This window comes from Candidatus Auribacterota bacterium (assembly GCA_026392035.1).
In the GTDB taxonomy this organism is placed as follows: Bacteria; Auribacterota; Tritonobacteria; order UBA1439; family UBA1439; genus JAPLCX01.
This window is the reverse complement of the sequence record JAPLCX010000085.1, coordinates 1-54566: the sequence shown is the minus strand read 5'-3', so window position 1 is coordinate 54566 and position 54566 is coordinate 1. Positions and strand designations below refer to the sequence as shown.

Here is a 54566-nt window from a genome sequence, read left to right as displayed (position 1 = left end):
GCGAGGGAGGCCCGGGGGTTCCGCCTCGCGGCAGAACCTGTGCGCGGGGGAGCGATCAGGAGGGGTGAGGGCGAGTTCGGGGCTGTCCGGAGGAGCGGCATCAGCTATCACAAGGGGATTGATTTCATTGCGCCCCCCGGGACCGCCGTGAGGGCGGCGGCGGCGGGGGTCATCTGCTATAACGAGATGAACGGCGGCGCTGACTGGGGCTATGGCTACACGGTCATCATCGATCACTTGAATAACTTCTATACACTCCATGCCCACTTGAAGAAAGAGTCGCCGCGCGCCATCGGCGAGTGGGTTGACGCCGGACAGCGGATCGGCACGGTGGGCAGGAGCGGCAACGCGATGCGCGTGCCAAAGGAGTTTCAATACCAGCTCCATTTTGAGATAATACATGCGCCCTCCGGATTGGTGAATCTGGGAGGCCTCAGGATTGCGGCGCTGCTCAGCCCCCAGAGCATTACCGTCCTCAGGGAGATCGGGGAGGCGGTATACGGCGCCTACTGGGGTGGCGTTTTGAATCCGGAGGAGTTCGGGACATTTACATGCGCAGAGTGACGTGTGCGATAGTTATCCTGCTGAGCGGCCTGTCCCTCTCGTCATGTTCGACCGCGTACCGGTATGAATACTATGACTACAAGGGGAAGACCATAGACGAGAAGAATAATGACCGCATGGACAAAATCAATAAGAAATTCCAGGGCAAGATGTCCAGCATGGGTTCCCGGGCGGGGAGCTTGAGCATGTGAAAATCAAATCCCAAATGCCAATTTAAGACAGGATGCAGGATAACACCGGGAGCATAGCGCATAGACAGGTTTCGGATTTTGCAGTTTGTGGTTGGGATTTGTTTTGAAGTTTGGATTTTGCAGTTTGGATTTTTAGCCTAATTTCGGACATCTTGGGTATTATGAAAGATAAAGGATTCCTCAAAAGGCTTCTGCTGGGTCTCGGGTTTGACTGCAAGGATGGCATCTGGCGTGTCACCCGCGGGGACAACTTCCACCTCTTCGGCGGCTCGGAGGACACACACGGGGAGATGCAGGAGAAGGCGATCAAAATAAATGAGGAACTCGAGAAGAGGAAAAAGACCCTCGATACGGTCTCGATGGATGAGTTTGGTGAGATTGCTGAGCGGATCGGCTTGTTTAAAAAGAAGAGGCACTAGCGCCCCATGAAGGAGTTACTCAGGGAGTGGCTCACCTCGATCGGGGAGGACCCCGACCGCGAAGGCCTCCGCAGGACGCCCGAGCGTCTCCGTGAGGCCTGGTCGTTTCTCACGAGCGGCTACAGGGAGGACGTAGGAGCCATCCTGAGCGCTGATATCAGTGCGGACATCTGCGATGAAATGGTGGTGCTCAGGGATATCGAGCTGCTCAGCGTTTGCGAGCACCACTTCCTGCCCTTTTATGGCCGCTGCCATATCGCCTATCTCCCCGACCGGGCGATGGTCGGCCTGGGCAGGATCGCCAGGGTCGTCGATGCGTACTCGCGGCGCTTGCAGATACAGGAGCGCCTCACCACGCAGATCGCGGAGTCTATCCAGCACCACCTGAAACCAAAGGGAGTGGGGGTAGTGATCGAGGCGCACCACCTCTGCATGGTGCTCAAGGGCGTCGAGAAGCAGCACTGCCGCGCCGTAACCTCCGCCATGCTCGGCTGTTTTCGCAGCCGACAGGAGACCCGGATGGAGTTCCTGAACCTCATCGGCTTGAAAGAATACAAATGAACCACTGAAGGCACTGAATTCACTGAAAAAATAGCAATAATTCGGTATATTCACTGTTCTCAATGGCTCGAGGTTTGGAACCACAGATTTCGCGGATGAACGCGGATTATTTCAGCAATTAAAAGTGCGAAGCGGAATGTTCAAGGAGTGACTGTATTCAGTGTTTTCAGTGGTTATCCATCTGTCGACTGTGGTGCGAATAATATGAAACCGAAGTCGGATCAGCAGGTGATAGTATTCATGACGTGCGACAAAAAAGGGGAGGCGGCGGCGATCGCGAAGAGGCTCCTCCGCGCGAGGAGAGCGGCCTGCGTGAGCATTTACCCTCGCGGTGAGTCCTTGTACTGGTGGAAGGGCGTCGTGGAGAGGTCCCGTGAATACCTCCTGATCGCAAAGACTCGCGCCTCGTCGCTCCCCCGTTTGATCAGCGAGGTGAAGGCGATCCATAGCTATGAAGTGCCCGAAATTATCGCCCTGCCCATTGTCGGGGGAAACCGGGATTATCTCAAGTGGCTAGACAAGGAAGTGAGAGTGCGTTAGGTTCTTACATCATAACTTCTTCTCATTTTGCATAGAAGTTTGGGATTTGGGATTTGGGATTTGGTTGCGGCCGTAGGCCGCCCTAGGGAGGGACGATGCGCGATAAAATCGAGAAGGTGCTCAACGAGGAGGTGACGCCGATGCTCGCAATGCACGGTGGGAGCGCGGAGCTCGTCGAGGTTACGGAGGACGGCGTCGTGAGGGTGAGGCTGTCAGGGGCGTGCGCCGGCTGCCCCGGCGCCCGGATGACATTGGCCCATGTGGTGGAGAACGCCATAAAGGCCAAGGTGCCGGAGGTGAAGCGGGTGGAGGCGGTATAGCGGACCGCATGTCCACCGACGAGGTGGAATAGGTGCCTGTATTCGGGGTCGAGCAGGTGGGATGGGTGAGGAGCGTCATGGAAACGAAGGGATCTCTCATTGAGAGAATCAACCGCCTGGCAGAGGGCGGGATCGCGCCTTCGGGGAAGGAGTTCCGTGGTCTCTCCCTCAGCGCGGTGGAGACGATATCCTCGGCGATGGGGGTGAGCAGGAGGGACGTTGAGATCGCGGCGCTTGAGGAGGGGGTTATCCCTTTGAGGTACCAGCGCAATATCGGGAGCCTGGGGATCGAGGGGCAATTGAAGCTGCGCCGTGCCCGGGTGGCGGTTGTAGGCGCAGGCGGGCTTGGGGGGCTCATCATCGAACTCCTGGCGAGGCTGGGCATAGGCACGCTGGTGCTGATCGATGGAGAGACGTTCACCGAGGATAATCTCAACCGGCAAATCCTCTGCGCCGAAGCATGGGTAGGCAGGAGCAAGGTCGAAGCAGCACGGCAGCGCGTGTGCCAGATAAACTCGGCAGTGGAGGTGGAGATACATAATGTGTTTATTCGCAGGGATAACATTGATGCCCTCATCATGGGATGCTGCCTGGTGATTGACGCGCTGGACAGCATACCCGTGCGCCTCATCCTCCAGGAGGCGGCGGGGCGGCTCGGGGTGCCATTTGTCCACGGCGCGGTCGCTGGATTCGTAGGGGAGATAATGACGGTATGCCCGGGAGATGGGGGGCTGGCGGTTTTTTACGAGGGGGGTCAGCATATCCCCCGCGCCGGCATCGAGGTTGAGCTGGGCACGCCCTCAGTAACTCCCGCGGTTACCGCCGCGCTGCAGGCCATGGAGGCGGTCAAGCTGATTACGGGAAGAGGGGAGCTCATCCGGAATAAGCTCCTCTATCTCGATCTCGATGAGAGCAGGATGTCCGAGATAGACCTCGCCCCTTCATGAGTGGCGCAGGGTTATTTACGGGGCCAGTTGAACGCGCTCGGGGATCCACCTGCGTTCAATGGGGGAAAGGCGATTGAGAGTCACACTCCAGACGGTCAGTGAATTAGCGCACCACTTTGGCAGCGGAGAAGTTAAACTGGAATTGACGTGCTCCACCGTGAGCGAGCTGCTGGAATATATCAAGGCGCGATACCAGTTCGATTTTACCGCGCAGAAATACACCATGCTTTTCGTGAACGGCAGAGGATGTATCGATTTAAGTCACACCTTGAAAGACGGGGACCACATTGCCATCGTGCCGATCATGGCCGCCGGATAGATGCTACGGTGCGGCGGTTACAGGGGTGCAGCTACTCTATTCTGAGATCATCACCGCCGCCAGCCTGTAGTAACGTTCGATATACAATTGCGTGGGTTCGGGCAAATCCTCAAATGACGCACCATTTCTATGCCACCTCACCACGTTCCCGATCCCCCAGTTGTACAGGGCGATGATTGTAGTAATTGAAATCGGGATATTATAAGAATCGGGGAGTTGCTGTAGTCGTGCGAAGTACCACACTGCGATCATTTCATTGATACGCGGATTGAATAAATCGTTTGGCATGTAGCGTGTCCCATGTGCCCGGTTGAACTCCACTAAACAGTATTCCGAGATCTGATAAAGGCCATAGCACTTTGTCTGTGGGTTAAAGGCAAAGGGGTCGCCGTTCGATTCGATAGATTGTATAACTTTCATGTTGATTGCGAGGCCTGCGTGAGCCTGCGGAGGAACGTACAGGGCGAGCATGATCATGCTGATCATCTCCAGCCTTAACCGAGCGGCGCTGCTAATATGTTGATATCGTTTCTGCATTTGGAATAGTCTCCTGGTTGCCGACCCGGCAGAAATGCCGGAAAATTGTTCCTCATGATGTGAATGTGTGAATGACTGTTCACTGATTAGCTGCTTGAAACATCGCACATATCTTATGAGAATGCAAATCCGGCAGCGAAATTTTTAACAATTCCACTTCGAACAGGCTTCGAACAAGCTTTATATTTGATTCGTTTTGAATCTGTTGATAAAATGTAAATAAGTTACAACACACGCACGCGAACAATGCGAGAGTCGGAAAAATTGACGCAGGGCCGGGGATCGGTCTGTTGGAAGAGGAGTCCGTACGGCATGAAGAAAAAGATATTGATAGTGGACGATAAGGTAGATTCGTGTGATGTTCTCCGGGATATCCTGACCGATGACGGCTATGACACGTCCGCATCGCTCAGCAGCCGGTCGGCATTGGCCAGGATCAAGAAGAAAAAGCCGGACCTCGTCCTCCTGGACATCAAGATGCCGGGGATGGACGGGATAGAGCTGCTCAAGCGGGTAAAGCAAAGGGATAAAAAGATAGCTGTTGTTATGATAACCGCCCATGCCGACGTTGATACGGCCCGGGAAGCCATGAAATTGGGCGCATTCGATTACATCACCAAACCATACGACATGGATCTGATAAAGGCAGTCGTCAGAGAGGCGTTGTTGAAATCAGCTCCCGGGAAAGCGACAAGAAGGCAGAGATAGATGAGAGAGCTGATCTACGCCCCCGTTGTGCATACGGAAGTTGACATGGGAAGCCTGTCGGAATCTGCGGGAAGAGAGTATATAGCTAAATACGGGAAGAAGAAATGGGAGCTTCATAAGAGGGTAATCAGGGAGATGTGGGATGGCCTGCGCGAGAAGATATTCAGCATGGACTTACCGTATGAGAGGTTGAGGATATATCAGGATGGCCTCCCGATCTGCGGCAAGGAGCTGGAGATAGTGCGGGATATAGCAGGGAAGGGGAGTCCGAACCATAAGATTGTTCTGGATCTGATTGAGAGGGGGGCGAAACTGGAGGGGACGGAAGACCCGGGCCTCCTGATGCAGGAATATAACGGCCTGAAGAAGCTGTACCAGGCCTCAACCGTAAAAGAGAAGCTGAAGGCCATCCAGGATTTTAAGCAAGTTGCCGGGGAGCTGCTGGTCAAGCGTGACAGGTATATGGCCCGGAGGATAGACCGAACCCTGGCTCAGAATGAGGTCGGGCTTCTGTTTATTGGCATGCAGCATGCTGTGAACAAGTACCTGGGCGGAACGAAGATCACGTACCTCATATATAGACTCCCTTTCAAGGAAAGTCTCTCAGGAAGAACTTCAGGGTCACACCCTGAATACTAACTTTTGCCTTTCGACATGGGTTTTGGTAGAATTTATTTATGGCCAGGTCATTGAGAATAGAATATAGCAATGCTTGGTATCACGTTACCTCCCGAGGTAATGAGGGAGTTGTCATTTTTCGTGACGACAACGATCGCAAGCACTTTCTCCAGGTCTTGACGGAAAGCTTGAAGCTATTTAAGGTGCAACTGCATTGCTATGTTTTGATGACCAATCACTTCCATTTTTTATTAAAGACATTGGAAGCGAATCTGAGCCGATTTATGCAGCGATTCAGCACGGCATATACTACCTATTTCAACTTGCGCCATCAGCGGCATGGGCACCTTTACCAGGGACGTTTCAAGGCCATACTGGTGGATGCAGATGAATATTTATTGCAACTGAGCCGGTATATACATCTAAATCCTGTGAGACTCGCGAAATATAAATATTTTCCGCCAGAAGAAAAGGCGAAAGTGTTGAAAAATTATCAATGGAGCAGCTTGTGCGGTTATATTCGCTTAAAATACAGAGATGATTTTATGCAATATGGTGAAGTATTGGGCTATATGGGTGGAGATGATAAGAAAGGGAGGGAGAGATACTGGCAGTTTGTCTGGGAAGGGCTCGAAAAAGAATTGTTGAGTCCCTTAAAGGAAACAAAGGCCAATGCGATATTAGGTTCTGATAATTTTATATCCTGGGCAAATGAGAACTTCGTGGCACATAGAGCACCAAATCCTAGGGATTATACTCATTTGAAGTCGATTAATAGGGCAGTTCCTATCGAGGAAATCGCCGCGGAGGTGGCAAAGGAGTATGGAGTTAGAGCCGATGACATAATTAAGAGTAGGTCTAAGTCCCGAGAGGCGAGGCAGGTACTATTAGAAATTAGCCACAGGTTGAACCTAAGAAAGAAAAACCTTCGCGAGATGGGCATTGAATTGGGTGGGATTAGTGGGGAAGCAATTACAAAAATACATAACCGGATTAAAAATAGGATCAAAATAGACGAAGTGCTGAGCAATCGTATTACGAGAATAATATGGAGTCTCCAAAAGTATCAAAGTTAGTATTCAGGGTGTGACCCCAGGTGGGATTCACGAACTATAGGCTCGTCATGGATCTTCTCGAAATGGGAGCAATGATTGAAGGTACGGAGGATCCATCATTATTGCTTGAGGAATACAACAATCTGAAGCGCCTTTACCAGGCTTCCGGCGTTAAAGAGAGATCGGCGGCTGTGCAGCGCTATAAGGATACAGAGAGGGAGTTACTTATAAAGCGGGATGTGTTCATCAGCGAGCGGATAAAGCATACCCTGTCAGATGGTGAAATTGGCCTCCTTTTTATCGGGATGGAGCATGCGGTACATAATTATTTAGAAGGGCTGAAGATCACCTATCTCATATACGGATTGCTTTTCAAAGAAGGTCTGGAAGATGCGACCCTAAAATGGAGCTTACCCGACCCCAAATGAAGAAGGTGCGGATTTATAAGAGATCAATGTTTAATTGTGGTTTTTGTGGGGGTATCGGTGTCATCAGGGGGAGAAAAAATGTCCGGTGCTATATTTGCAGGGGGAGAGGAGTTGTCATGACAGAAGCGCCGGCGATCAAGTGCGTATATTGCAAAGGGAGCGGGCAATCACCGCCTGGCTCGAATATCACTTGTCTCGTATGCCTCGGCAAAGGGGTGGTGAGTATACAGACTTCAAAAGTGAAGCACTGCAGTGATTGTGGAGGAAGAGGGAGAGCGAGGGGTCGCGTGCTTCCATGCCTGCGATGCAAAGGGAAGGGAGTGGTAAGAGCATGACAGCGCATATTAGAAAATCAGGGATAAATGTTCTCGGTGATATCCCATGGGGTTCGCATTTCTGCCTGTTCCATCAGACTAAAGATGATTTGCTTGAGATGCTCTTACCCTATTTCCAAGCGGGGCTCGAAAGCAACGAGTTTTGCATATGGATTGTATCTGCTCCTCTGAGGATCGAGGAGGCGAAAGCGGGGTTGGCAAAGAGGATTGCCGATTTCGATGGTTATCTTAAAAAAGGGCAGATAGAGATTATCCCAGATAGTGAGTGGTATCTCAGTGAAGGAAGATTCGATCCGAGAAAGGTGCTTGCTGCCTGGACTAGAAAGCATGACAAAGCCCTGGCAAGTGGTTATGATGGGATGAGAGCCACCGGTGATATGGCTTGGGTGGGGGAAAAAGGTTGGAAGGATTTTATCAATTGTGAGCGAGCGATGAGTAACGCCATCGGCGAGCACAAAATGCTTGCTCTGTGCAGCTACGCGCTTGAGAGAAACGACGTAGCGGAAATTATAGATATGGTAAGCAGCCATCGGTTCATTCTTATAAGAAGAGAGGGCAGGTGGGCGCTTGTGGATAACAGCGAGCGCGAGTCGATGGAACAACATCTGCTGCAGGCCGGGAAGCAACAGCAAGCGATACTTAATAACATCCCTGACATTGCGTGGTTAAAAGATAGGGATAGCAGGTTTATCGTGGTAAATGAAGCGTTCGGGAAGGCATGCGGTGTGCGGCCTGAGGACCTGACAGGCAAAACTGACCTGGATATCTGGCCGCGGGAGCTTGCGGATAGATATAGGCGTGATGACAAAGCGGTTATGAGATCTGGTGTCCGTCAGCGTGTCGAGGAGCCGTTGGCGAATGCAGATGGAACTACCACGTGGATTGAGACGATCAAGACGCCCGTCGTTAACGGAGAAGGGAGGATAGTGGGCACCGCCGGTATCGCCCGCGATTTCACCGAAGCAAAACATATGCGTGAAAAGATTGAGCATGCCGCCGCGGAATGGAGAAACACCTTTGACTCTATCTCCGACATGATCTCCATACACGACTTGAGCTATAGAATAACAAGGGTGAACATGGCCTTTGCATCCGCTTTCGGCATGAAACCAGCTGAACTTATCGGGCGAACCTGGTATGAGTTATTTCATGAGACGAAAGGACCTCATTTGAAGTGCCCGGGGGAAGAAGCGGTTGAGCGAGGGGAAGCGGTGAGGACGGAATACTTTGAGCCGAGGCTGGGGCGCTACCTGGAAGTCGTCGCCTCTCCTTTCCGCGACGAAAAAAATGAGATCACAGGTTTTGTCCATATCTCAAAGGATATTACTGAAAAGAAAAAGGTGGAGAAGAAAGCGCTGCAGTCTGAAAAGCTGGCGGCGGTTGGGAAGCTGGCTTCGGGCGTCGCCCATGAGATACGAAATCCGCTCGCAAATATATCCGCGACGGCCCAGTATTGCCTCGGCAAGTATGAGCTGGATAAACCAGTGCGGAAACACATGGATGTCATTGTGAGAAATTCCGAGAGCGCAAATAGCATCATCAAGGATCTGCTGGAGTTCGCAAAGCCGCACTCGACATCGTTTAGAATGTGCTTTGTGAGAGAGGTAATCAAAAATACCTGTGAGCTCATTAAACCGCGGTGCTCGGTGAATCGCGTGCGTGTCCGGAGAAGGTTGGCAAGACGTCTGCCATCGGCGCTCATGGACCCTGAGCGGATAGGACAGGCGCTCATGAATTTCATGATCAACGCGATTGACGCGATGCCGCAGGGGGGAACGCTTATCGTAACGGCTGAGTCGGACCCGGACAGAAAAGAGATTGTCATCACCATCGCCGATACCGGCAAGGGTATTCCGGAGGCTGAACTGCCGAAGATATTCAATCCGTTCTTCTCCACCAAGAGGGAGGGCGTCGGGCTGGGCTTAAGCCTTGCCCACCAGATTATCAGCCAACACAATGGCTCTATAGATGTGCACAGCGAGGTGGGGAAGGGTACCACGGTCACGGTAAGGCTGCCGGTTACCCCCCCCCCCCCCCCCCCCCGCAACAGGTTGCGGCTGAGGCGGATATAGCTCATGGGGAGTTGCCGGAATAATACTCTAGAGGGAGCAGGTTATGATGAATGATCCTGGGAAGCAATGCATCTCTATTGAAGAGTTGATTGACAGCGTGATTATTTTGGACAGGGAGGGGAGGATCAGAGAAATCAACCGCGCGGCCCTGGATCTTCTGGCATATGACAGGAAGGCCTTGTTGAACAGGCCGATGAGAAAGGTGTGCAAGGATTTTTCTCTCGCCGGGATTATGGAAAAAGTCCCGATCAGGGATTGTGAGATGATATATCGGGACAGGCGGAATAATGAAATCCCCGTGAGTGTTAATGTGTCCGCCGCTAAAAAAGGGGAAGAGCTGATATCAGATGTTATTTTGGTTGCCAGGAACATCAGGAAAATAAAGGAACTGATCAGAGAACTCACAGGGTCCAGGGAAGAGCTCGAAAAATCTTACGCGGAGCTGCGTGACAAGAAGGATGAACTTGTAAAATCCGAGAAACTCGCGTTCACAGGCCGCATCTCCGCTAACATTGCCCATGAGATAAGAAACCCTCTCACGAATGTTGCCATGTCTGTGAGAGCGCTTGAGAAGGCCCTTAAACCGGGAGGTGCTGCATCCAGATATATTGAAGTAATTGTGAGAAATACGGAAAGGATTAACTTCCTGATCACGGAGCTGCTCAATTGCGCAAGGCCGTCCAAACTGGACCTTCGCTTGCATGATCCGCATAAGATATTGCATAGCGCGCTGGAATCTGTCAGGCCAAAGATAAAATCGCAGAATATAAAGGTGGTTAAAAAGTTCACCCCGGGTCTGTTAAAGATCAGTGTTGATAGGGAATATATCGAGCGTGTCTTTCTGAATATAATAAAAAATGCTGTTGAGGCCATGCCAAGAAGGGGAATATTGACTATCGCAACCGAATGCAGCGACGAGACTTTCATGATGATGATACAGGATACAGGGAGGGGAATTCCGGAGAACGATATTATCAGGTTGTTTGATCCTTTCTTCAGCACTAAAAAGGAGGGCGTGGGCTTGGGACTGACTGTATGCTATGGGATCATCGTGAGTCACGGCGGGACTATAGAGGTGGAGAGCAAGCCCCGGCAGGGCTCAACGTTTACAATATCCCTGCCGAGGTTCCGGGAAGTTGTACCTGAGTAAATAAAACCTGGTCGTGCCAGCAAAATAAGGAGGGAAATCATGGCGGAAATAAAATGGGACATCAGGAGGGGAGCGGAGATATATAGAACGGTGTATGATGGAAGATTGAAGAATTGGATTTCCACAGGAAAAATAAAAAAGGGGGAGGTGCTTGTCTGGAAGAGCGGCTTCTCCGGCTGGCGGAGGCCCGAAGAACTCGATGAGTTAAGGCCGTTTTTCGAACGGTGGGAGAAAGGCCAGTTGGAGGAGCGGAAAAGGGAAAGAGTAAGACGCATGCCGCCCTCGAAAAAGCAGATAAAAAATATATTGCTCATAGAGGACGAAAAGGATATATGCGCTCTCTTATCTGAATCCCTGGTCAGTAAGGGCTATAATGTAAAAACCGCCCGCACAAGGAGAGAAGGCATTAATTATTTGAAGAAAAACTCCCCGGACCTGGTATTCCTGGATTTGAATCTGCCGGATGGTGATGGAATGTCAGTTCTCTCTCAAATGCGGAAGAGCAATCCTAAGACAATCCCGGCTATTATCTCAGCATATGGAAGCGCAGACAGAAGAGAGGAAGCAAGGCGCAAAGGCGCTTATGTGTTTATTGACAAGCCATTCACCGATAGAGAGATATTTAAAGTCATACGACAGCTTCAAAGGTAGATAAATCCCCCCTGCCCCCCTTTGCGAAAGGGGGGGAGGATGTGGGATGGGATTTCTTCCCCCTTTGGAAAAGGGGGACAGAGGGGGATTTGCCTGCCGACAGGCAGGCGGGCAAATGGTTTGAATTTTGGAATTTGGAATTTATTTGGCATTTGACACCCGCCTCTGGCGGGCAGGTTTGGGACTTGCCTGCCGTAGGCAGGTTTGGGATTTGCCTGCCGACAGGCAGGCAGGGAGGGGGATTTGCCCTTCCCCCATGCAAAAGGGGGGCAGTATATCCGCTCAAGGATTCTGAGGTTGGGGTGATTGCTGATGTCGATCCTGTCAAAATGTGATATAAATCATCGTCTCGGAATTTCAATAAATCGAAATTCCAACAGCCCCTTAGCCTTCGACTTAAGAGGCTGGACCAGATAGGCACACCACCGAGACGACCCAGCCCTTTTGTAAAAAGGGCTGCCCGAAGGGTGATAGCGCGAGCGGAGCGAAGTGCTTATCTGGCTTTGTGGCTATGCCCTATGATTGAACTCATTCGCCAAAAGATTAACGAAGGCAAATATCAAATTACTAAACACTGCCAAAGGCGTTGTGATGGTCGAGGCATTTTACTTAAAGAGATAAAGAAAGTCATCACCGAAGGTGAGATTATCGAAACATATCCAAAGGATTCTCCTTATCCAAGCTGTCTTATTCTAGGCTATGTTCGCAATGGCAGGCCCCTTTATATTCTCTGCGCGGTGGGAGAACTTGTTCATATTATTACTGTCCATTGGCTTGATCCTGGCAAGTGGCTAGATCCTAAAACCAGAAGGGAAAAAATGCCATGAAAGATTCTTTGTGCGCTGTGTGCGGTGGAAAACTGCGGAGGCAAAAAACGTCCATTGATCGCTTGGTAAAGGGGCATCTTTACCTTTTTGAAAATGTATCCGTCCAGGTTTGCGGCCGATGTGGCGAAATCTGGATTCCTGGCAGCATTGCCGAGCGAATGGATCGGGCTATTCAGGGAAAACTTAAGCCCAAGAAGCTTATCCCTGTGCCTGTTTATTAAAATCCCCCCTTCCCCATTTGGAGGCTGTCTCAAAAATGCTCACTGCGTCATTGCGAGCGACCGCAGGGAGCGTGGCAATCTCGCTTTTACGCGGGAAATGCTAGATTGCTTCGTCGTCCCGCTCAGCGGGACTTCTCGCAATGACGGTTTTGAGAGAGCCCCTTTGCGAAAGGGGGGGAATAGAGGGGATTTCTTCCCCCTTTGAAAAAGGGGGATGGAGGGGGATTTGCCTGCCGACAGGCAGGCGGGGAGGGTGATTAAACCATGGAATCCATTTTAATTGTAGACGATAACGCCGATTTGCGCATGACCCTCTCTGATATCCTGAGGGAAGAAGGGTTTGACACGTTCGCTGTTGAAGATGGGAAAGCCGCGATTAAAAAGGTCAAGAAGGTCAGGCCGGACCTGGCCTTGCTGGACATCAAGCTACCCGGGATGGATGGGGTTGAGCTTTTAGAGGAGATGAAGAGGATTGATAAGAATCTTATCATCATAATGCTTACCGCGTTCGGCGAGGTGAAAGACGCGGTGCGAGCAATGAAATTGGGCGCGTTCGATTACATTACGAAGCCGTTCGATAACGAGGAGCTGGTCCTTGTGATCAGGAAAGCGCTCCAGTCGCACTATCTGAGCAGAGAGGTGGAGATACTGAGGAAGAGATTGGGGGAGAAGACCGCCCTGGAGCAGTCAATGGGGAAAAGCAGTGTGATTATGCGCGTGATAAGCCAGGCCAAAATTGTCGCGCCGACCACTATGACCGTTCTGATCCAGGGTGAGAGCGGAACCGGCAAGGAACTGCTCGCGCAGATGATTCATGAGAGCAGCCCGCGGAAGGACAAGCCGTTCGTCGCAGTTGACTGTGGAGCGATCCCTGAGACGCTGGTAGAGAGCGAGCTCTTCGGCCATGAGCGGGGAGCCTTCACGGGCGCGGATGCCCTGAAGGAGGGTAAATTCGAGCAGGCGCAGGGAGGCAGCATCTTTCTGGATGAGGTAGGCAATCTCACCGAAAATGTGCAGGTGAAACTGCTCCGGGCGCTTCAGGAACGCAGGATACAACATCTGGGGGGGAGAAGGGGTGTGGATGTTGATGTGAGGGTGATTGTGGCGACAAACGTCAATTTGACGGAATGGGTAAAACGGGGGAAGTTCCGGCAGGACCTCTTCCACCGCCTCAATGAGTTTTGCATCGCGCTTCCTCCCCTCCGTCAGAGGAAAGACGATATTGTCATGCTCGCCGACCATTTTCTAAAAGAGGCGAATGAGGAGTTCGGAAAAAAGGCGGAAGGTTTTTCTAAAGCGGCGGTTGGATATTTGCTTGAGTATGGTTACCCGGGTAATGTGCGGGAGCTCAGGAACATGGTGAGAAGAGCCGTCCTGATGGCCGGCGGGGGGGTTATTGAACCGGAGTACATGTCCCCTGATGCGCCGGGGGCGCCGCTGGAGGCGGTTAACGATGTGGAAGAAAGCCTGGAATTGAAGGTGGATCTGAACGAGGGCGCCTCCTTTGAGGAAATCAGGGGGAGGGTTGAAAGGAGTCTTATCACAAAGGCAATCGCGCTGGCGGGAGGCAACAAGGTCAAAGCGGCGAAGATGTTGCAGATGAACAGGAAGGCGCTGTACCGGAAAATGAAGAAGCTGGGTATATCTATCAATGGTGAAGGAATAGAATGAGGGTAATGAGGAGAAGCCTGCCGGAAATTCCGAAGGGTATTGCGAAGGGGCATAATGAATAAAAAGAGTCTTGAAAAGGAATTAAGCAGGATCGTGGAGATAAGCAAGACGTACGGAGCGGGGAAAATAGTGCTATTCGGTTCGTGCATTGATAATGTTGTAACGGCGCGCGACATTGATTTGGCGGTGAGTGGAATAAACCCCAGGCATTTTTTTAAGTATTATGGAGAGATTTCGATGGCAGTGGATGATGAAGTCGGCGTATTCATGCCAATGAAAGAAGACTGATGGCGTACGCGAAGGCGGCGGAGGAATGGTTGGCGATATGGCCCGATGTCCAGAGGGAAACGGCCGGCCATTCGCTTATCGAGGCGCATAATATTATCGTTGACAAGGCTGATGGGATATTGCCGTTTCAGGTTGAAGGTTTACCCGATTATGGACAGAATCAGAGATGAATTTCCAAGCGAAGAAGACCTTGATCTTCGCAATTTATCTGAAGAGGAACTCATTGCCTATTGGAATATGTGGCTTGAGCAAGCACAGATAACGAATGACATTGATAAAAACGTAAGGGGTCAGAAGGTGTGAAAAAATCAGCATTAAGGTTGTCATTGCGAGGAGGCCGAGTCCCGCAAAGCGGGAGAAGCAATCTCCTGCTGCGCATAGAGTTGAGATTGCTTCGTCGCTGCGCTCCTCGCAATGACATGTAAAGTATTTTATGCTCCCCGTAATAACTCGGAAACATCGCCGTATCCCAAGTCCTCAAATGTCGCCGCTGGCGTCCTCATTCCAATTCCTGGCTCCTGACTCCTGAATTCTTGCTCCTGAGCAGTTACATCTAAAGTGCCTATAATTTTGCCTACTTGTCCATCCTTGGCCAAACCAAATCGTAATGAACGCTACGGCCCTTGCCGGGTAATTGGCGCAGGACATTTTTATCGAGCATATCTGCGATTTCACGAAAAGCGGTGGAGCGGCTGACCCTGGCAATACTTACGTATTTGCGCGTTGTCAGACCGCCGGCAAAATTGCCGGGCCCGGCATCCAGGATGCGGTTTAGAACTTTTTTCTGACGCTCGTTAAGTTGTGTCTGGGTGTGCTGATTCCAAAAGTCAAATCGTATGAATACGTTGGCGATGATATCTCTGGAATGCTCAATGGATGCCGTGACGCATTTGATAAACCATATAAACCATTTCGTGGCATCGAGACGGCATCTTTGCACATCCTCAAGGATTTTATAATATTCGTCTCTTGAGCGCATAATCTCAGACGAGACACTGTAAAACCTGACTTTTAATTTTTCGTCTTGCGCCAAAGCCATGTCCGTTAAAGCCCTTGCCAAACGGCCATTACCATCTTCGTAAGGGTGAATTGTCACAAAACGCAGATGGGCAGCGGCCGCGCGCAATATGCCATCCATGCGGCCTGGCGACAAATCCCACCATTTTACAAAGAGACGCATTTCTTCATCGAGGTGCTCCCCCGGCAACGCTTCAAAATGCACCCTTTCTTTACCGATGGGGCCGGAAACTATCTGCATAGGCGCATTACCCCGTGGTTCCCCTGCAATTATTTTTTTTAAACCGGAGTAACCCGAAGGAAACAATGCCGCATGCCAGCCATTAAGTCGCTCCAGCGTCAAAGGCTTATCGTGAAAACAAACGGCATCAAGCAAAACATCCACAAGGCCGTCAACATTCCTATCGTGAGTACCAATACCGCGCGGCAAGCCAAGCCTTACAGCCACCGATGAGCGAACTGCGTCCCGATTAAGCTTTTGTCCTTCTATTTCTGCGGTGCGGACGGCTTCTTCAACCAGAATAGCCCCCTGAGCTTCGGTCTCGAGCTTAATATCAAGAGAGGCAATGCGGCCCAATAATTTCCCCTGCAAGACTCGCAGATGGCTCAAGGGCTTGAGCAAGACGGCATCGTCATATTTAAAATCAAACCAATTTCTGCGCTCCCAGATGTATTTCATCTATATCCCTCCAGAAGCGATTAAACAGTCTAATCGCTTCAAATTCTGATACAATTATACAATAACCTGGCTCCATATGAAAAATATATTTTATCGCTTGAAGGAAACAGGTAATGAATCATTTATGGTAGGGGGCCCGGGAGGCGCTGTTGCGGACATACAAATTGCTTCCCTTCCCCATCCCGCACTATCCCATCGAATCTGCAATATCGCAAAAAATAAAGGCTCTCGGCACAAGGGCCGTTATTCAGGCGAGAGACGTATTCGACCTGTATATTTTATGTTCACAGTATGAGCGCGCCGAAGACAGGGATATTAAAATAAACAGAGCCGAACTGGTCAGGGCCTCTGAGAATGTATTTGAAATCGGATTCAGACAATTCAAGGATACCGTCCTCGCCTATCTTTCACCCGAGGACCAAAGCACATATATTACGGGGAGCACAAAATAGGTTACATTGTCATTGCGAGGACGCCGAGTCCCGCTAAGCGGGACGAGGCGGACGTGGCAATCTCAACTCATTGCGGAACAAGAGATTGCTTCGCTCCGCTCGCAATGACAATATTCTGATATCACATACATAAGCCGAAAACTGGATTTTTTCACACCTTCTCAGTCTCGGGGTGTTCATTGTATTGAACCCCTCACCCATACCCTTCACTCCTTAAAAACTTGATATCGTTCAAAAGTCTCGGCAAAGGCCATAACCAATATTCCCCCTCCCCGCCGTGGGAGGGGATGAAGGGGAGGGGGCTCTGCCGTACTTACTCGTTCTTGCTCAACCAGTAAGAGATACGGGTAATTACTTTTCACCCCCACCTGTCCTCCCCCTTCGGAGGGGGAGGAAATTGTTAGTAACGCTGAAATGCCTAACCTTTTGAACGATACCATATATTTACTGTCCCGATTCTGTCCTGTTCCGTCCCAAAAATGTCCCACTCTTTCAGGCCCCCCTCTGTGTCTACAACATTTCTTAATGTCTAATCTGAACGATCTGCATATTCGTAATATACTTGACCCAAGAGCGATATGTTAATTCGGTAATATTCATTCATCAATCTATAGCGTTTGGCATGATTATTGCTATTTCTAATTGGCGGTGAATGAAATGACAGCTCAAGAACATATATTCAGGGAAATGGGGAAGATATTAAGGCGTTGCAGACGCGAGGATATAAGCCCCGAGGAGTGGATCGCAATGGTATGCAGAGGCTTATTACCAGAAGCACACAAAAGAGTGTCAGTGTCTCAAGGAATGCATAGGTGAAACTACCCCACCGGTTCGGTGGGGGTTTTGTTCGCGCTATTGAATCAAGAGTATAAAATCGGGGTTGACCGCTCCTCAGTCCAAAGCGGAATACTAAGTGAAGGGAGGTGAGTCAAATGGCAGTGGAAAAGACGATCGGATCGTCCAGCCTGGTTGAGGTTATCGACCGGATACTGGACAAGGGCATCGTGGTTGATGCCTGGGTGAGAGTGTCGTTGGTGGGTATTGAGCTGCTCGCTGTTGAAGCCAGAATCGTGGCGGCATCAGTCGAGACGTACCTGAAGTATGCCGAAGCAATCGGCCTGACCGCGTCGGCAGCGTAAATCCCCCTCTTTCCCCCTTTAGAAAAGGGGGGCAGGGGGGATTTGAGTGAGTGGCATCGAGGAGTTTGCAGCAAAAATCCAATAAGGGAAGGAGGTGAATTAACATGGCAGTAGAGAAAACGATCGGTTCATCCAGCCTGGTTGAGGTTATCGACCGGATACTGGATAAGGGCATCGTGGTTGATGCCTGGGTGAGAGTGTCGTTGGTGGGTATTGAGCTGCTCGCTGTTGAAGCCAGGGTCGTGGTTGCATCAGTCGAGACGTACCTGAAGTATGCCGAGGCGATCGGCCTTACCGCGTCAGCGGCGTAAGCGGGGAAAAGGGTGCTTGCCGAGGTATCCCCCGCAAGGCGGGGCATATCTCGCCAAGCAATACCCTTCAAGGATGTTCAACCCAATCGAAGTGCAATATGAAAAAAGCAGCCCTATCCAGTGACGTACGAGCGATAATTGATAGTGCGCTCGGCTCTTATGACACCCGCATACGGGAGTTTGAATCCCTTTGCGACACCACGCAGCAGCTTCTCAAGGGTTTTGAGGAATCTTTTCTTGATGTACACAGGGAGCGCGAATATGCCAATGGGGAATTGCGCGAACTTCTCGCCCAGAACGGTTCTCTAAGAAAGAGGGATTTTGACGGGATGATGAATGGCGTGGTGTCAGCGCAGGAGGAACGGGAGAGGGAAGTGCGCGATCTGCTGGATGGTTATTTCGACGAACAGAGAGAGATGGCGAGGATGTTGAGAGAACAGCTTGATGAATTGAGGAGCTCTCTGGGCAGGGGGGAGTCGCGGCGGGTTAAAGAATTCCAGGAGACGATACGGCGGATTCTTGAAAAAACAGAGCGGAGAAAGAACGAGGTTGTGGGCGCGCTGTATGAATTTGAGAAGGAACAGCAGGAACTTCTCGCATCCCTGAGGGGTCTCCTGGCCAAGGGTGATAAACTTCAGGTGAAAGATTTAAAGATGGCGGTTCAGGAAATTCAGCTCCGGTATCAGAAAGAGACTGATCAGATCAGTGATCGGAGTGAGTACGCTTCGGTAGCACAGGGGACTTGTTCCGGAGATGCTTTTGCTGCCTCGGGATTACAATAACTTTGGAATTTTTTCATCGTCCATGCGTCTTTGTTTGGGTTTTTGGGTTTTGGATTTGTTTAGAGTTTCGGGTTTAGGATTTAGGGTTTTAATTAGCGAGCCAAAGCGAGCTAACGTGCATAATGTAATTTACTCTCGGGGGGAGGAGCGGGAGAGAGAAAAATCACCCTCCCGGGGTTTATATAGATAGGTGATTTCTAGACTCGTATCACTCGCGGATGGTTGTTTGCAGGGGGAGAGAGGAAAAGACAAAGTAAGGAGGGAGTTATGGGTATTGCAGATAGCATGAAAAGGTTGGGCGAGGATATCATCGGCTCGTATGATCTGCGGGTAAAGGCGCTCGGTGAGCTGGTGGCTGATACCCAAAAGACCTTAAAAGGCTTCACGCAAGACAGGAAGAGAATGAGCGCGGAACAGGCTAAGTCATTAGCCGATTTCGTCGAGGATCTGTCGAAAAACGTGGAAAGCACGCTTAAAAGATTCCAGAAAGAGCATAAAGAAATGAGTGAGGAGTTATCAGAAAGTTTGACTGACTTCGTAAAAGACCTCACTAAAAATGTTGGCACCATGATGAAAGCAATAGCGAAGGCCCATAAAGAGATGGCTGACAATCTTGAGGAAGGGCTTGAGAAAGGAGAAGCAGATAGAATTAAGGGCTTTAAGGCTATGATGGGGGACATTAGAAAAGGTATCAAGGACATCGAGACCCACGTTAAAAACAAGCTCAAGGAATTCTCTGATGCGCATGCGGATATGAGCGAAGAGCTCAAGAAAGAGTTGGCCAAGTATGTAGCTGGTATTGTCAGTGAAACAAAGAAACTGCTAGGTGGTTTTTCAGATGAAAGAGAGAAAATGGCTGCTAATTGGCAAGACATGGCAGCTACGATGGACAAAAGAAAAGGAGCTAAGCTGGTTAAGGTTGAAGCTGGAGAGAAGGTAACCACAGTTGAAGATGCAGTTAAAAAGCCTGGGAAGAAAGGAGGCAGGAGGAAGGGTAAGAAAGGATAAGAATACTCCCCGCTCTTTTACATAAGCGGTTTTAAACGGTGAACAAGGTAGTGTCAAAAGTTCTATGAAAGGTTAGGAAGTGACGAGATATAGGGGTAAGCGATAGCGGAGGTATGGGGAACAGAGGTTTTGCGAGGCGATAAGTACGGGACGAGAGCGGTAATAAGCAGGTAAGAGGCAGAGTTATCCTGAGGTTGAGTAAAGCTCTTTGACAAGAGGATCAGCTACGCAGCAAGCTTCATCGATATGTCGATGATCTTACACCACTGATCCTGGATGGTGGGTATAGACTGAAGATCATCGATGACGATAGGTGTTTTGTAGCCTAGGCTGCTGTGCGGTCTTAAGAAGTTATAGTGAGTAACGACGAGAGTGGTGAGGATTATGGCGCCGTAGAATGAGTCAAAGCCACACGCTGAGCGGGTATGGGACTTGTAAGTACGCATGAGGCGTTCGATTATTTGTTTGAAAGGGCGATAGGTTTCTGACTCCTGATCAAGGTTTTGCAGGCCGATTACCTTGCGGTGTTTGAGAGGGTGGCCGTTTTTGGAGGAGTTGACGAAATGGGTGGCATCGCCATAAGAAGGGTTGCCATCGCTGACGAGAGTAAGAGATTGCATGGGGTGAGCGGTTCTGATGGCTTCTTTAAGGGCGCAGACGGCGGGAAGAACAGAGCGATCATGCGCGACATGATAGGCAATAATTTTAAGTGAGCGGATGGCGACAGCCAGGAAGGTAAATGCCCATTTGCCCGCGACCTTGATGTATGTTTCATCAATGGCAGCTATCGTATCAATAGAGCCTTTGAAGTTGCGATTGAAGCGGTGGCACCAATAGGCTGCGGCTTCGGAGTAGTTGAGGACGGTCTGATAAGAGATGCGGATATTGAACACCTGTCTGAGCATGAGCGCGGTTTTGCGGGCGGAGAGAGCAAAGGATATGTGGAAGGTAAGGATAAGGCCGACGAGGCTGGGATGGGCATGGATGCGGCTTAAATCGACTGTCGGTTGCATAGGTGAAGAGGGAGCGAGTTGTTGATCTTTGAAGTGATAGACGCGGTATTGGTAGCAGAGTTTAAACTGAGATACGCGCTTTCTACGTTCTTTTTTCTCGCTTGGGTTGAGCTTGTTGAGGTTCTCGAGATAGCGGGGGCAGTTATCGTTGCAGCACTTATAGATGGTAAAGAGAGGTTTTTGTTTCCAGAGGTAGAGCGCATTGTGACAGTAGGGGCACCAGAAGGCTGTTTTGGGTTGCCGTTTGTGTTTGCCAATTTGTGAGAGGGTGTAACAGACTTTGCAACGGATTTGAGAACGACGAGTGCCATCGTTGTAGTAGAGGTAGCGATGTGGGGCGTTGCAGCAGGGGCATTTGATGTGTTTTGGGACGAGAAGTTTCTGAGATCGATGGGAAACAGGTTCTAACGGTTTGCCGTGTTCTTTGGGATATCGCGCAAGAAGTTCTTTCCAAGAACAAGTTCGATCTTTTTTTTAAGGGGTTCTGATATTGGCGGCAAGGGATCGACGGAGAAGTTGCGGTAGTTTGGATGTTTCTCTTTGAAATCATCGCGCGGTTTAACTTCCGGGTTACGATCGACGAGGATTCTGACAAGGCCTGCGACAATGAATTCGATTTCTTTGCGGTTAAACTTGCTGCAGATCCAGATGATAAAGCGATCGAGCTTTTTCATGGGTGACATGCTCCTTTTGTAGAGAGGGCAATGCGGTAATTATACGCGAAAAAGGATTTCAGAGCACGGAGTTACCCATCCCGCCGTGGCGGGACCCTCGCCGAGCCGAGCTCTGCAGAAACGCTCGGCCTCGGGCTCATGTGGATAACTCCTGGGGGTGAAATAGAGGGTAAAAACCCCTGAAAATAGGGGGAGGAAGCTAATTTTGCAGCAACATGCTTAACTCTAGTGAGTTAGGCAATATTTAAGATAAAAATTTTGACAGTACCGTGAACAAGGAAAGGAGGATGATATGGGAATAGCAGATGGCATAAAGAGGATCACTGAGGATATCATATCCTCGTATGATCTCAGGGTAAAGTCACTCGGGCAACTTGTGGGCGATGTTCATGAGACGCTGAATGGCTTTACGTCCGATAGGAAGAAGATGAGCGCGGAACAGGCTCAATTTCTGGGGGGCTTCGTGGGAGATCTGACCAAGAATGTCGGAAATCTCCTTGGCGGGTTTCAGAAAGATCACAAGGAAATGACCGACGACCTCAGAAAGAGTCTCGCGAAGAACACTAAAGATATCGAGACGCACGTCAGAAACAAGCTGAAAGAGTTTTCCGACGCCCACGCTGATATGAGCGAGGAACAAAGGAAGGATCTTGCCAAGTTTGCGGCGGATTTAGTGAATGGCACCAGGAAGATGTTGAAGGGGTTAGCGGATGAGAACGGCAGGATGGCGGCAAATTGGTGGGCGATGTCCGCTGCCATGGCAAAGAGAAGAGGCGGCAAGCCTATCGGGGTCGAAGCCAGGGCTGGGGTAAAGACTGTTGAAGAGGCTGTCGCGAAGCCGAAAAAGAAAAGAGGAAGACCAAAGAAGAGAGGATAAACTCGCCCCTGACTGGGAAGCCTGTCTGAAGGACCGGCAGGCGGCGGTGGTGGAGGAGATTTCTCAAATCCCCCCTAACCCCCCTTTTCCAAAGGGGGGAACGAGGGGAGAAGGCAATGAAGGTGGCGAAGGCCCTCCAATTCTCCCCCCCTTTAACAAAGGGGGGAACGGGGTGAAAGCAGATCTGCCAAAGAGGGATCCGCCCTCATAGTTCCCTTTTCAAAGGGGGGAACAGGGTGAGAGCAAATCTTCCAAAGAGGGGGCCGTGCCCATAGCCCCCTTTTTCAAAAGGGGGAACGGGGGGAGAAGGCAATGAAGGTGGCGAAGGCCCTCCAATTCCCCCCCCTTTAGCAAAGGGGGGCAGGGGGGATTTAGCCGGGGATTGGCGGAAGGGGGAAAATCCCCCCTAACCCCCTTTTCCAAAGGGGGAGACGATGGGGGGAAGGCCAGGGTGAGGGGAGGTGGAAATTGGGCAAAATAAGATGCGCTTTTTGTAAAGGAAAAGGTATAGACCCGTTTAATCTGCTATCCGAGCTTGCCACCTGTCAGGTATGCGGAGGCACAGGTAAGGTTGAGGTTGTGGAGCCGGCGATTAAATGCGCTTTTTGTAACGCAACCGGTGTCTATCCTCATAATGCCCGGGTTACCTGCACTGTATGTGATGGCAAAGGTATGGTCACAGTTAAAGGCGCTGCCGAAGAGTGCCCTAAATGTAAAGGTACTGGCGCAGAGATAGATAGTGGGTTACCTTGTATCAAATGCGGGGGCAAAGGGGTTGTTCGCAAATGAGGCTGGTCCATGGGAATGTATCAGGCGACATGAAATCTATCTGTGAAAATATTATAACAGGTCACGAAGATAGAAAGAGCGGCATCAGAGAGCTGAAGAAACAAGCTGCCGCTGTTCAAGATAATGCCAGGAAGTTTTTAGCTGATTCCAGGAAGTTTCATCAGGAAATGGCTAAAGAGCAAAAAGCATATTTACAAAGGAAGAGAGATGAGCTAATCAAAAATGTCAATGCCCTGAGGAAAGACTTTAAGAAGAAAGAGCAGGAAATAAAAGCAGATTTGGCTGAAGCAAGCAGAACCTGGAACAAAATGAATGAGACTCTAAGAAGCAAGAAATCGAATTCCCTGCCTGCGCCAGGGCTTCGGCGGGCAGGCAGACAAACAGAAAAGGGGTGATATAAAATGGTTGATGAGATGACCACAGTATTGGAGCCAAGTCCTCTGCCGGACTTTGTGGAAACCAAGTATATCAAGGATGTTACCGATAGGAGCCTTTCCTATATTAAGGCCGGCTTTCCGGTTCACTTCAGGGGGGTATCCGGCACCGGCAAGACAACGTTGGCTATGCATATCGCGAGTAAAATAGGACGGCCGGTGGTGATGATTCATGGAGATGAAGAGTTTACCACCTCTGATTTAGTCGGTGGCGAGTATGGCTATCGAATCAGAAAGGTGGTTGACCGCTTTGTATCCAGGGTTTTGAAGGTAGAAGAGGATATGATAAAGAGATGGGTGGATAACCGGCTGACCGTTGCCTGTAAGTACGGATTTACGCTGATCTATGACGAATTCACCCGGTCGCGCCCGGAAGCTAATAATATTCTCCTCTCCATCCTTCAGGAGAAGATGATGGATTTGCCGGTGGGAAGAGGTGGAGAAGAACCATATTTAAGGGTTGATCCTGATTTTACCGCTGTTTTTACCTCCAACCCTGAGGAATATGCCGGGGTACACAGGAGTCAGGATGCGCTAAGGGATAGAATGATTACCATGGACCTGGAGCACTTTGACTATGAGACAGAGCTGGCAATAACCCAGGCGAAATCCAAGCTCTCAAAACACCATGCCGAGAAGGTAGTTAATATTGTCAGGGGCTTGAGGGAATCGGGAAAGTGCGAATTCGCTCCAACCATCCGCGGCTGTATTATGATTGCAAAAACGCTTAAAGTCCAGAATATGACTCCTTCCAACTCAGATGGGTTCCTGAAGATGTGTCAGGATATCCTGGCATCTGAGACAAGCCGGGTTGGCTCAAGGACGAATCAAGCCAGGGTGAAAGAAGTAGTCAGAGATCTTGTGGAAAAGGAACTTGGCAAGGCCAGGAGCGCAGAGAAGATTGGACAGAAATCCGAGAAAGAAACCTCTGTAGTATAGATTTTGAGCAATAACAAAGCGACATTGGAGGTGAATGAGATGACACTTATGCGGGCATTATCCAGGGTGGATAAAGAAGGAAATATTAAACTTCCCGGCAATATTCAGCGGGCGGCGGATTTTAAGGAAGGCCAGGTGGTTGAGCTGAAAATCATAGGAGCAAGTAAGAAAAAGAGCGTTCTGATTACTTTAAGAGGGGTGACAAGATAGAGATTTTTTAGAGATCTTAATGGGGAGGGGAAAATGGTCAGAGGAGTTACGGAATTAAGCGGTTTGAGAGAGGTAAGGACTCTGCATAGCGCCAAAAAGAGATCAATCCCCAGAGTGCAAAGCTCTACCTATCTCGATTTATATATGTTGAAAAAAGAGAAGGATAGGCTGGAAAAGGAAACTTATATTTTAGATAAAAGAAAAAAGAGTATGCAAAAAAGGATTGATGAGATTAACGCGGAAATGAAAAAACTAGAAGAAGCGGAACCTAGAAGAAGCCAGGCAGATCCCGGGGGATTCAAAAAGCCTCCATCCAAAGACTGGAAGACCATGCATCTAAAATATTAAAGAAAATCCTAATTTAATAGGCGGGCAAGATAATGATGTGGAAAACCTTTGATTTCAAAAGTCAAAAGGCAGGCAGGAGAGGAGAAGTCCTAAGTAAACACGTCTATAGATGTGGATTTTGTGGCGGAAGAGGGTTTATGCCTTCCAAGAAAAGCACAAGCTGTTTTGTTTGTTCAGGCGTCGGGACTATAAATATTCAACCGCCTGCGGTGATATGCGCTTATTGTAATGGTACGGGGAAATCGCATCTGAATCCCGACCTTGCCTGTATTGTCTGCCGTGGAAAAGGCGTTGTAAACGTGCATACCAAGAAGGTTGAGGTATGCCTTTCCTGCAAAGGAAGAGGCCGGGAGAAAGGATGCGGTCTTCCCTGTTCAAAATGCAGGGGGATAGGCGTAGTTGCAGGATAAATAACCAGGGTGAGGGTATGAAAATAGAAGAAGTGGGTAAGGCAATTACAGATTTTTTTAAAAAGACTCTTGGTAGGGACGCAAAAGTAATAAAGATAGCCAGATCTCAGGAGGGATGGATAGGCGAAGCGGAGATTTACGAGGAGAGTTCATTTATCAAATCTTTAGGTCTCCCTACCCGAGTTCAGGATAGAAATGTTTACGAGATTACATTAACTGATGCTTTGGAGGCGGTCTCTTTCGCGCGAAAAGAAGAGAGGGTGGAAGAGCGATAACCGCCATACACATAATTTTACATAAGCGTGAGCATGCAGGAGGTAGAAAATGGTTGAGCAATTGGCGCATTCAATCCAGGCTACCAATCTCGCGGATATACTGGAACGGGTTCTGGACAAGGGAATAGTGATTGCCGGAGACATCAAGATACAGATCGCCGATATTGACCTTCTCAATATCAAAATAAGGCTCCTGATCGCCTCCGTTGATAAGGCCATGGAGATGGGGATCAACTGGTGGCAGCAGGACGCGTACCTTTCCACGAAGGCGAGGGAAAAGGAGTTCGAGAAGGAGAATGCGGTTTTGAAGAAGAGGCTTGAGCGTTTGGAGGCGAAGATAAAATAATTACCCCATTGATAACCATTTTAAAATCGGCATGGGGGTGAAATGACCGGCATGGAGCAGGAAACCCTGGATGTCATAGCTAAAAATGGGGATAGGCTTCATTACTATTTAATAGCCCAGGGATTAAGAATCAGTTCTCACTATGCGTATGTGATCTGCAAGGGGTTAGAGAGAAATGGTTTTGTTGATTTTGATGCCTTTAAAGGAATATGCAGCCTGACAAAACAAGGTAAAGATATAACAGAAAAGAGCTGGCTTCTTAAACTCAAGAGAAGAAAAGAGAGGACACAAGAGAAGATTAAGGAGAATAAAAAGAGGATTTTGCAGAACATTGAAACTATAAATTATTAAGTGGGGTCACACCCTAAATACTAACTTAGATCATAACAGGTTTTGGATGAGCATTCGTAGTTAGTATTCAGGGTGTGACCCTGAGGCCAGAGAGGAGGAGAGAGCCATGATAAAGGGGAAGAAGCCCGCCGGAGGCGGAGCCGCCCATGGCGGAAAAAAGGAAGGGGCGGATTTTGACATCGGTATGGGGCAATTCAGCCTGGGGGGGTTGTTCAAAGGGCTTGAGAAATTGGTGGACCTGGCGGAAGCCCTGAAAGAATCAGGCGGCGAAATCAAAAAAGAGGGCGAGATAGACCTGAGTCATCTGAAGGAAGGGATGAAGGGGGTTTTTGGTTTCTCTGTAAAAACCGCGCTCGGAGGCAGGCCGGTCTCTGTTGAGCCGTTTGGCCACAAGATCAAAAAAACTCCCCAGGGGCCGAGGGTCGAGGAGGAACGCGAACCGATCACCGACGTGTTTGACGAGAAGGAAGAGATCCGGGTGTATGCCGAAATGCCGGGGGTGAATGAAAAGGATATCAAGGTTGATTTGAAAGGGGATATCCTGGATATTTCAGCCAAATCAGGCGAAAGGAAATACCGCAAGGAGATCCTGCTTCCGGCAAAGGTTAAAGCGGATACGCTTCGCTCAAAATACAATAACGGCATGCTGGAAATCAAAGTGATGAAATGCCACTCACAGGATTAAATGATCACATTCGGGGTCACACCCTGAATACTGACTTAGACCATAGCAGGTTTTGGACGAGCATTCATAGTTAGTATTCAGGGTGTGACCCTGAGGCTGGAAACAGACGGATGGTTTTAGATATGAGAATGGATTTTCTGATAAAACTCAATAAATGCAGGCAGGTGGATTAAAAAGTTGAGACCGAGCAGGCCTTCCACCGGACTTTCAGAAGGTAAGTTATGACAGATTACATCGATACTTTTCAGGGTGAGCCCCATAAAACTTATTTCCAGGACTGTAATCAGAGGTACGAAAATCAATCCATTAGCAGTAGAAATTTCAATTCGTCTTTTGGTAAGAGTGGGATCGTAACCTATATCCCTGGCGATTTCTATGGGTATCATAGTATAAGTGGCTCCTGTATCCAGAGCCATTTTTATAGTACGCGAAGTAATATGGCCTTTGAGCACAACATAAATAGAGATTATCCCTTCTTTAAGAATTATCTTTTGCAGGGATTGTTTGGCCATATTAAAAAGCAGCAGCGTAACCTTTTGGGAAACCATCCTCAGAATAAACAACCAATGCGTGTCCTCTATAACGAGAGGACTTTGCATAAACCTCATCCCGATGGGGACTATGAGCCAGAAGTCTGCCGGTCAATGGTATGGTTCTTCTTTCATCCATTTTATCTAATGCGATCAAAAGCCATTCTCTATGGAACTTTTTACGAATTGTTTCGATTTTTTGAGTTTTCATATTTGTCACCCTGTTAGAATAATATCACAGAGAAGAAAAAAAGACAAGATTTCAAATCCATCACTAAAAGGCTTGTTAATACAGTACTGTAGGGGTTCGATTCATCGAACCCGAGAAATTATATCGGGCGCGATAAATCACGCCCCTACGGAACATGGGGATTGATCCAAAAACTGAGGCCTTGCAAGATTTCATAAAGAGAGGAGGGAACCATGGCAAAGGAAAAGAAGAAAAAGGAAGGGGCGGATTTTGACATCGGTATGGGGCAATTCAGCCTGGGGGGGTTGTTCAAAGGGCTTGAAAAATTGGTGGACCTGGCGGAATCCCTGAAAGAATCAGGCGGTGAGATCAAAAAAGAAGGCGAGATAGATCTGAGCCAGCTCAAGGAAGGCATGAAGGGGGTGTTCGGTTTTTCCGTGCGGACTGCCACGGGAGGAAAGCCGTTCAAGGTGGAGCCGTTCGGTCACAAGATCAAAAAAACTCCCCAGGGGCCGAAGGTTGAGGAGGAACGGGAACCGATCACCGACGTGTTTGACGAGAAGGAAGAGATCCGGGTGTACGCCGAAATGCCGGGGGTGAATGAAAAGGATATCAAGGTTGATTTGAAAGGGGATATCCTGGATATTTCAGCCAAATCCGGCGAAAGGAAATACCGCAAGGAGATCCTGCTCCCGGCAAAGGTTAAAGCGGATACGCTCCGCTCAAAATACAATAACGGCATGCTGGAAATCAAAGTGATGAAATGCCACTCACAGGATTAAATAATGACGCGCTAAAGCTGATTTTATTCGGCGGAAAGGGCGGGGTGGGAAAAACGACCTGTGCATCCAGCACAGGTTTTTATTTGGCCGGGCAATACAAGACATTGCTTATTTCCACCGATCCCGCCCATTCCCTTTCCGACTGTTTCGGCCAGAGCATCGGGGATGCCGTAACCGGGATTGACGGTGTTCAGAACCTGAGCGCGATTGAAGTAAGCGCGGACAAGGCGCTCTGCCGGTTCAAGGCGGAGTACGGGGATGAGATACGATGGATTCTCGACAGCTCGACCTATCTTGACAAGGCCGACATAGATTCCGTGTTCGCGCTCTCTATTCCGGGTATAGACGAGGTGATGGGGTTCAAAACGATCCTCGACCTTGTGGAGGAGGGGAAATTCGACAAGTATATCGTTGACACCGCGCCCACCGGACACGCCTTGAGGTTGTTGACGCTGCCCGGCATTCTCGATGACTGGATCAAGGTGGTCGCGAAGATGCGGTGGAAGTATCATCGAGTGGTTGAAGCCTTTTCGGGGCGGGCGAAGCCTGACAGGGCAGATGAGTTCCTCGTCGAAATGAAGAAGGTGGTAAAGCGGATCGAGGGTTTGCTCCGCGATGGTCAAGGCTGCCAATTCATCGTGGTGACCATTCCGGAGGAGATGGCGATCGCGGAAACGGAACGGCTGGTGAACAGCCTGCGCGTGGCGGGAATCAACGTAAGACAGATGGTGGTCAATAATGTGGTGAGGTCGAGCGACTGCGATTTCTGCAGGGAGCGGAGGAAGGGGCAGGAAAGATACATCAAAATGATAAAGGAAAAGTTCGGCGCATTTGAGATTACCCTGGTGCCGTTGCAGCCCGTGGAGGTGAGGGGAATCGAGTCGTTGGATAATTTCAGGCATTTGCTGTTTGGCGCGTAGAGAAACCTGCCTGACGGCAGGCAGGGAATTTCAGAAAAGCACGGATTGTAAGTAATGACAAATGTCAAATTTCAAATGACAAAGAAATGACAAAATCCCAATGACAAAACCTTAAATTTTTGTCATTTATGCTTTGGTATTTATCATCTCTCATTTGGTATTTGTCATTCATTTGACATTTGTGCTTTGTCATTTGGGATTTAAGTTAGCGAGCTAACTTAAATCGGTGAATGACGGAGGTTATGTGATGCTAAAAGTGAAAGAGGCTTTATCCAAGGATGTCGGGAGGTCTATCGCGAGAATAGATCCCGATGACATGAAGAAGCTCGGCGTTGAAGTGGGGGAGATCATCGAGGTTGAAGGGAAACGGAAGACGCCGGCAAAGGCGATGCCCTGTTACGCCCCGGATCGCGGCATGAAGATCATTCAGATGGACGGGATCTTACGCGAGAACGCGCAGGTGGGGCTCGATGACCGGGTAAAGATACATAAGGTGGAATCGAAACCCGCGCGGAGCGTGACGCTTTCCCCGTTGACCATGTCGGGCCTGGCGGACCGGGAGAAGGACAGCAAGTATATCGGGTCGCTCATTGACGGGCTTCCGGTGATGGTGGGCGACCGGATACGGGCGGTGCTCTTCGGCACGAGATCGTGCGATTTCAAGGTGCTCGACACGAGTCCCGATGGCGTGGTGGTGTTGAGCACCGCCACGATGATACGGATCAAGACCAAGGAGGCGCCGGAGAAGGGGCCCGCGAAGGTCTCGTACGAGGATATCGGCGGTCTCGGCACGCAGGTCCAGCGCATCAGGGAGATGGTGGAGCTGCCGCTGCGCTATCCCGAGGTATTCGAGCGGCTCGGCATCGACGCCCCCAAGGGCGTGTTCCTCCACGGGCCGCCGGGGTGCGGCAAGACATTGATCGCGCGCGCGGTGGCGCACGAGACGGACGCGTACTTTACCAGCATGAGCGGGCCTGAGTGCATGGGAAAATTTTACGGGGAATCGGAAGGGCGCATCCGGTCCCTCTTTGAGGAGGCCAAGGCGCATGCCCCCGCAATCATATTCATTGATGAGATCGAATCAATCGCTCCCAAGAGAGAAGATATGGGGGCTGAGAAACAGGTTGAGCGACGGGTGGTGGCCCAGCTCCTGGCGCTCATGGACGGATTGGAGTCACGGGGGCATGTGGTCGTCATGGCCGCGACCAACGTCCCCAATATAGTGGATCCGGCGCTGCGGCGGCCGGGGCGCTTCGACCGGGAGATAGCCATTCCCATCCCGGACAAAAACGGCAGGCTTGAGATACTTCATATCCACACGAGGGGCATGCCCCTGGCGCAGGACGTGAGCGTGGAGAAACTCGCGGGGATCACCCACGGTTTCGTGGGCGCCGATCTCGAGGCGCTTGCGCGGGAAGCGGCGATGTCGGCGTTGCGGAAGATCCTCCCGAAGATAGACTTTGAAATGGCCGATATCCCCTACGAGACGCTCATGAAGCTCGAGGTGACGATGGATGATTTCCTGGAAGCGATGAAGGAGGTCGAACCATCGGCCATACGAGAGGTGTTCGTGGAGGTGCCGGATGTCACATGGGAGGATGTGGGCGGGTTGGATACTATCAAGGAGGAGTTGAAAGAGGCGGTTGAGTGGCCGTTGAAGTACTCGGAGATATTTAAAAAGACAAACACCTCGCCTCCGAAGGGAATCCTCCTGTACGGAGCCCCGGGGACGGGGAAAACCCTCCTCGCGAAGGCGGTGGCAAACGAGAGCGGCGTGAACTTCATCTCGGTGAAAGGGCCCTCCCTCATATCAAAATACGTCGGGGAGAGCGAGCGGGGCATCCGGGAGATCTTCAAGAAGGCGAAACAGGCGTCTCCCACCATCCTTTTCTTTGACGAGATCGACAGCATTGTGCCCCTCCGGGGGTCGAGTTCCACTGACGCCCATGTGACGGAGCGGGTGATAAGCCAGTTTCTGACGGAAATGGACGGGATAGAGGAGCTCAAGGGCGTGCTGGTGCTGGGGGCGACCAACAGGCTGGACCTTGTTGACCCGGCGCTGCTCAGGAGCGGCAGATTTGATCTGCTCCTCGAGCTGCCGATCCCCGACGAAGCGGCGCGGGGAAAGATATTCAAGATCCATGTCAAAAACAAACCCCTCGCCCCGGACATTGATATAAGGAAGCTGGCCAGGGACACCGGGGGCAAGTCGGGGTCTGATATCGAGCTTATATGCCGCAAGGCGGCGATGATTGCCATACGGGAGTTTATCGAACGAAAACCGAAGGGGAAGGACTCGCCCACCATTGAGAAGAGGCATTTCGAAGAAGCGATGAAGTTGGTCGAGAGCGCGCGGAATTCGCGGTCGCCGGCCGGCCACAAGGCTTGAGGAATGGTATCATGAAGCGGGAGGGCAAATATATCTATGGGATTATTGAATCTGATAAGGAGCTTTACTTCGAGCAGCCCGGGATTGAAGGAGGGGAACAGGTGTACACCATCCCCCATATGGATATCGCTGCGGTGGTGAGCAACTCCGAGCTGTACGACTACAACGCGCTGATAAAAGACGAAGTCGCGCGGCGACTAATACATCATCAGCAGGTGCTCGAGAGCGTGATGCGGCGATTCGCGGTTATCCCGATGAGAGTGGGGACCTATGCGGAGAGCATGAGCGAAGCGCAGGATGTTCTCGCCCGGGGGTATGAGTTGGCGCGGGAGGTATTTAAGAAAATCGCCGATAAGGTGGAGATTGACGTCGCGGTGACCTGGAGTGATTTTAACGCGTTGCTTAAAGAGACCGGGGGGAGGAAAGAGGTTCAGGATATCAAGGCAAAGGTCCTCGCGAGTTCAAACGGGGTGACTCCCCAGGATCAGATGACGGTAGGGCTTATTGTTAAAAAGGCGCTGGATGAACAGAGAAAAGCGTGCGCGGCGGCTATTCACCATGAGCTTACAGCGGTGAGCTGTGGGTTCAGGGACCACGAGCTCATGGATGACACGATGGTGATGAACAGCGCGTTCCTCGTCTCGCGTGAGAATCGAGAGATATTCGATGCGAAGGTGGATAAGCTCAATGCCCGGTTTGAGGAGAAGCTGAATTTTCGGCGCATCGGACCGCTCCCCCCGTACAGTTTCTTCACGCTTGAGGTGAAAAAACTGGGGAGCGACGAGGTCAATTGGGCGAGGCGGATTTTTAGTCTGGGCGACACGGCCACACGGGCGGATATCAAGAAGATTCGTCAGAAATTAGCGTTCTCATCGCATCCGGACACTAATCCTGACGGAACCGATATGGAGAAGGTGTTTGATGATCTCACCAGAGCGTGGAAGATTCTCGAAGAGTACGCCCGGGCGTCGGAGCAGGGAGGGGACAGTGAGAACCTGTCATTTAAGGCGAGCGATATACGGAGAAGCGCGATCCTCGTCAGACTGAGGGAGTGACATGGAAAAAGAAGGCAAATACATCTATTGCATCATCGGGACAAAGCAGGAGAGAAATTTCGGAGCTATCGGCATAGGCGGGAGAGGCGACGAGATTCTCACGATCGGCTATGAGAACCTCAGCATGGTGGTGAGCAATCATCCCATGACGCGGTTTGTGGTCAATCGCGACAATATGCTCGCGCACGAGAAGGTGATCGAGGAAGTGATGAAGGAGTTCGACGGCGTGCTCCCGGTGCGCTTCGGCACCGTCGCGGAGGACGCCGATGAGATACGCAACCTGCTCGATAGAAGATACAGGGAGTTCAAACATGCCTTAAGGGATATGGATCACAAGGTCGAGCTTGGCGTCAAGGGGCTGTGGAAGGATATGGATGTCATATACCGGGAGATCGGCGAAAAGAACAAGGAGATCAAGCAACTCAAGGAGACCCTGCGGAAATCGAAGGGCAATGGGGGTATTGAGGAGCGGGTCGAGCTGGGCAAGATGGTTGAGCAGGCGCTGGCCAAAAAGAAGCGGCAGGAGGCGGAGAGGGTGGTGGACGCGCTGCGGCGAACTGCTTACGACCATAAGCTCAATAATACCACTGACGACAGGATGTTCATCAATGCCGCCTTCCTGGTGGACAAGGGGCGGGAGAAGGAATTTGACAATATCATGGATGACCTGGGCAGGAAATACAAAGATAGAATGACGTTCATGTACGCCGGGCCGCTGCCGGTGTTCAACTTTGTGAATATCGTCATCTACCAGGAAGAATGGGAAAAATAGAATTCAATGACAAATGTCAAAATCCCTGCCTGCCGGCAGGTGGGCAAATGTCAAATAAATGACAAAATCCGAATGACAAATAACAAATAAATGGGGGCGGGGTGAAAGAGGGTAAGTATATCTATTGTATAATCGCGGCTGGAGAGCCCGATGCCTTCGGCCCTGTCGGGATCGGCGGCAGGGGGGATGAGGTGCGGAGCTTCGGCGTCAATGACGTCGCCGCCGTGGTCAGCAATTCCCCGGTCAAGGAATACAGGATATCGCGGGAAAACACGATCGCACATGAGCGCGCGATCGAAGAGGTAATGAAGCATCACACGGTGCTGCCCGTCAGGTTCTGCACCATCGCGGAGAGCGAGGACAAGGTGCGGAGGATACTGGAGAAGGAGCACGACCGATTCGCGCAGATGTTGCGGCAGATGGAGGGGAAAAAGGAGCTCGGTCTCAAGGCGGTGTTCAAGGAAGAATTTATTTATCCGTCCATTCTGGAAAAATATGAGCATATACGGCGGACCAAGGAGAAGATCGCGACGCTGCCGGCGGATAAAACCCATTATCAGCGCATGGAAATAGGCAGGATGGTTGAGGAGGCGCTCGGGAAGGAGCGGGAGGCATATCGCGAGAAGATAATGGAATTTCTCACACCCGTCGCGCTGGAGACCAAGACCAATGCCACGTATGGGGAGCGGATGATCCTGAATGCGGCCTTCCTGGTTGAGGAAAAACGCGAAGAGGAGTTTGATAGGGCGGTCGAAGGGCTTGTGGAAAAATATGGCGAGGCTGTTAAGTTTAAATATGTGGGCACGCTCCCGCCGTTCAATTTCGTGAATCTGGTGATAAAGACAGACAAGTACTAATGACAAATTTCAAATGACAAACAGGAGAAGAGTCGAGACACAGGAAGAGACGAACTACTAGAATGACAAATGATAAACAAATGACAATAGGAAGAAAATTTGACATTTATGATAGAGCCCTGGAGTTTGCAGCGAGGGTTGCGAGGCTGATAAGCAGGTTGGACAAAAGCCAGGCTTTGATAGAGTACGGGAAGCAGGTAATCAGGGCAAGCGGTTCGATCGGCGCGAATATGGAAGAAGCGGATGGAGCTCTTACGAGGAAAGATTTTGTGAACAAAATGGGAATTGCCAGGAGGGAGGCGCGAGAGTCAAGACACTGGCTGCGCTTGATAAAAAAGGTGGATTTGGTGAGGGAGCCGGAGGATAGAGGAGAACTTGATTGGCAGTTAGGTGAGGCAGAAGAATTATTGCTTATCCTGAGCAGCATTATAAATAAGACTCTAAAAAGTGGTTGAGCTAGTTAGATTTTGTCATTTGTCATTTATTTGGATTTTGGCATTTGTCATTTGTCATTAACAAGGTGGTCTTGGTATGTTCCTTATCGACGATATACTTCTCTCTCCTCTCAAGATGATTGTCTGGCTCGGGAGGAAGATCGACGAGGTCGCGCAGAAGGAGTTCTCCGATGAGGGGAGGATAAAGGAGAAACTGATGGAGTTGCAGCTCAGGTTCGAGCTGGACGAGATAAATGAGGAGGAGTACAACAGACAGGAGAAGGAGTTGCTGGAACGATTGGACGCGGCGAGAGGGAAGTAAATCCCCCCCAACCCCCCTTTACAAAGGGGGGAAATGAGGGATGGATTTCCTCCCCCTTTGAAAAAGGGGGACAGAGGGGGATTTGGGGAGGGGGCAACGTCCTAAAAAATGACAAATGGTTTGAATTTTGGGATTTGGGGTTTGGGATTTGGGATTTCCCTTATGGAGAGGAGGTGCGGTCATGGCAACCATTCAGGAAGCGGGGAAAGCGGTCAGCGAATTTTTAAAGAAAGCGCTCAGCGCGAAAGAAGCCAAGGTCATTAAGGTTGCCCGGGTGAGCGACGGGTGGGAGACCGAGGCGGAGGTGTATGAGGAGAGCGCCTTTATGAAATCCATCGGGCTCCCGGTCAAGGTGCAGGACAGGAACATTTATAAGGTCAAGCTCAGCGCCGACCTGGAAGTGCAGTCGTACGGACGTAAAGAGGAGGAAGAGTCATCCGAATGAGCGATGCGGAAAGTGGCGAGAAAGGTCTTATCTACCTGTATTGTGTGACCGACAGGGAGCCTGCGCCAGGCCATGTGGCGGGGATCGCGAAGGCCCCGGTCGTGGTGTGTCATCACGGTCTTTACGCCGTGGTGAGCGCGGTGACAGGGGAGGAGTTTGGAGAAGAGGGGCTGAAAAAGCATCTCTCTGATTTCGAGTGGGTCAAAGTAAAGGCGAATATTCATAACAAGGTAATCGAGGGAGTTATGGAAGCCGGCGCGGTAGTCCCGTTCAAATTGGGAACTGTTTTTAAAACTGATGCGAACCTCCGGGGCTGGTTGGAGAAATACGAGGAAGAACTGAAGGATTTGTTGAGCGAACTCGACGGAAAAGAGGAGTGGGGGCTGAAGCTCTATTGCGATATCGGTAAATTACGGGCATTTCTCGGGACACAGGATAAAGAGGTCGCGCAAATGGATAAAGAGATCGGCGCTTCCTCGGCTGGGAAGGGCTTTCTGTTGAAAAAGAAAAGGGATGAGTTGCTCGATGTTCTGGTTGATAAAAAGCTGAACGAGTATGGTCAGGAGATGTATGACAGGCTGTGCGCATTGAGCATGCGCGCGCGCATAAACAAGCTGCTTCCGCGGGAAGTTACCGAGAGGAACGATGATATGATCCTGAATGCCGCCTTCCTCGTGGACAAGAATGAGCTGGGCGGTTTTATCAATGCGACAAATGATTTCAAAGATAGGTTCTCTTCTTCCGGTCTTTCATTTGACTGTACCGGGCCATGGCCGCCGTATAACTTCTGCGCGTTGTCGGAGAAACAGCATGGTAGATAAAGTCGTAATAAAATCAAGGGACGTCACGCTCCTCGAGGTTCTCGACCGGGTGTTGAACAAGGGCGTGGTGATCAGCGGCGATATAGTTATATCGGTGGCTGATGTGGACCTTGTTTACCTGGGATTGAAGGTGTTGCTGAGTTCGGTCGAGACCATGGAGAAGCTGCGAGGGACGCCGTTTGCGGGGGGACAGGAAGAGCCGACATAGGAAATGACAAATGACAAATAAATGACAAAAATCCCTGCCTGCCGGCAGGCAGGCAAATGACAAATGAATGACAAAGGCCAAATGACAAATCAGCAGAATGACAAATGACAGATGAATGACAAAAGCCAAATGACAATTAAATTTTGGGATTTGGGATTTATTTGGGATTTGGAGTTTGGGATTTGGGATTTAAAGTGATCTACACCTATTGCGTGATAGATTCCGGTGATAAGCTCAAAGGCCGGATAAAGGGTCTGGATGGCGCGATTATCTATAATATTCCCCATCGCGATATCGGTTTAATTTCGAGCGAAATAGGGAGGGGAATAACGGATACAGGTAAAACGGATGTCCTCAGGCACGAAGAGGTGGTGGAAAGAGAAATGGGTAATTATGTCGTCCTGCCCATGAGATTCAACACGGTCTTCAATACAAGGGATGATGCTGTGTGCATTCTTAAAAAACACTACGGTGAATTCAAGGAAAATATCAACAGGCTCAGGGACAAGGTGGAATTCGGCGTCAGGGTTATCTGGCCGGGGGAAGTGATAAAAGAAAACATCGCGCACGCGCATAAGGGTTCAACGGCCGGGTCAGGCGCGTCGGGAGACACTCCGGCAAAAAGGTACATGAAGGAGAAGCTGGCGGAACATGAAATAGAGAAGGCATTTGAAAAGGAAGCTGAACAACATATCCTTGCCCTGGAGAGTGTGTTAAAAGACTGCATTTCAGAAAAGAAGGTGGAGAAGCTTAAAAGCTGCGATCTGCTTCTTGACGCGAATTATCTTGTAAAAAAAGGAGCGGCGGGAGATTTCCGGGAAGCGTTTGAGCATTTTAAAAAAGAACACAGTGATTTTAAATATTTATTCAGCGGCCCTTGGCCTCCGTATAATTTTGTGAGAGTGAAAATCCCCCCTCATCCGCCCTTTTAATAAAATTGGGCTGGGGGATTAACTGGCAGCCTCGGAATTTCAATAACTTTGGGATTTGGGATTTAAGTTAGCGCAAGCTAACGTGAGGTATTGCATGAAGCGCAAAGTCGAGACTGATTCACCTGAGTTGTTTATGAACGAGCTTGATAAAATACAGGACGCCCTTCCCAAAAAAATTGACGCGAACCCAAAGAACGTGGAGAAGGGATTGGCGAAGCTGGTGCTCACGCTGGTAGAATTGATCAGAAAGCTGCTTGAAAAACAGGCGCTGCGGCGGATAGAAGGGGGCAGCCTGACGGACGAACAGATTGAGCAGGTTGGCGAGACCCTGATGAAGTTGGAGAACAAGATAAAGGAGCTCAAAGGGATTTTTGGGCTCAAGGATGAGGAGCTCAACATAAACCTGGGGCCGTTGGGAGACCTAATGTGAGGGGGTGCAGGCCATGAAAAAGGAATCCAGGGCGATAAGTTGCCGGAAGTTTCAGAGGCAGGAGGATGCGATCAAGAGCATTACGGATACTATCAACGCGGCCAAGGGGGCCGCGGAGAAGGCTGAGTTCGCCGGGGAACTGAAAAAGGCCGTGGACGTCCTTCTCTCCTGCAAAGATCATGATAATGAGAAATTCGATTGCAGGAATTGTCATCTCATTGCGTACATACGCCAGAAGACCGCGGATCTTATTATACGGGCAAAGAATCTGGCATGAATGAAAAGGGCCAACGCCCGAATACTGATTCCGAGATTGGTGAGATGGCGGAGTTAGTATTCAGGGTGTGCCTCTTGGATTGGGTGTGACATAGAAACGATGGGTGTTTTCATGGATGTCACCGAGCGTAAAAATTCCGGGGAGAAAGTCAAACAGCAGGCCGAGGAGTGGGAGCTCATACTTAACTCCATCTCGGATTTTGTTTTCATCTTGGATAACGAAAGCAGGATAATTAAGGCCAACACGGCGCTTATAAGCGCATTACACTTAAAGGCCGAAGGGGTGATAGGAAAGAAGTGTTATGAAATCCTGCATAAGTCCGATAAACCTTGGCCCGATTGCCCGCATCAAAAGACGCTGCGAGACAAAAAGCCGCATACCGAGGAGGTGGACGATAAAAATATAGGCATACCTCTTTTGGTTACGGTATCGCCTATATTTGACGATAAGGGAGAGATAGCGGGCACGGTACATATTGCCAAAGATATCACCGAGCTGAAAAAGCTGGAGGAAGAACATGGCAAAATGTTGCTGTGGCAGCATGGTGTCAGCGTGCTCCAGCATTCGCTGCTTGCGCCGGCATTGCTTGATGAAAAACTAAGAACTATAACCGATGGCGTTGTCCGGCTCTTTGACGCCGATTTTTGTCGAATATGGCTGATTCGGCCCGGAGATCTTTGTGAACGGGACTGCATCCATGCCGAAGTGAGAGAAGGGCCTCATGTATGCCGCTACCGTGACCGGTGTTTGCATTTGGTGGCGAGCTCCGGCCGCTACACCCACCTGGACGGCAAAGCGCACCACCGCGTCCCCTTCGGCTGTTACAAAATCGGACGCATCGCGTCTGGCGAAGATCACAAGTTCCTGACAAATGACGTGCAGCATGATCCCCATGTCCACAACCACGAATGGGCGCGCAATCTGGGACTCGTGTCGTTCGCAGGATACCAGCTTAGGGTTCCCGGCGGTGAAGCGATAGGTGTTCTGAGTCTTTTCTCCAAACATCCCATGCGGTCTGCTGAAGACGAAATGCTGGACGGACTCAGCAGCGCCGTTGCGCTTGTCATCCAACAGTCCCATGCGGAGGAGGCGTTGCGGAAGAGTGAGGAAGACATGGCCATTACTTTGCATTCCATTGGCGACGCGGTCATCTCCGTCGATACCGATGGGAGGATCGTGCGCATGAATCCCGTGGCCGAGAAAATGACTGGCTGGACGCTGCTTGAATCTAAAGGGAGTCCCCTGTCCAATGTTTTCCGCATTATAGATGCCCGTACTCGCCAGCCGTCACCGGATCCTGTCAAGCGTGTTCTGGAAACAGCCGGTATTATCGGACTGTCTAATGATACCATGCTGATTGCCCGCGACGGCACGGAGTATCTGATTGCCGACAGCGCCGCACCCATCCGCGATAAGGACGGCCGTATTCTCGGCGTGGTGCTGGTCTTTCATGATGTGACAGAGCAGTATCGTATGCAAGTGGCGCTGCGGGAAAGTGAAAGCAAGTACCGCAACCTCTTCGAGAGTTCCCGTGACGCTATCATGATCATTGAACCTCCGTCATGGAAGTTCACCTCCGGCAACCGTGCAACGATGGAGATGTTCAAGGCGAGGAACGCGGAGGAATTCTCGAATCTGGGGCCGTGGGATCTATCGCCCGAACGGCAGCCGGACGGGCGCGCTTCCGCCGAAAAGGCCAGGGAGATGATCCAGACAGCCATGCGCGAGGGCTCCAATTATTTCGAGTGGACGCATAAGCGCCTCGACGGCGAGGAGTTCCCCGCCACCGTACTCCTGACCAGGATGGAGCAAGACGGAAAGGTAATCGTCCAGGCAACGGTAAGGGACATTACCACGCAAAAGGGAATGGAGAGACGGCTCATGACAGCGGAGAGGCTGGCGGCCGTAGGCACGTTTGTGGCGGGGGCCGGCCACGAGCTCAATAACCCGCTCGCCTGTGTGATCGGTTTCAGCCAGTTGGCGTTGAGCAAGCTGGGGCAGGACAAATTCGAGCGCAAAGAACTGAGGGACGCGCTTGAGAAGGTGGCGAGCAACGCCGATCGTTGCAGGGCGATTGTGAGCAGCCTGCTTGCATGCGGGAGGGGATACAGCCTTCAGTTGGCGCCAGTGGATGTGCATGAGGTTGTGGATGAGGCTATGGAGTTAACCGGGCGGCAGACATCGCTTGAGCACATAGCGTTGAAAAAAGATTATTTATTGGATGTCCCCTGTGTCTTTGTTAACCGGGAGGCGTTATCGAAGGTTTTTATAAATGTGGCGCTCAATGCCTGCCAGGCCATGAATGGCAGGGGGGTATTGAAAATTACCACGGCGAGGGAAGGCAACTGGCTTCGCGTTATATTCCAGGACAGTGGGGTGGGGATAAAAAAAGAGGATTTGCACAAGGTGTTCGATCCGTTCTTCAGCACCAAGGAGGTTGGGAAGGGCGCCGGGCTCGGGCTGTCGGTGTGCGTCGGCATAGTCAAGTCTCACGACGGTGATATGACCGTTCAGAGCGACGGTGAAGGCAGGGGAACAACGGTAACCATTATGTTACCCATAGAAAAGAGAGGCGGTTATGAAAAAGAAAGCAGATAAAAAACAGGAGTATAAGGTTCTTGTAATAGATGACGAACCGGACATATGTTCGTTATTTAAGGAACTGTTGGGCAATGAAGGATATGGCGTCGTTACCGCTCAGGACGGGCTTGAGGGGCTGGAGCGGTACGGCGAGAGCAAGCCGGATGTGATCATTCTCGATCTGAAGATGCCGCGCATGGGCGGCATGGAGACGCTTCGCAATATCAGGAAAGTTGATAGAGATGTTATAGTGATAATCCTTACCGCATACGGCAGCGCCTTTACGGCGAGAGAGGCGGCTGATTTGAATGTCTATGAATACATCAGCAAGCCTTTCAATATCGAAACGGTCAAGCGGGTGGTGAGCGAGGCCCTGGCGTCCGAAAGAAAAGGCGAACAATGATCAAACCGTTCAATCTTTTATATGTTCCCGTTCTTCATACCCATCGGGAGAGCGAGGATATCGTTTTCTCGTTGAAAGCAAGCGGGGGCGGAAAACACGCGGATAAGCCGGGAAACGAGTACGACAAGTCAGTGAAAGACATGTGGGATGGGATATACAAGAAGATTCATGAAACCCAGGTTGTTTTTTCTTCTATGAGAATTTACCAGGACAGCCTGCCTGTGTGCGGGATGGAGAGGGAGGTTGTGTCGAAGCTTGCCGAGAAGGGGAGCCGGAATCACCAACTGATTCTTGATTTATTGAATAATGGGGCGCGGATCGAAGGCACCGAGGATCAGCAGTTGCTGATCAAGGAATATGATTGCCTCACCAGGTTTATCGCGTCCGCCCATGATCATGCCGCGGCGTTGGAGCGGTACAGGGCCGAGAGTGCGGAACTGATGAAACAACGGGACGAGTTTATCGCGGGGAGGATCAAGAGCACGCTCCAGGATGGCGAGGCGCCGCTGGTGTTCATGGGGGTGCGCCACGGGCTGGAAGAGCTGCTCAAGGATGATTTTATTATCATCTATATTATCTATCGGCTGCCATTCAGAAAGATAGGGGATATTTACAATGTGTAAAATCCCCGTAACTGCTCAGGAGCCAGTTACAACATATAATGCTTTACTCCGGCATCAACCATGAAACCATCTCTATTGAACGCTCCTGCCGAACTTTTTTCGCCGCTCTACGTCAATTCAGATCTGTTCGACAGCGACAAGGCCGCGGCGCTTTACAAATTTTCATCCATTTTCTTCCCCCAACTCGGACCGGCTGTTTTGAATCTCCTCCTCGATATGGAGAAGCATTGCCGGAAGGTCATCGCCGCTGTTGCGCCGGAGGAGAGGAAGAGGCTCATAAGGGAGTTGGAAGGGGTGACCGTTGAAATGCATTACATTATCAAGGAGCGGGGCAGGGAGATGATGAAGCTTCCGATAAAGATCTCCCCCGTCGATGTGTTGAAAAACACCATCTCGGGGAAAGCGCCCCATCGCTACAGTGAAAAGATGCAGAAGGAGATCAGCGCCATTATTGTTTCTTTAGTGGATAAGGAGATTCAGAAGAGGGTGGGAGGTATGATAGAGGGTTTTATAAAAAAATTGATGATAAAACCCAGGATGCCGGCGCTCCTGAAAGAGCTTTTCGACCGGGGGCTTATCAACAGGGAAGGGCGCCTCGCGGAGGGGACAACCATTATGGATCTGGTCTCCGGCCGCTACGCAAGGCTATTTAAGCGGGTCGTCCCGGAGGAGCTTGTGAATGAGGCCATGCTCCTCAGGAAGACGATCAATATCTGCTATGATTGGAGGGGCAGGGGCGAGGATTATCAGTCCCTGGCGAATGAGGCGTTGCGTGAGCGAGGGATTCTTGAGGTCACACTTGGGGAGATCAGGAAGAAGAAAGGGGAAAAATAGGGGCGCACCCTGAGCAAATCCCCCCCTAACCCCCCTTTGCGAAAGGGGGGAAGGGAGAGGGGCAGCGTCCTAAAAAATGACAAATGACAAAATCCATGCCTGCCGGCAGGCAGGCAAATGGTTTGAATTTTGGAATTTGGGATTTAGAATTTATTTGACATTTGACACCCGCCTCTGGCGGGCAAGTTTGGGACTTGCCTGACGTAGGCAGGCGGGCGGGCTACACGGGGAATCACCCGCTGGCGACGACCTGGAAGGACTGGCAGTTCGCCAGGTTCAGTTGCCAGAGGTACTCCACGAAGAGAAATGTTTCCCCGCAGTTCTCATTCGAACATCTCTTCCAAACGAACTTGCGGTTGCCTTCTCTTTTCTCGTCTTCCACTACCAGTTCGCTGAAGCAGTACTCACAGATCTCTTTCATGGCTAACTCCTACCGGATAAGGAAGCAACTTCCATGCCAAAGTGCTGGAAATTTATCTGTTGTGTAATATATTGCGGTTGTGAGTGATATGACGCCTTGATATTATTGACAAATAGCGATCTATTTAATCAATGAAAAATTTTGCTGCTTTTCTTGCGTGAGCCTACGAATATTGCGGGATTCGGATGCGGCGGGGAAAGGTGCGCGGATCTCGAGTGCGGCTGCGTTTGTTTTGCCACTGAAGGTATAAATCCGCGGCTAATCCTCTTAATGGAATGCTCCCTCAATAATATCATCAGGAAGGGGGAATGCAGGATTCAGCGCGCGCTGAGCCGCTGACTCAGCGGGGATGTTTCGCTTTCTTCAGGAATTTGACCATCTTCAGTTCTGTCCCTTTCCTCGGAGTCATGTCGTACCACACCATATCCATGGAGTACTTGATGATGTACACGCCAAGACCGCCGGGTTTCACGTCATGGAGGTCCCGATGCCTGATGCGCGCCGGGTGCACCTTTTTACCGAGGTCCTTGATGATAACCTCAAGGCGGTCGGGCAGCTCTTTGAGGATGAGTATGATCTTTTTGTGGAAATTCCCCTCGTAGCTGTGTTTGATCACATTCGTGCATGCCTCGATGGCGGCCTGGATCACCTCGCTCCTCGCCTGTGCCGAAAATCCCATCTCGTACGTCACCTCGTCCACGAGGGCACGAATCGCCCGCAGGTATTTTGGATTGCTCGGGATGGTAACTGAAATTATGTCCTGTGGTATCTGTTTCATGGTCATCGCCTACCCGATCTTAATCGCCATTGCCGTGAGGTCATCGTGCTGGGGCATCCCCTTTGCGAAGCGCTCAACCCCCCGCAACACCCGTTTCACAATCTCCTCAGGCCCCGCTGCCCGTTCAGAGGAGAGGAGACGCTTCAGGCGCGCGAGGCCGAATTCATGCCCCTTCCTGTCCCGCGCCTCAATGATACCGTCGGTGTAGAGAAAGAGCAGGTCGCCTTTTTCAAGCGCTGACGTGTGCACCGTATAGCGCGCGCCGCGGGTGATGCCGAGCGGTATGCCCGTTGCCTGGTCGAGGAACTCAATGGCGCCGGCTCCGCCAATCTTACGTATCATCGGCAGGTGGCCGGCGCTGCCGTAGGAGAGTGTGCGCGCGGCGCTGTCCACCACGGCGTAGAGGAGCGTGACGAACATGCCGCTCGTGCTGTGCTCGAAGAGACTCTCGTTGAGCGCCTCGAGCATCCTGTCAATGCCCAGCGTCCCCGGGGAGCGAAAACGGAACTCGCTCAGCGCCTTCACCATGTAGAGCGCCGCCGGCACGCCCTTCCCCGACACGTCGCCGACCACCGCGCCGATCCGACCCCCTCCCATTTCCACGACATCGAAAAAATCACCGCCCGTTTCCCATGCGGGCACGGTCCTTGCGTAGAGCTTCGCCCCGGGAATCTTCGGAAATGACGAGGGGAGGAAGTTTTGCTGAATCTGATGAGCGATCTGGAGCTCGTGCTCGAAATGCTGTTTTTCGAGAAGGCGCGCGTGCATGCGCGCGCTCTCCAGGGCGACGGCCGCCTGGCTCGAGAACGCCAGGAACAACTCCATCTCGTCGTGTGAAAAACCGCCCGGGCTCTTTGAATTGATCGCCTCGAGCACCCCCAGCGTCTTTCCCTGGACCTGCAGCGGCACGCACAGGATGGAGCGCGTTTTATGACCCAGTGTTTCGTCCGTCGTGGGGTCGAAGCGCTTGTCCTGGCTCACGTCGGGAACGAGGAGCGGTTCGGCGTGCATCGCTACCCACCCGGCTATCCCCTGGCCCATCTTCAGCCTGAACTTATCCTTCAGCTCCTTGCCCTTCGCGCCAAGGGCGACCCTGTACAGCAGCTCGTCGCCGCGCTCGTCAATGAGGAGGAGCGACCCGCTCTCGGCGTTGAGCACCTGTTTGATGATTTCCATGATCATGGTGAGCAGGGTGTCCAGGTCGAGGGTCGAGTTAATGATCTTGCTTATCTCGACCAGGGCAGACAGGCTGGTGATCTTATGATTTGCCGCGCGGAGCTGATCTTGGAGGGCTCCGAGCTCAGTGATCTTCTCCTTGATAAGTGCGGTACCGTCTCCCATCGTGTCACCCTTCAGCTGCCCCATGCCGCGCTGCTGGTGTACTCTCTCATGCGTGCCTTTACATTTACTGATACTGGCTATGTCACTCCTGCGAAACTTGTCCTCGATAAATCGGGGAGCAGGAGTCCATCTGCTATTCTGGATTCCTCCCGCTTAGCGGGACGGGAATGACGAATGCAAAAACTAGACCATGTGACCAAAAATCAAATATAGAGAAACATTAGGGACACTAGACTGGTTCAAGAGGTCACCTCTTCCCGGTCAACCCGTAGACCACCACCGGCTTTTCTTTCCCCTTCACGGTTACCTCGCCGAGCAGTCGGGCCTCCACAACGTCGCGCACGAGGCGATAGGTGAATTCTGATACTATCACATCCACCTGATAGCTTCTAGTGAGACCCTCGAGACGGGCGGCGAGGTTCACCTCGTCTCCCAGAACCGTGTAGTTCCAGAACTCGTTCGATCCCATGTTCCCGACAACCATTGTCCCCGTATTGATGCCTATCCCCATGGAGAAGGGTTCTATCCCGCGCGATTCCCATGAGGGGCGCATCCGGGTGAGTTCCGCCATCATGTCAATCGCCGCGAGGACCGCCCTGCGCGCGTGGTCCTTCTGCGGGAGCGGCGCCCCCCAGAATGCCATGATCCCGTCTCCCATGTATTTGTCCAGCGTGCCATCGTGCCTCCAGATGATCTGCGTCATCTTCTCGTGGAGCTCATTCAGCCGCGGGGCGATCTCCTCGACGGGGCTCCGTTCACAGAATTTGGTAAAGCCCCGTACGTCAGCAAAGAGCACGGTCATATCCTTGCGTTCCCCCCCGAGTTTGAGCTCGGCGGGATGTTGTAGGATTGTCTCCATTACGTTGTGTGAAAGGTACTTCCCCAGCACGCCACGGTAGAACCTCCTCTGCCGCTCCTCAGTGGCATAGCGGTATGAGGTGATGAAGGTATAGGTGAGGACCGCCATGCATCCTCCGGAGACGAGGGGCAGGATGATCGTCTTGAAGAAGAAGAGCCAGTACGAGATGGCGATGAAAATGCAGAGGCAGATCGCCGAGAGTACCAAACTCGTTGCGGCCTTCATTGAAGAGGTGATCAGGCTCACGGCAGCCCCCAGGAGAAGCAGGAGGCCGGTCACTGCCCAGAACCCCGGAAGCCGGGGGAATGAGCGGGAGATGATCGTACTGAGCGCGTTCGCCTGGGCGGTGAGGAAGGGGCTCTCGGGATCAAGCGGGGTCGGCTTCGTGTAGGCTTCTATGACGCCGGTCGCCGTGAGCCCTACGAGCACGAGCTTCCCCTCAAAATCTGAGAGGTCGAGCGGCGCGCCCAGGCCTTTCTGGCGGCGGGCGAAGGACTGCACCACCTGGGAGAATACGCTGTGGCTGAATTCATTGTAGTTGGCCGTGAAGTTGATGAACATTCTCCCCTGTGTATCAATGGGGATCGAGACGTGAGGACCCTCAGGGACATCGAATTCAACGCGATTGCCGAGCGCGACATGGACATCCTCGATCGCTATATTGTAGTAGCGGAGGACTGCCGTGAGGCAGAACGAGGGATAGACCCTGCCCTCGAAGCCGAGGACGAGCGGCATCCGCCGCACCACGCCGTCTGCCTCGTCCCCCTGCGCATTCGCAAAGCCGAGCGCGGCATGTGCGGCGAGCGGCGCTACCGGAATGGTGACCTCGGCCGTTCGTGGGAGCGACCCAACGTCGCCCTCCACGTCGGTGAGCGCATATTTTTGCAGCATTTTCCTGTCAGCCGCGCGCTCGGCAGAAGGAGCCGGTGGTTCGGCGCGTGCGGGTCCCGCTTCCGCAAATTCAAAATAGTAGGGATAAACTACATCGCCGAGCCGCTGCGTCGCCTCCACGAGTTGTTCTTCGTCGTTCTTCTCCTGCCCCTCGGCGGAGGGGAATAGAATATTGTAAGCGGCCACCGCGGGGAGGTTGTCGGAGAGCGCTTCGAAGAGGAGGGCGTGCCAGCGCCAGGGGATCGGCCACCGCCCGCCCAGCGCGATGAGCGTCTGGTCATCAATCCCTATGATGCGGATATCGGGGCACGAGACCGGCCCCCGCACCCTGTGGCGCCAGGAGAATCGGGAGTCAATCGTCTTATCTTCATACATCCTGAACACGCCGGTCCGACTCATGAGCGTGACCAGCACCAAACTCAGGAGCGTTAAAAGGGTGGCAATGTACCTCATTTTCATGCGTGCGATCCTCGTGTGGCATTCTACACATAATAGTGGGATAATTCAATTGCTGATCGCAGCGCGGCAGCAATAATGTCTCACCACGGAGCGCACGGAGATACACGGAGAACACAGAGATTGAGTAACAAGTATTGTGACAACACGCTACGAATTTTTACTCCGTGACCTCTGTATATTCTCCGTGTCCTCCGTGGTAAAACATCAAAGCTACTTTTCTGAAAACTGGGGATAGTCCGCGATTCTCTATTGGCTTGGCTGGAGCGCGCGTGCTGTGATACACTTCCCGACAATAGAAACTTAACAACAATCGCCGATTCACTACATCGGTTTCGGCGGGGAGGAATTGTCGTGAACACCCTTACTCGTGCGCTCGTTATCGGACTCGGGGTGTGCATCCCCTTCGCGCTCTACGGAGGTTCAGAAACGGGCCCGTCGGTCTCCCTCATCAAGGTGTACCGCCATGCCGAGTGCCTGAAGCCGCCGTCGACTGCATGGTCGGCCGCGAGAGTGGGGACATCGCTCGTCGCGACGGATTCGCTCAGGACATCCAACAACTGCTATGCGGATATGCAGCTGGATCCGCCGAACAAGTTCCGGCTCAGGGAAAACTCGCTCCTGAAGATCGAGCAGCTCTCCAAGGAGTCGAAGGATCCCGACGGCTCGGTGATGAAATTGACCGACCTCGGCCTGCTGAAGGGGGACATCATCGCCAAGCTGGACAAGCTCCCCGCGGGGACGCGCCTGAGTTTGAAGTCGCCTGTCGCGGTGGCCGCCGTGCGCGGCACCGCGTTCTCGTTCGGTGCGGAGGGGGAAACCCAGGCGACGCGCGTGGCAGTCTCCAGCGGCACGGTGAACGTCATGGCGGTCGGCGAGCCCCAGAAATATGTCAACGTGAGTCCCGAACAGCGCACCACCGTGGCGCCGTGGACGGCGGCGCTGCTGAGGGCAAAGGGAACCGGCCTGCCCCCAAAGGAGCTGCTGATCAAGAGGCTCGGCGACCCGAAGGTGCCGCTCAAGGATGCGCAGGGATTGCTGGAACGCCTCAAGAGCCCGAAGCCGAGCCTCGGGAACATCGTCATCGGCGCCGAGGCGAGCGTGACCGCTCCCGCGGAGATCGAAAACCCCCGGGAAGCCGAGCGCTGGGCGATGGGTGAGGCGCGCTACCGGGCTCAGAAGGGGATCATCGATAAGCTCGAAATGATCAGGCTTTCGGGTGAGGAGACGGTCGGCGACCTCATGAATAAGGATCCAAAAATCTGTGAGGCGCTGCTCGACAGCACCGGCAACGCCCACGTGATAAAATCGGAATACCAGAAGAACGAGCGCCGCGCGACGTTGCGGCTGGAGTACCCGCTCGAGCGAGTGCGCAAAATAATCAATCGCGATATCGCGCTGGTCTGGAAAAATGTGACCCCCGTATCCCTCACGGAATACGCCGGCGCCTTCGGGGCCTTCATTCGCGCCACCACCGAGCGGGCGGCGACGGTGGACGCGTACCGGCGGCTCGCCGAGAAGATATACGGCGCCGTGGTAACCTCCTCGACGACGCTCAAAAACTTCGCCGTTCAGAACGATCAGGTCGATATCGCGGTCAAGGGAGTGGTGCAGGGGGCAGAAGAGGTTTCCAAGACGTACTACTCTGACGGTTCCATCGACGTGGTGCTCCAGATCACCGGCAGCGCGGTGCGCGGGGCGATCACCCCGGTTGCCGGGGACGTCCTGGGAACGCACTACATGGCCTCGCCGTCCGCGATCAGCGCGGATGAGTTCATCGGCCTCCTCGCCCTGGAGCAGATGTAATGGTAACTGCTCAGGAGCCAGAATTCAGGAGTCAGGAGCCAGGAGTTGGAATGAGGACGCCAGCGGCGACATTACTGCTCAGGAGCCGGAATTCAGGGTTAATGCAGTTACTCGAAGAGGTCAGCAAGCTACTGGAAGCTTATTCGCGATCCATTCTGGATTCTGGCTCCTGGCTTCTGACTACCTGAGTAGTTACAAAATATCCATGCTGCTTTTTAAATTGCTGATCCTGGCGCACCTGGTCGCCGATTTTCCCCTGCAGTCCGCGCATATCTACCGGTTGAAGAGAAGATACCTCGCGGGACAGATTCCACACGCCCTCATCTGCCTGGGTACAATGGCGCTCGCGGGTTACCCGCTCATCGGCTCTTGGTCATTCTGGCGCTTCATCTCCGTGGTCGCGGGCGCTCATCTGATGGTGGATTATGTTAAAGTGGCCTTCCTCGACCGCCTGGGCCCCCGGAATGATCTCGGGACGTTCCTCCTGGATCAGGCGATGCACATCGCGGTGATCGCAGCCGTATTCATGACCCCACTCCCGGGGCTGCCCGAGCTGCAGGGGGGCATCATTCAGAGGCTCGATCGCGCGGGGGTGATCACCACCTCCATATTTTTTCTCGTGGCCACGTTCAGTGGGGTCTACCTGCTCGATTCTGCCAAGCGCACACTTCTGCATGCTCCCGAATACGCACTCATGCCTGATGGCTTCTCAAAATATTATGGAGTTGTTGAGCGCGGCATTCTCTTCGCGCTCATGGTGGGGGGGTATGCATATCTCGCGCTTGTACCGGCTGTCATGCTCATCCGTCTACCGGTGGCAAACCACTGCGCCAAGAAGTTCAAGCCTGAGAAGTTCCTTCTCTCCCCGGCGGACATCGCAGGGAGTTTCCTGATCGCGTGCGCCTCCGCCGTGTGCGCGGTCCTCACGCGGTAGTACGCGGAACTCCTCCCCGCTCTTAGCCCGATTTTCGCAACTGGGCTGCGCGGAGCGCTATTTTCAAGGTATTGAGGGCTTGGAGTGCCTGAAAAATATAGGGGTGCGGTTGCGAAAGGGCGTGCGGTGAAGACCTGGCGAAGTTCGATTACTTTAACAACATTCATAGCTTGCGCTCCTGTTTTATATCTTGATTCGGGCTGAATTGAACTCTATTAATCCTTATCCGTTCGTTAGGGGACTACTGGTTTACGCGTGGGACTCCGTGGTGCAATAGTGTTGCGGCTAATCGAACTGCCCTGCAATAACTCAGTCTGCCCCATCCATCTGCCCCTTCCGCTTCAATGCAATCCCCAGGTTATTGTGCGCTTCCGCATAGGCCGGGCTAATCCGTATGGCTTCGAGATAGTGCGCGATAGCCTCATCAAGCCTCCCCTGGTCGGCCAGAGCGAGTCCCAGGTTATTATGCGCAATCGCCGAATCTGGTTCAATCCGCAGCGCCTCCGAAAAATAGCCGATAGCTTCATCAAGCCTCCCCTGCTTTGCTAGAGCGACTCCCATGTTGTTGTGCGCTTTCGCATAGTCAGGCTTGATCCGCAACGCCTCGGCATAATGGCCTATGGCATCGGCAAGATTCCCCAATCGGGATAACATATCCCCCAGGTTATTGTGCGCTTCCGCATCGGCCGGGTTGATCCGTAGGGCTTCGAGAGAGTGCGCAATAGCCTCGTCAAACCTCCCCTTGTCGGCCAGAGCGAGTCCCAGGTTATTGTGCGCAATCGCCGAATCTGGTTCAATCCGCAGCGCCTCCGAGAGATGCGCAATGGCATCATCAAGCTGCCCTTTCCTCTTCAATGCATCCCCCAGGTTATTGTGCGCTTCCGCATAGGCCGGGTTGATCCGTAGGGCCTCGAGATAGCGCGCAATAGCCTCATCAAGCCTCCCCTGCTTTGCTAGAGCGACCCCCAAGTTATTGCGCGCTTCCGCATAGGCCGGGCTAATCAGTATGGCTTCGAGATAGTGCGCGATAGCCTCATCAAGCCTTCCCTGCTTTGCTAGAGCGACGCCGAGGTTACTGTGTGTCCTGCACTTTTGAGGAGATTTCTTTACCGCGTCGCTCCATAAAGTGAGCTCGCTTACCCATGCGCGGTTCCGATCTCTCGTCTCCTTGACGCAATGAACCGCCAGAAACCCGAACAGAGTCCATAGAATAATATTTGCAAAACGTTTTGACAGCCTCGGCGCCGCAAGAATACACGCCCTATCAAATGCCCATGCCAGGAGGCTCACCAGCCCTATGGCAGGAAAATAAAACTTATACTCTACCATGAGCTCTGTTGTAACAGCACCCGGCATGTACGGCAGAACCCCCATGATGACCCAGAGAAGCAGAAAGGACACAAGCGGTTCTCGCGACCTTATCATAAAAGCAAAGCCTACAATCGCTCCCATACCTATAAGAGGAATGAGGGCCGCCAGTATCTGAGGCGCCGTCGCAACGCTCACGACCCTTACATAATGATCGGCATTCAAACGCGGAGATGAGGGAATGATGAGAGAGATATATCTCCAGAAAACCCCGGCATTCGTAAGAACGCGGGTTACAAAGGTTGTTTCTCCAAGCCTAAAATGGTAGCCCCGCTGAAATATCAGCGAGAGATACCCCTTTGCGGTAATAATCAGAACAATAGAAATGGCTACAGAGGCGAGAATAATGAAAATAGTTTTTCGAACCTTCCTGTCTTCTACGCCAAAGGCAAAAAGATATAGCCCGACACCCCCCAACGCATAAAACAGCCCCACCTCTTTGGATAACCCTCCTAGAATAATGCTTGCGAGAACGCACAACGCGGCTAAAAGCCTTGAAACATACCGCCGCGCTCTCATGCAAAGAATAGCAGCGAAAACGCCGGTGAGGGAAAACAGGGTATAAAACGGGACAAGCCTTGCCTGTATATAATTGACCGGTTCGCTGAAAACGGGGTGCACGGCAAAAAGAAGGGCGGCCATGAACGGAACCTTGTTGCCGGCAAGGCGGGTATCCTCGGCAAGGCAGAGTAAAACCAGATACAGCATCAGGGAGCAGATTATGTGCGCGCCGATGTTTACATAATGCCATCCCTGTAACCGCGCCAATCCTCCCCAATAGTAGTTAAGTGCGAACGAGTAGAAACCCAGAAATCTGGAATGGTTATTGCCGGCCCATACGACAGCGGGATTGAGGCTCCTTATGTGGGGATTCAAAACAATGGTGGGGAGATCGTCAAAGTGAAAAGAGCCCCGGACACTATTTGAATATGCGGCGATACCGGCCAGTATGATGATTGCCATTGAAATGGCATGCCACCTCAATTTGACAGGTGAATCCGCTGTGGTCATGGAAGTATTTCTAATTTCTGTTCTCCCCCTTTAAGGCGCCATGCCTCTTCAGTCCTAACTCTCTTCTTAGCGGCACGTTTGATATCAAACATCTACACGAATATCACCGCTGCCAGGAGGATGACGTACAGCAGCGGCACGAACCACCGGGCCTGTTTGTTGCACTTTGTGAACAGCCGGTGATTCCTCTTGTAGAAATAGTATTCAATGGCGCTGACCGCGACGCCGAGCGCGATACACACGTACGTGATCATGTAGAGCTTGTCGATGGGGGTGAGGTATGAAATTCTCGGCAGGTTGAAACTGATCGCAAACTGGGCGGCGATGCAGGACAGGAGGCAGGTGAGGCTTATGGTCACGCGGTCGTGGAGGTCTGTGATGGGGACGAAAAAAACGGTGCACGACATCGCCATGATGAGTATTGCGGGGAAAAAGATCCTCCATATGTAAAATATGCAGTTGCGTTTCGCGGTTATGATCCCGTCGAATTCAGAATACTCCTCCCCCGTATTCGAAAGGCGGGCTGTGCACACGGATGTTCGTACGCCCAGAACGGCGAGATCATCGAACGTATCCCCCTCGGAGTGACCGCACCCCATCGCCGAGGGGGTGAAAAGGACGGCGCCCTTATCCCAGAGAAATGACTGGAGCCTGACATGGAGCTCTTGTTGGTCAAAGGGGAAGCGTTTGAGATTGAGATTGGTGCGAAACGTCGCGCTGACGCCGAGGTGGTATTCCACCGTCCCGTCCGCGTGAATCATCAGCGTCCTGTTTGTGAATTGGTGAGCGGCGGTGTTCACAAATTCAACCTCGGGCCACCATATTTCCTTGAGCTTGTCCTCCGCGGCCTTTTCGGTGTAGATCTTCTTTGCGCCCTTTTTTGTCTCCGGAGCGAATGCGAGCCGTGGATCATGCCACTTGAAATCGATGTACACATCCGCGTCAAATGTTTCCGCACGTTCATTGACGGAGGTGAGGTTCAAGAGGTAGAAGGTCGTCTCCACCCGGACGGGGAGCGGCTCCGGTGGAGAGGAGCGCGCCGCGTCCTCACGGGACTCCGCAGACACGCCGAGGGCACGAAGCGGGAGAGCCAGGAAAACCAGGGAGATTACGAATGCGCCTCTCCGGAGCGCGTGCAGGGTACGCTGCGTCGCCGCGCGAGGGTGAGCGTGTGTGAGCATCATCCGGTGGTCGTTGGGGCTCATTACAGGGCTATTGTGCATCAACCCGCGTGTGTGCGTCAAGATGGAAGAGCTGCGAATGTCCCCAATATATCTGTAGCGCACCCTTCAAGGTGCGCCTCTTCAGGGTGAGACCCTTCAAGGTGCGGTGGTGCGTGTCGCGTATCGGCAAACCATCCGTAGCGCACCCTTCAGGGTGCGGAAGGTGTGGGAATTGTAGCCACCCTTCAGGGTGACCACTGCAATTAATTGATCAAGATTTCCCTCTTCTTTAATTGGCTTGTGAGCAAAAAGAGGAGTAAACTTAATCCCTGTGCAGCCTGTACAGGGCACTTTGTTGATTATGAGTGTTGGGTTCATTTTCCTTCTGCGCAGCGGAAGATCGAGCGGGTGGATCGAAAACTAAAGATTAAACCTGAAACCTGCGTGAAAATGGTGAATTAGACTTTCAATTTTCTGATTTTGGTAATGGCATATTCGAATGCGTCCTTGTATATAAAATTAGCAGGCAATTTTAAAGTCGGCCTGTTGCCGGAGCGTATTAGTTCTCCCGGG

The 54566-nt window shown here is 51.7% G+C and carries 67 protein-coding genes (1 of these 67 running past the window's edge); 55 read left to right on the top strand and 12 right to left on the bottom strand.

Translation table 11 applies throughout. From position 1 onward, the window contains the following. The 8 genes from NTX71_09505 to NTX71_09470 form a co-directional block, all read left to right on the top strand. Positions 1-564, top strand: partial view of a M23 family metallopeptidase gene (locus NTX71_09505; GenBank protein MCX6340136.1) — the 3' portion only. 51 nt of this gene lie to the left of the window's left edge; only the last 564 of its 615 coding nucleotides appear in the window; its start codon lies beyond the left edge, outside the window; it ends in the stop codon at positions 562-564. Then, positions 552-755 (top strand): hypothetical protein, encoded by a 204-nt coding sequence (locus tag NTX71_09500; GenBank protein ID MCX6340135.1) that lies wholly within the window; start codon positions 552-554, stop codon positions 753-755. Before NTX71_09505 ends, NTX71_09500 begins: the two co-directional genes overlap by 13 nt. A gap of 161 nt (positions 756-916) precedes the next feature. After that, the gene (locus NTX71_09495; GenBank protein MCX6340134.1) at positions 917-1174 is read left to right on the top strand and encodes a hypothetical protein; all 258 of its coding nucleotides are present in this window, start codon (positions 917-919) and stop codon (positions 1172-1174) included. A 6-nt stretch (positions 1175-1180) separates the two neighbouring features. Beyond that, positions 1181-1735, top strand: coding sequence for a GTP cyclohydrolase I FolE (folE, locus tag NTX71_09490; protein MCX6340133.1), 555 nt, complete (start codon positions 1181-1183; stop codon positions 1733-1735). A 204-nt stretch (positions 1736-1939) separates the two neighbouring features. After that, positions 1940-2275, top strand: a complete 336-nt coding sequence (locus tag NTX71_09485; protein ID MCX6340132.1) for a divalent-cation tolerance protein CutA — start codon at positions 1940-1942, stop codon at positions 2273-2275. A gap of 95 nt (positions 2276-2370) precedes the next feature. Continuing rightward, entirely contained in the window at positions 2371-2595 is a 225-nt protein-coding gene (locus NTX71_09480) for a NifU family protein (GenBank protein MCX6340131.1), read from the top strand. 32 nt (positions 2596-2627) lie between these two features. Next, the gene (locus tag NTX71_09475; GenBank protein MCX6340130.1) at positions 2628-3542 is read left to right on the top strand and encodes a HesA/MoeB/ThiF family protein; all 915 of its coding nucleotides are present in this window, start codon (positions 2628-2630) and stop codon (positions 3540-3542) included. A 73-nt stretch (positions 3543-3615) separates the two neighbouring features. Continuing rightward, positions 3616-3861: a MoaD/ThiS family protein gene (locus tag NTX71_09470; protein MCX6340129.1), complete on the top strand. Its 246-nt coding sequence runs from the start codon at positions 3616-3618 to the stop codon at positions 3859-3861. Between the two features lie 36 nt (positions 3862-3897). On the opposite strand, the gene NTX71_09465 is transcribed toward NTX71_09470, so the two are convergent. Then, on the bottom strand, positions 3898-4398 hold the full coding sequence (locus tag NTX71_09465; protein ID MCX6340128.1) for a lytic transglycosylase domain-containing protein: 501 nt from the start codon (positions 4396-4398) through the stop codon (positions 3898-3900). Between the two features lie 312 nt (positions 4399-4710). Between NTX71_09465 and NTX71_09460 the strand changes: the two genes are divergently transcribed. The 12 genes from NTX71_09460 (at position 4711) to NTX71_09405 (ending at position 14725) form a co-directional block, all read left to right on the top strand. Beyond that, complete coding sequence (locus NTX71_09460; protein MCX6340127.1) at positions 4711-5106, top strand: response regulator; 396 nt, start codon at positions 4711-4713, stop codon at positions 5104-5106. Further along, a complete protein-coding gene (locus NTX71_09455; GenBank protein ID MCX6340126.1) occupies positions 5107-5745 on the top strand; it encodes a hypothetical protein in 639 nt (212 codons plus the stop codon). Between the two features lie 38 nt (positions 5746-5783). Then, positions 5784-6800 carry a transposase gene (locus tag NTX71_09450; GenBank protein ID MCX6340125.1) on the top strand — a complete coding sequence of 339 codons (1017 nt, stop codon included), beginning with the start codon at positions 5784-5786 and terminating at the stop codon, positions 6798-6800. Between the two features lie 47 nt (positions 6801-6847). After that, entirely contained in the window at positions 6848-7207 is a 360-nt protein-coding gene (locus tag NTX71_09445; protein ID MCX6340124.1) for a hypothetical protein, read from the top strand. A 331-nt stretch (positions 7208-7538) separates the two neighbouring features. Further along, a complete protein-coding gene (locus NTX71_09440) occupies positions 7539-9614 on the top strand; it encodes an MEDS domain-containing protein (protein MCX6340123.1) in 2076 nt (691 codons plus the stop codon). Between the two features lie 43 nt (positions 9615-9657). After that, the gene (locus NTX71_09435) at positions 9658-10764 is read left to right on the top strand and encodes an ATP-binding protein (protein ID MCX6340122.1); all 1107 of its coding nucleotides are present in this window, start codon (positions 9658-9660) and stop codon (positions 10762-10764) included. A 39-nt stretch (positions 10765-10803) separates the two neighbouring features. Then, entirely contained in the window at positions 10804-11415 is a 612-nt protein-coding gene (locus tag NTX71_09430) for a response regulator (GenBank protein MCX6340121.1), read from the top strand. A gap of 518 nt (positions 11416-11933) precedes the next feature. Then, positions 11934-12242 (top strand): DUF4258 domain-containing protein, encoded by a 309-nt coding sequence (locus tag NTX71_09425; protein ID MCX6340120.1) that lies wholly within the window; start codon positions 11934-11936, stop codon positions 12240-12242. Between the two features lie 485 nt (positions 12243-12727). Beyond that, positions 12728-14134, top strand: a complete 1407-nt coding sequence (locus tag NTX71_09420; GenBank protein ID MCX6340119.1) for a sigma-54 dependent transcriptional regulator — start codon at positions 12728-12730, stop codon at positions 14132-14134. A gap of 54 nt (positions 14135-14188) precedes the next feature. Further along, positions 14189-14422 (top strand): hypothetical protein, encoded by a 234-nt coding sequence (locus NTX71_09415; protein ID MCX6340118.1) that lies wholly within the window; start codon positions 14189-14191, stop codon positions 14420-14422. Beyond that, positions 14422-14592, top strand: a complete 171-nt coding sequence (locus tag NTX71_09410) for a hypothetical protein (protein MCX6340117.1) — start codon at positions 14422-14424, stop codon at positions 14590-14592. Before NTX71_09415 ends, NTX71_09410 begins: the two co-directional genes overlap by 1 nt. After that, positions 14573-14725, top strand: a complete 153-nt coding sequence (locus NTX71_09405; protein ID MCX6340116.1) for a hypothetical protein — start codon at positions 14573-14575, stop codon at positions 14723-14725. Before NTX71_09410 ends, NTX71_09405 begins: the two co-directional genes overlap by 20 nt. A gap of 271 nt (positions 14726-14996) precedes the next feature. Here NTX71_09405 and NTX71_09400 read toward each other — a convergent pair whose 3' ends face one another. Beyond that, positions 14997-16118: a DUF4172 domain-containing protein gene (locus NTX71_09400; protein ID MCX6340115.1), complete on the bottom strand. Its 1122-nt coding sequence runs from the start codon at positions 16116-16118 to the stop codon at positions 14997-14999. Positions 16119-16267: 149 nt separating this feature from the next. Between NTX71_09400 and NTX71_09395 the strand changes: the two genes are divergently transcribed. The 5 genes from NTX71_09395 (at position 16268) to NTX71_09375 (ending at position 19810) form a co-directional block, all read left to right on the top strand. After that, entirely contained in the window at positions 16268-16570 is a 303-nt protein-coding gene (locus NTX71_09395) for a hypothetical protein (GenBank protein ID MCX6340114.1), read from the top strand. 932 nt (positions 16571-17502) lie between these two features. Then, positions 17503-17709 carry a gas vesicle structural protein GvpA gene (gene gvpA, locus NTX71_09390; GenBank protein MCX6340113.1) on the top strand — a complete coding sequence of 69 codons (207 nt, stop codon included), beginning with the start codon at positions 17503-17505 and terminating at the stop codon, positions 17707-17709. Between the two features lie 104 nt (positions 17710-17813). After that, on the top strand, positions 17814-18020 hold the full coding sequence (gene gvpA / locus NTX71_09385) for a gas vesicle structural protein GvpA (protein ID MCX6340112.1): 207 nt from the start codon (positions 17814-17816) through the stop codon (positions 18018-18020). 98 nt (positions 18021-18118) lie between these two features. Then, entirely contained in the window at positions 18119-18802 is a 684-nt protein-coding gene (locus NTX71_09380; GenBank protein MCX6340111.1) for a hypothetical protein, read from the top strand. 267 nt (positions 18803-19069) lie between these two features. Further along, positions 19070-19810 (top strand): DUF3627 domain-containing protein, encoded by a 741-nt coding sequence (locus NTX71_09375; protein MCX6340110.1) that lies wholly within the window; start codon positions 19070-19072, stop codon positions 19808-19810. A gap of 224 nt (positions 19811-20034) precedes the next feature. Here NTX71_09375 and NTX71_09370 read toward each other — a convergent pair whose 3' ends face one another. Then, entirely contained in the window at positions 20035-20823 is a 789-nt protein-coding gene (locus tag NTX71_09370) for a DDE-type integrase/transposase/recombinase (GenBank protein ID MCX6340109.1), read from the bottom strand. A gap of 21 nt (positions 20824-20844) precedes the next feature. On the opposite strand from NTX71_09370, the gene NTX71_09365 reads away from it, so the two are divergent. Further along, complete coding sequence (locus tag NTX71_09365) at positions 20845-21087, top strand: hypothetical protein (protein ID MCX6340108.1); 243 nt, start codon at positions 20845-20847, stop codon at positions 21085-21087. 140 nt (positions 21088-21227) lie between these two features. Here NTX71_09365 and NTX71_09360 read toward each other — a convergent pair whose 3' ends face one another. Then, positions 21228-21497, bottom strand: coding sequence for a hypothetical protein (locus NTX71_09360; GenBank protein ID MCX6340107.1), 270 nt, complete (start codon positions 21495-21497; stop codon positions 21228-21230). Between the two features lie 292 nt (positions 21498-21789). Here NTX71_09360 and NTX71_09355 point away from each other — a divergent pair, with 292 nt between their 5' ends. From NTX71_09355 to NTX71_09315, 9 genes are all read left to right on the top strand, one after another. Further along, positions 21790-22374: a hypothetical protein gene (locus NTX71_09355; protein MCX6340106.1), complete on the top strand. Its 585-nt coding sequence runs from the start codon at positions 21790-21792 to the stop codon at positions 22372-22374. Positions 22375-23192: 818 nt separating this feature from the next. Continuing rightward, complete coding sequence (locus NTX71_09350; protein ID MCX6340105.1) at positions 23193-23558, top strand: hypothetical protein; 366 nt, start codon at positions 23193-23195, stop codon at positions 23556-23558. Between the two features lie 6 nt (positions 23559-23564). After that, entirely contained in the window at positions 23565-24536 is a 972-nt protein-coding gene (gene gvpN / locus NTX71_09345; protein MCX6340104.1) for a gas vesicle protein GvpN, read from the top strand. A gap of 39 nt (positions 24537-24575) precedes the next feature. Next, on the top strand, positions 24576-24746 hold the full coding sequence (locus NTX71_09340) for a hypothetical protein (protein ID MCX6340103.1): 171 nt from the start codon (positions 24576-24578) through the stop codon (positions 24744-24746). 33 nt (positions 24747-24779) lie between these two features. Then, positions 24780-25094, top strand: coding sequence for a hypothetical protein (locus tag NTX71_09335; GenBank protein MCX6340102.1), 315 nt, complete (start codon positions 24780-24782; stop codon positions 25092-25094). Positions 25095-25521: 427 nt separating this feature from the next. Next, complete coding sequence (locus tag NTX71_09330) at positions 25522-25779, top strand: hypothetical protein (protein ID MCX6340101.1); 258 nt, start codon at positions 25522-25524, stop codon at positions 25777-25779. A 49-nt stretch (positions 25780-25828) separates the two neighbouring features. After that, the gene (locus NTX71_09325; GenBank protein ID MCX6340100.1) at positions 25829-26125 is read left to right on the top strand and encodes a gas vesicle protein; all 297 of its coding nucleotides are present in this window, start codon (positions 25829-25831) and stop codon (positions 26123-26125) included. Between the two features lie 42 nt (positions 26126-26167). Next, on the top strand, positions 26168-26476 hold the full coding sequence (locus NTX71_09320) for a hypothetical protein (protein ID MCX6340099.1): 309 nt from the start codon (positions 26168-26170) through the stop codon (positions 26474-26476). Positions 26477-26582: 106 nt separating this feature from the next. After that, the gene (locus NTX71_09315) at positions 26583-27161 is read left to right on the top strand and encodes an Hsp20/alpha crystallin family protein (protein MCX6340098.1); all 579 of its coding nucleotides are present in this window, start codon (positions 26583-26585) and stop codon (positions 27159-27161) included. Positions 27162-27277: 116 nt separating this feature from the next. Here the strand turns inward: NTX71_09315 and NTX71_09310 are convergent, their stop codons facing one another. Together NTX71_09310 and NTX71_09305 are read right to left on the bottom strand one after the other, a co-directional pair. Then, positions 27278-27673, bottom strand: a complete 396-nt coding sequence (locus tag NTX71_09310) for a retropepsin-like aspartic protease (protein MCX6340097.1) — start codon at positions 27671-27673, stop codon at positions 27278-27280. 1 nt (position 27674) lies between these two features. Then, positions 27675-27902, bottom strand: a complete 228-nt coding sequence (locus NTX71_09305; GenBank protein ID MCX6340096.1) for a hypothetical protein — start codon at positions 27900-27902, stop codon at positions 27675-27677. Between the two features lie 212 nt (positions 27903-28114). On the opposite strand from NTX71_09305, the gene NTX71_09300 reads away from it, so the two are divergent. The 18 genes from NTX71_09300 (at position 28115) to NTX71_09215 (ending at position 42965) form a co-directional block, all read left to right on the top strand. After that, entirely contained in the window at positions 28115-28663 is a 549-nt protein-coding gene (locus tag NTX71_09300; GenBank protein ID MCX6340095.1) for an Hsp20/alpha crystallin family protein, read from the top strand. Further along, complete coding sequence (locus tag NTX71_09295; GenBank protein ID MCX6340094.1) at positions 28645-29583, top strand: ArsA family ATPase; 939 nt, start codon at positions 28645-28647, stop codon at positions 29581-29583. The genes NTX71_09300 and NTX71_09295 overlap by 19 nt, the downstream gene beginning before the upstream one ends. Positions 29584-29830: 247 nt before the next feature. Continuing rightward, positions 29831-31972, top strand: coding sequence for a CDC48 family AAA ATPase (locus NTX71_09290; GenBank protein ID MCX6340093.1), 2142 nt, complete (start codon positions 29831-29833; stop codon positions 31970-31972). A gap of 11 nt (positions 31973-31983) precedes the next feature. Next, a complete protein-coding gene (locus tag NTX71_09285; protein ID MCX6340092.1) occupies positions 31984-33027 on the top strand; it encodes a GvpL/GvpF family gas vesicle protein in 1044 nt (347 codons plus the stop codon). Between the two features lies 1 nt (position 33028). Next, positions 33029-33799 carry a GvpL/GvpF family gas vesicle protein gene (locus NTX71_09280; protein MCX6340091.1) on the top strand — a complete coding sequence of 257 codons (771 nt, stop codon included), beginning with the start codon at positions 33029-33031 and terminating at the stop codon, positions 33797-33799. A gap of 101 nt (positions 33800-33900) precedes the next feature. Next, entirely contained in the window at positions 33901-34656 is a 756-nt protein-coding gene (locus tag NTX71_09275) for a GvpL/GvpF family gas vesicle protein (protein MCX6340090.1), read from the top strand. A gap of 62 nt (positions 34657-34718) precedes the next feature. Next, complete coding sequence (locus NTX71_09270; protein MCX6340089.1) at positions 34719-35111, top strand: four helix bundle protein; 393 nt, start codon at positions 34719-34721, stop codon at positions 35109-35111. Positions 35112-35187: 76 nt separating this feature from the next. Then, entirely contained in the window at positions 35188-35412 is a 225-nt protein-coding gene (locus NTX71_09265; GenBank protein MCX6340088.1) for a gas vesicle protein GvpG, read from the top strand. Between the two features lie 181 nt (positions 35413-35593). Further along, a complete protein-coding gene (locus tag NTX71_09260) occupies positions 35594-35857 on the top strand; it encodes a gas vesicle protein (protein ID MCX6340087.1) in 264 nt (87 codons plus the stop codon). Further along, entirely contained in the window at positions 35854-36678 is an 825-nt protein-coding gene (locus NTX71_09255) for a GvpL/GvpF family gas vesicle protein (protein ID MCX6340086.1), read from the top strand. Before NTX71_09260 ends, NTX71_09255 begins: the two co-directional genes overlap by 4 nt. Next, positions 36668-36886, top strand: coding sequence for a gas vesicle protein (locus tag NTX71_09250; protein MCX6340085.1), 219 nt, complete (start codon positions 36668-36670; stop codon positions 36884-36886). Before NTX71_09255 ends, NTX71_09250 begins: the two co-directional genes overlap by 11 nt. Positions 36887-37068: 182 nt before the next feature. After that, positions 37069-37818 (top strand): GvpL/GvpF family gas vesicle protein, encoded by a 750-nt coding sequence (locus tag NTX71_09245; GenBank protein MCX6340084.1) that lies wholly within the window; start codon positions 37069-37071, stop codon positions 37816-37818. A 94-nt stretch (positions 37819-37912) separates the two neighbouring features. Beyond that, positions 37913-38248: a gas vesicle protein K gene (locus NTX71_09240; protein MCX6340083.1), complete on the top strand. Its 336-nt coding sequence runs from the start codon at positions 37913-37915 to the stop codon at positions 38246-38248. Positions 38249-38261: 13 nt separating this feature from the next. Then, entirely contained in the window at positions 38262-38525 is a 264-nt protein-coding gene (locus NTX71_09235; GenBank protein ID MCX6340082.1) for a hypothetical protein, read from the top strand. Between the two features lie 111 nt (positions 38526-38636). Continuing rightward, a complete protein-coding gene (locus NTX71_09230; GenBank protein MCX6340081.1) occupies positions 38637-41123 on the top strand; it encodes a PAS domain S-box protein in 2487 nt (828 codons plus the stop codon). Next, positions 41104-41508, top strand: coding sequence for a response regulator (locus tag NTX71_09225; GenBank protein MCX6340080.1), 405 nt, complete (start codon positions 41104-41106; stop codon positions 41506-41508). Before NTX71_09230 ends, NTX71_09225 begins: the two co-directional genes overlap by 20 nt. Continuing rightward, positions 41505-42131 carry a hypothetical protein gene (locus NTX71_09220; GenBank protein ID MCX6340079.1) on the top strand — a complete coding sequence of 209 codons (627 nt, stop codon included), beginning with the start codon at positions 41505-41507 and terminating at the stop codon, positions 42129-42131. The genes NTX71_09225 and NTX71_09220 overlap by 4 nt, the downstream gene beginning before the upstream one ends. 60 nt (positions 42132-42191) lie before the next feature. Then, the gene (locus NTX71_09215) at positions 42192-42965 is read left to right on the top strand and encodes a hypothetical protein (GenBank protein ID MCX6340078.1); all 774 of its coding nucleotides are present in this window, start codon (positions 42192-42194) and stop codon (positions 42963-42965) included. Positions 42966-43197: 232 nt separating this feature from the next. On the opposite strand, the gene NTX71_09210 is transcribed toward NTX71_09215, so the two are convergent. The 4 genes from NTX71_09210 to NTX71_09195 form a co-directional block, all read right to left on the bottom strand. Then, positions 43198-43386, bottom strand: coding sequence for a hypothetical protein (locus NTX71_09210; protein MCX6340077.1), 189 nt, complete (start codon positions 43384-43386; stop codon positions 43198-43200). Positions 43387-43726: 340 nt separating this feature from the next. Continuing rightward, positions 43727-44164, bottom strand: coding sequence for an ATP-binding protein (locus tag NTX71_09205; GenBank protein MCX6340076.1), 438 nt, complete (start codon positions 44162-44164; stop codon positions 43727-43729). A gap of 9 nt (positions 44165-44173) precedes the next feature. Further along, on the bottom strand, positions 44174-45529 hold the full coding sequence (locus NTX71_09200) for a SpoIIE family protein phosphatase (GenBank protein ID MCX6340075.1): 1356 nt from the start codon (positions 45527-45529) through the stop codon (positions 44174-44176). A 223-nt stretch (positions 45530-45752) separates the two neighbouring features. After that, positions 45753-47714, bottom strand: a complete 1962-nt coding sequence (locus NTX71_09195) for an adenylate/guanylate cyclase domain-containing protein (protein ID MCX6340074.1) — start codon at positions 47712-47714, stop codon at positions 45753-45755. Positions 47715-48065: 351 nt separating this feature from the next. On the opposite strand from NTX71_09195, the gene NTX71_09190 reads away from it, so the two are divergent. After that, the gene (locus NTX71_09190) at positions 48066-49517 is read left to right on the top strand and encodes a FecR domain-containing protein (GenBank protein MCX6340073.1); all 1452 of its coding nucleotides are present in this window, start codon (positions 48066-48068) and stop codon (positions 49515-49517) included. 205 nt (positions 49518-49722) lie between these two features. Continuing rightward, positions 49723-50451, top strand: a complete 729-nt coding sequence (locus NTX71_09185; GenBank protein ID MCX6340072.1) for a DUF3307 domain-containing protein — start codon at positions 49723-49725, stop codon at positions 50449-50451. A 309-nt stretch (positions 50452-50760) separates the two neighbouring features. Here the strand turns inward: NTX71_09185 and NTX71_09180 are convergent, their stop codons facing one another. Continuing rightward, positions 50761-52782: a tetratricopeptide repeat protein gene (locus NTX71_09180; GenBank protein ID MCX6340071.1), complete on the bottom strand. Its 2022-nt coding sequence runs from the start codon at positions 52780-52782 to the stop codon at positions 50761-50763. Between the two features lie 140 nt (positions 52783-52922). Then, a complete protein-coding gene (locus tag NTX71_09175; protein MCX6340070.1) occupies positions 52923-54053 on the bottom strand; it encodes a hypothetical protein in 1131 nt (376 codons plus the stop codon). Between the last annotated feature and the right edge of the window lie 513 nt (positions 54054-54566).

Bases quoted from the DNA above. Each gene is read 5' to 3' on its own strand.
- NTX71_09500 (MCX6340135.1), top strand. From the start codon at position 552: ATGCGCAGAGTGACGTGTGCGATAGTTATCCTGCTGAGCGGCCTGTCC.
- NTX71_09495 (MCX6340134.1), top strand. From the start codon at position 917: ATGAAAGATAAAGGATTCCTCAAAAGGCTTCTGCTGGGTCTCGGGTTT.
- folE (MCX6340133.1), top strand. From the start codon at position 1,181: ATGAAGGAGTTACTCAGGGAGTGGCTCACCTCGATCGGGGAGGACCCC.
- NTX71_09485 (MCX6340132.1), top strand. From the start codon at position 1,940: ATGAAACCGAAGTCGGATCAGCAGGTGATAGTATTCATGACGTGCGAC.
- NTX71_09480 (MCX6340131.1), top strand. From the start codon at position 2,371: ATGCGCGATAAAATCGAGAAGGTGCTCAACGAGGAGGTGACGCCGATG.
- NTX71_09465 (MCX6340128.1), bottom strand. From the start codon at position 4,398: ATGCAGAAACGATATCAACATATTAGCAGCGCCGCTCGGTTAAGGCTG.
- NTX71_09460 (MCX6340127.1), top strand. From the start codon at position 4,711: ATGAAGAAAAAGATATTGATAGTGGACGATAAGGTAGATTCGTGTGAT.
- NTX71_09455 (MCX6340126.1), top strand. From the start codon at position 5,107: ATGAGAGAGCTGATCTACGCCCCCGTTGTGCATACGGAAGTTGACATG.
- NTX71_09450 (MCX6340125.1), top strand. From the start codon at position 5,784: ATGGCCAGGTCATTGAGAATAGAATATAGCAATGCTTGGTATCACGTT.
- NTX71_09445 (MCX6340124.1), top strand. From the start codon at position 6,848: ATGGATCTTCTCGAAATGGGAGCAATGATTGAAGGTACGGAGGATCCA.
- NTX71_09440 (MCX6340123.1), top strand. From the start codon at position 7,539: ATGACAGCGCATATTAGAAAATCAGGGATAAATGTTCTCGGTGATATC.
- NTX71_09435 (MCX6340122.1), top strand. From the start codon at position 9,658: ATGATGAATGATCCTGGGAAGCAATGCATCTCTATTGAAGAGTTGATT.
- NTX71_09430 (MCX6340121.1), top strand. From the start codon at position 10,804: ATGGCGGAAATAAAATGGGACATCAGGAGGGGAGCGGAGATATATAGA.
- NTX71_09425 (MCX6340120.1), top strand. From the start codon at position 11,934: ATGATTGAACTCATTCGCCAAAAGATTAACGAAGGCAAATATCAAATT.
- NTX71_09420 (MCX6340119.1), top strand. From the start codon at position 12,728: ATGGAATCCATTTTAATTGTAGACGATAACGCCGATTTGCGCATGACC.
- NTX71_09415 (MCX6340118.1), top strand. From the start codon at position 14,189: ATGAATAAAAAGAGTCTTGAAAAGGAATTAAGCAGGATCGTGGAGATA.
- NTX71_09410 (MCX6340117.1), top strand. From the start codon at position 14,422: ATGGCGTACGCGAAGGCGGCGGAGGAATGGTTGGCGATATGGCCCGAT.
- NTX71_09405 (MCX6340116.1), top strand. From the start codon at position 14,573: ATGGACAGAATCAGAGATGAATTTCCAAGCGAAGAAGACCTTGATCTT.
- NTX71_09400 (MCX6340115.1), bottom strand. From the start codon at position 16,118: ATGAAATACATCTGGGAGCGCAGAAATTGGTTTGATTTTAAATATGAC.
- gvpA (MCX6340113.1), top strand. From the start codon at position 17,503: ATGGCAGTGGAAAAGACGATCGGATCGTCCAGCCTGGTTGAGGTTATC.
- gvpA (MCX6340112.1), top strand. From the start codon at position 17,814: ATGGCAGTAGAGAAAACGATCGGTTCATCCAGCCTGGTTGAGGTTATC.
- NTX71_09380 (MCX6340111.1), top strand. From the start codon at position 18,119: ATGAAAAAAGCAGCCCTATCCAGTGACGTACGAGCGATAATTGATAGT.
- NTX71_09375 (MCX6340110.1), top strand. From the start codon at position 19,070: ATGGGTATTGCAGATAGCATGAAAAGGTTGGGCGAGGATATCATCGGC.
- NTX71_09370 (MCX6340109.1), bottom strand. From the start codon at position 20,823: ATGCAACCGACAGTCGATTTAAGCCGCATCCATGCCCATCCCAGCCTC.
- NTX71_09360 (MCX6340107.1), bottom strand. From the start codon at position 21,497: ATGAAAAAGCTCGATCGCTTTATCATCTGGATCTGCAGCAAGTTTAAC.
- NTX71_09355 (MCX6340106.1), top strand. From the start codon at position 21,790: ATGGGAATAGCAGATGGCATAAAGAGGATCACTGAGGATATCATATCC.
- NTX71_09350 (MCX6340105.1), top strand. From the start codon at position 23,193: ATGAAATCTATCTGTGAAAATATTATAACAGGTCACGAAGATAGAAAG.
- gvpN (MCX6340104.1), top strand. From the start codon at position 23,565: ATGGTTGATGAGATGACCACAGTATTGGAGCCAAGTCCTCTGCCGGAC.
- NTX71_09340 (MCX6340103.1), top strand. From the start codon at position 24,576: ATGACACTTATGCGGGCATTATCCAGGGTGGATAAAGAAGGAAATATT.
- NTX71_09335 (MCX6340102.1), top strand. From the start codon at position 24,780: ATGGTCAGAGGAGTTACGGAATTAAGCGGTTTGAGAGAGGTAAGGACT.
- NTX71_09330 (MCX6340101.1), top strand. From the start codon at position 25,522: ATGAAAATAGAAGAAGTGGGTAAGGCAATTACAGATTTTTTTAAAAAG.
- NTX71_09325 (MCX6340100.1), top strand. From the start codon at position 25,829: ATGGTTGAGCAATTGGCGCATTCAATCCAGGCTACCAATCTCGCGGAT.
- NTX71_09320 (MCX6340099.1), top strand. From the start codon at position 26,168: ATGACCGGCATGGAGCAGGAAACCCTGGATGTCATAGCTAAAAATGGG.
- NTX71_09315 (MCX6340098.1), top strand. From the start codon at position 26,583: ATGATAAAGGGGAAGAAGCCCGCCGGAGGCGGAGCCGCCCATGGCGGA.
- NTX71_09310 (MCX6340097.1), bottom strand. From the start codon at position 27,673: ATGGCCAAACAATCCCTGCAAAAGATAATTCTTAAAGAAGGGATAATC.
- NTX71_09305 (MCX6340096.1), bottom strand. From the start codon at position 27,902: ATGAAAACTCAAAAAATCGAAACAATTCGTAAAAAGTTCCATAGAGAA.
- NTX71_09300 (MCX6340095.1), top strand. From the start codon at position 28,115: ATGGCAAAGGAAAAGAAGAAAAAGGAAGGGGCGGATTTTGACATCGGT.
- NTX71_09295 (MCX6340094.1), top strand. From the start codon at position 28,645: ATGCCACTCACAGGATTAAATAATGACGCGCTAAAGCTGATTTTATTC.
- NTX71_09290 (MCX6340093.1), top strand. From the start codon at position 29,831: ATGCTAAAAGTGAAAGAGGCTTTATCCAAGGATGTCGGGAGGTCTATC.
- NTX71_09285 (MCX6340092.1), top strand. From the start codon at position 31,984: ATGAAGCGGGAGGGCAAATATATCTATGGGATTATTGAATCTGATAAG.
- NTX71_09280 (MCX6340091.1), top strand. From the start codon at position 33,029: ATGGAAAAAGAAGGCAAATACATCTATTGCATCATCGGGACAAAGCAG.
- NTX71_09270 (MCX6340089.1), top strand. From the start codon at position 34,719: ATGACAAATGATAAACAAATGACAATAGGAAGAAAATTTGACATTTAT.
- NTX71_09265 (MCX6340088.1), top strand. From the start codon at position 35,188: ATGTTCCTTATCGACGATATACTTCTCTCTCCTCTCAAGATGATTGTC.
- NTX71_09260 (MCX6340087.1), top strand. From the start codon at position 35,594: ATGGCAACCATTCAGGAAGCGGGGAAAGCGGTCAGCGAATTTTTAAAG.
- NTX71_09255 (MCX6340086.1), top strand. From the start codon at position 35,854: ATGAGCGATGCGGAAAGTGGCGAGAAAGGTCTTATCTACCTGTATTGT.
- NTX71_09250 (MCX6340085.1), top strand. From the start codon at position 36,668: ATGGTAGATAAAGTCGTAATAAAATCAAGGGACGTCACGCTCCTCGAG.
- NTX71_09240 (MCX6340083.1), top strand. From the start codon at position 37,913: ATGAAGCGCAAAGTCGAGACTGATTCACCTGAGTTGTTTATGAACGAG.
- NTX71_09235 (MCX6340082.1), top strand. From the start codon at position 38,262: ATGAAAAAGGAATCCAGGGCGATAAGTTGCCGGAAGTTTCAGAGGCAG.
- NTX71_09230 (MCX6340081.1), top strand. From the start codon at position 38,637: ATGGATGTCACCGAGCGTAAAAATTCCGGGGAGAAAGTCAAACAGCAG.
- NTX71_09225 (MCX6340080.1), top strand. From the start codon at position 41,104: ATGAAAAAGAAAGCAGATAAAAAACAGGAGTATAAGGTTCTTGTAATA.
- NTX71_09220 (MCX6340079.1), top strand. From the start codon at position 41,505: ATGATCAAACCGTTCAATCTTTTATATGTTCCCGTTCTTCATACCCAT.
- NTX71_09215 (MCX6340078.1), top strand. From the start codon at position 42,192: ATGAAACCATCTCTATTGAACGCTCCTGCCGAACTTTTTTCGCCGCTC.
- NTX71_09210 (MCX6340077.1), bottom strand. From the start codon at position 43,386: ATGAAAGAGATCTGTGAGTACTGCTTCAGCGAACTGGTAGTGGAAGAC.
- NTX71_09205 (MCX6340076.1), bottom strand. From the start codon at position 44,164: ATGAAACAGATACCACAGGACATAATTTCAGTTACCATCCCGAGCAAT.
- NTX71_09200 (MCX6340075.1), bottom strand. From the start codon at position 45,529: ATGGGGCAGCTGAAGGGTGACACGATGGGAGACGGTACCGCACTTATC.
- NTX71_09195 (MCX6340074.1), bottom strand. From the start codon at position 47,714: ATGAAAATGAGGTACATTGCCACCCTTTTAACGCTCCTGAGTTTGGTG.
- NTX71_09185 (MCX6340072.1), top strand. From the start codon at position 49,723: ATGCTGCTTTTTAAATTGCTGATCCTGGCGCACCTGGTCGCCGATTTT.
- NTX71_09180 (MCX6340071.1), bottom strand. From the start codon at position 52,782: ATGGCAATCATCATACTGGCCGGTATCGCCGCATATTCAAATAGTGTC.
- NTX71_09175 (MCX6340070.1), bottom strand. From the start codon at position 54,053: ATGCACAATAGCCCTGTAATGAGCCCCAACGACCACCGGATGATGCTC.